Annotated in this window: 50 protein-coding genes, 4 tRNA genes and 1 pseudogene (1 of these 55 cut by a window edge); 21 read left to right on the forward strand and 34 right to left on the reverse strand. The window is 74.4% G+C overall.

Features of this window, described 5'->3' with window-relative positions; genetic code table 11:
• On the forward strand, positions 1-1,088 hold a 1,088-nt coding region (gene glmS, locus AB0F11_RS19725; protein WP_362175105.1), incomplete at its 5' end, for a glutamine--fructose-6-phosphate transaminase (isomerizing).
• A gap of 128 nt (positions 1,089-1,216) precedes the next feature.
• On the opposite strand, the gene AB0F11_RS19730 is transcribed toward glmS, so the two are convergent.
• Positions 1,217-1,786, reverse strand: a complete 570-nt coding sequence (locus AB0F11_RS19730) for a GPR1/FUN34/YaaH family transporter (RefSeq protein ID WP_362175108.1) — start codon at positions 1,784-1,786, stop codon at positions 1,217-1,219.
• Between the two features lie 99 nt (positions 1,787-1,885).
• Positions 1,886-2,416 (reverse strand): universal stress protein, encoded by a 531-nt coding sequence (locus tag AB0F11_RS19735; protein WP_362175111.1) that lies wholly within the window; start codon positions 2,414-2,416, stop codon positions 1,886-1,888.
• Between the two features lie 341 nt (positions 2,417-2,757).
• Here AB0F11_RS19735 and AB0F11_RS19740 point away from each other — a divergent pair, with 341 nt between their 5' ends.
• The 4 genes from AB0F11_RS19740 to AB0F11_RS19755 all read left to right on the forward strand — a co-directional run bounded on the left by AB0F11_RS19740 (position 2,758) and on the right by AB0F11_RS19755 (position 5,663).
• Complete coding sequence (locus AB0F11_RS19740; protein WP_362175114.1) at positions 2,758-3,219, forward strand: hypothetical protein; 462 nt, start codon at positions 2,758-2,760, stop codon at positions 3,217-3,219.
• Between the two features lie 373 nt (positions 3,220-3,592).
• On the forward strand, positions 3,593-4,765 hold the full coding sequence (locus tag AB0F11_RS19745; protein WP_362175117.1) for a helix-turn-helix domain-containing protein: 1,173 nt from the start codon (positions 3,593-3,595) through the stop codon (positions 4,763-4,765).
• Between the two features lie 117 nt (positions 4,766-4,882).
• Positions 4,883-5,485 carry an oligoribonuclease gene (orn, locus tag AB0F11_RS19750; RefSeq protein ID WP_362175120.1) on the forward strand — a complete coding sequence of 201 codons (603 nt, stop codon included), beginning with the start codon at positions 4,883-4,885 and terminating at the stop codon, positions 5,483-5,485.
• A 105-nt stretch (positions 5,486-5,590) separates the two neighbouring features.
• Positions 5,591-5,663, forward strand: a tRNA-His gene (locus AB0F11_RS19755).
• A 161-nt stretch (positions 5,664-5,824) separates the two neighbouring features.
• On the opposite strand, the gene AB0F11_RS19760 is transcribed toward AB0F11_RS19755, so the two are convergent.
• Complete coding sequence (locus AB0F11_RS19760) at positions 5,825-6,655, reverse strand: NAD(P)H-binding protein (RefSeq protein WP_362175123.1); 831 nt, start codon at positions 6,653-6,655, stop codon at positions 5,825-5,827.
• 188 nt (positions 6,656-6,843) lie between these two features.
• Between AB0F11_RS19760 and AB0F11_RS19765 the strand changes: the two genes are divergently transcribed.
• Together AB0F11_RS19765 and AB0F11_RS19770 are read left to right on the forward strand one after the other, a co-directional pair.
• Positions 6,844-7,338 carry a MarR family transcriptional regulator gene (locus AB0F11_RS19765; protein WP_362175125.1) on the forward strand — a complete coding sequence of 165 codons (495 nt, stop codon included), beginning with the start codon at positions 6,844-6,846 and terminating at the stop codon, positions 7,336-7,338.
• 99 nt (positions 7,339-7,437) lie between these two features.
• Entirely contained in the window at positions 7,438-8,715 is a 1,278-nt protein-coding gene (locus AB0F11_RS19770) for an MFS transporter (protein ID WP_362175128.1), read from the forward strand.
• Here the strand turns inward: AB0F11_RS19770 and AB0F11_RS19775 are convergent.
• The 6 genes from AB0F11_RS19775 to AB0F11_RS19800 form a co-directional block, all read right to left on the reverse strand.
• Positions 8,651-8,950, reverse strand: coding sequence for a hypothetical protein (locus tag AB0F11_RS19775; RefSeq protein WP_362175131.1), 300 nt, complete (start codon positions 8,948-8,950; stop codon positions 8,651-8,653). The two genes, AB0F11_RS19770 and AB0F11_RS19775, sit on opposite strands and share 65 nt — an antisense overlap.
• Positions 8,951-9,023: 73 nt before the next feature.
• Complete coding sequence (locus tag AB0F11_RS19780; RefSeq protein WP_362175134.1) at positions 9,024-9,686, reverse strand: NAD(P)-binding domain-containing protein; 663 nt, start codon at positions 9,684-9,686, stop codon at positions 9,024-9,026.
• Between the two features lie 92 nt (positions 9,687-9,778).
• On the reverse strand, positions 9,779-10,426 hold the full coding sequence (locus AB0F11_RS19785) for a disulfide bond formation protein B (protein ID WP_362175137.1): 648 nt from the start codon (positions 10,424-10,426) through the stop codon (positions 9,779-9,781).
• A gap of 11 nt (positions 10,427-10,437) precedes the next feature.
• Entirely contained in the window at positions 10,438-10,602 is a 165-nt protein-coding gene (locus AB0F11_RS19790) for a DUF5993 family protein (protein ID WP_362175139.1), read from the reverse strand.
• A 154-nt stretch (positions 10,603-10,756) separates the two neighbouring features.
• Positions 10,757-12,142 carry a HAMP domain-containing sensor histidine kinase gene (locus tag AB0F11_RS19795; RefSeq protein ID WP_362175142.1) on the reverse strand — a complete coding sequence of 462 codons (1,386 nt, stop codon included), beginning with the start codon at positions 12,140-12,142 and terminating at the stop codon, positions 10,757-10,759.
• Positions 12,143-12,251: 109 nt separating this feature from the next.
• On the reverse strand, positions 12,252-12,941 hold the full coding sequence (locus AB0F11_RS19800; protein ID WP_362175145.1) for a response regulator transcription factor: 690 nt from the start codon (positions 12,939-12,941) through the stop codon (positions 12,252-12,254).
• Positions 12,942-13,020: 79 nt separating this feature from the next.
• On the opposite strand from AB0F11_RS19800, the gene AB0F11_RS19805 reads away from it, so the two are divergent.
• Complete coding sequence (locus AB0F11_RS19805) at positions 13,021-13,566, forward strand: hypothetical protein (RefSeq protein ID WP_362175148.1); 546 nt, start codon at positions 13,021-13,023, stop codon at positions 13,564-13,566.
• Between the two features lie 18 nt (positions 13,567-13,584).
• Here AB0F11_RS19805 and AB0F11_RS19810 read toward each other — a convergent pair whose 3' ends face one another.
• On the reverse strand, positions 13,585-14,463 hold the full coding sequence (locus AB0F11_RS19810; protein ID WP_362175151.1) for a fused MFS/spermidine synthase: 879 nt from the start codon (positions 14,461-14,463) through the stop codon (positions 13,585-13,587).
• Positions 14,464-14,542: 79 nt separating this feature from the next.
• Positions 14,543-15,079 (reverse strand): hypothetical protein, encoded by a 537-nt coding sequence (locus AB0F11_RS19815; protein WP_362175154.1) that lies wholly within the window; start codon positions 15,077-15,079, stop codon positions 14,543-14,545.
• Positions 15,080-15,354: 275 nt separating this feature from the next.
• On the opposite strand from AB0F11_RS19815, the gene AB0F11_RS19820 reads away from it, so the two are divergent.
• Complete coding sequence (locus AB0F11_RS19820) at positions 15,355-16,650, forward strand: tetratricopeptide repeat protein (RefSeq protein ID WP_362175157.1); 1,296 nt, start codon at positions 15,355-15,357, stop codon at positions 16,648-16,650.
• 27 nt (positions 16,651-16,677) lie between these two features.
• Here AB0F11_RS19820 and AB0F11_RS19825 read toward each other — a convergent pair whose 3' ends face one another.
• A complete protein-coding gene (locus AB0F11_RS19825) occupies positions 16,678-17,274 on the reverse strand; it encodes a histidine phosphatase family protein (RefSeq protein ID WP_362175160.1) in 597 nt (198 codons plus the stop codon).
• Positions 17,275-17,392: 118 nt separating this feature from the next.
• Here AB0F11_RS19825 and AB0F11_RS19830 point away from each other — a divergent pair, with 118 nt between their 5' ends.
• The 7 genes and pseudogenes from AB0F11_RS19830 to AB0F11_RS19860 all read left to right on the forward strand — a co-directional run bounded on the left by AB0F11_RS19830 (position 17,393) and on the right by AB0F11_RS19860 (position 23,684).
• Positions 17,393-18,295 carry a phosphatase PAP2 family protein gene (locus AB0F11_RS19830; protein WP_362175163.1) on the forward strand — a complete coding sequence of 301 codons (903 nt, stop codon included), beginning with the start codon at positions 17,393-17,395 and terminating at the stop codon, positions 18,293-18,295.
• Positions 18,234-19,367: a hypothetical protein gene (locus tag AB0F11_RS19835; RefSeq protein WP_362175166.1), complete on the forward strand. Its 1,134-nt coding sequence runs from the start codon at positions 18,234-18,236 to the stop codon at positions 19,365-19,367. Before AB0F11_RS19830 ends, AB0F11_RS19835 begins: the two co-directional genes overlap by 62 nt.
• Entirely contained in the window at positions 19,355-20,923 is a 1,569-nt protein-coding gene (locus AB0F11_RS19840) for a hypothetical protein (RefSeq protein ID WP_362175169.1), read from the forward strand. The genes AB0F11_RS19835 and AB0F11_RS19840 overlap by 13 nt, the downstream gene beginning before the upstream one ends.
• Positions 20,924-20,967: 44 nt before the next feature.
• Positions 20,968-22,314, forward strand: coding sequence for an AAA domain-containing protein (locus AB0F11_RS19845; protein WP_362175376.1), 1,347 nt, complete (start codon positions 20,968-20,970; stop codon positions 22,312-22,314).
• Between the two features lie 156 nt (positions 22,315-22,470).
• Positions 22,471-22,818: a hypothetical protein gene (locus tag AB0F11_RS19850; protein ID WP_362175172.1), complete on the forward strand. Its 348-nt coding sequence runs from the start codon at positions 22,471-22,473 to the stop codon at positions 22,816-22,818.
• Positions 22,819-23,031: 213 nt separating this feature from the next.
• Positions 23,032-23,620, forward strand: a pseudogene (locus AB0F11_RS19855) (bifunctional DNA primase/polymerase).
• Positions 23,611-23,684, forward strand: a tRNA-Lys gene (locus tag AB0F11_RS19860). Before AB0F11_RS19855 ends, AB0F11_RS19860 begins: the two are co-directional and overlap by 10 nt.
• A gap of 85 nt (positions 23,685-23,769) precedes the next feature.
• On the opposite strand, the gene AB0F11_RS19865 is transcribed toward AB0F11_RS19860, so the two are convergent.
• A complete protein-coding gene (locus tag AB0F11_RS19865) occupies positions 23,770-25,005 on the reverse strand; it encodes a M6 family metalloprotease domain-containing protein (RefSeq protein WP_362175175.1) in 1,236 nt (411 codons plus the stop codon).
• A gap of 422 nt (positions 25,006-25,427) precedes the next feature.
• Here AB0F11_RS19865 and AB0F11_RS19870 point away from each other — a divergent pair, with 422 nt between their 5' ends.
• Positions 25,428-27,194, forward strand: coding sequence for an EAL domain-containing protein (locus AB0F11_RS19870; protein WP_362175178.1), 1,767 nt, complete (start codon positions 25,428-25,430; stop codon positions 27,192-27,194).
• A gap of 89 nt (positions 27,195-27,283) precedes the next feature.
• Here the strand turns inward: AB0F11_RS19870 and AB0F11_RS19875 are convergent, their stop codons facing one another.
• Both AB0F11_RS19875 and AB0F11_RS19880 read right to left on the reverse strand, forming a co-directional pair.
• Positions 27,284-28,987 carry a glycosyl hydrolase family 18 protein gene (locus AB0F11_RS19875; protein ID WP_362175181.1) on the reverse strand — a complete coding sequence of 568 codons (1,704 nt, stop codon included), beginning with the start codon at positions 28,985-28,987 and terminating at the stop codon, positions 27,284-27,286.
• 253 nt (positions 28,988-29,240) lie between these two features.
• Positions 29,241-30,386 carry an LLM class flavin-dependent oxidoreductase gene (locus AB0F11_RS19880; protein ID WP_362175184.1) on the reverse strand — a complete coding sequence of 382 codons (1,146 nt, stop codon included), beginning with the start codon at positions 30,384-30,386 and terminating at the stop codon, positions 29,241-29,243.
• 229 nt (positions 30,387-30,615) lie between these two features.
• Here AB0F11_RS19880 and AB0F11_RS19885 point away from each other — a divergent pair, with 229 nt between their 5' ends.
• Positions 30,616-31,374, forward strand: a complete 759-nt coding sequence (locus tag AB0F11_RS19885; RefSeq protein WP_362175187.1) for an IclR family transcriptional regulator C-terminal domain-containing protein — start codon at positions 30,616-30,618, stop codon at positions 31,372-31,374.
• 177 nt (positions 31,375-31,551) lie between these two features.
• On the opposite strand, the gene AB0F11_RS19890 is transcribed toward AB0F11_RS19885, so the two are convergent.
• From AB0F11_RS19890 to AB0F11_RS19910, 5 genes are all read right to left on the reverse strand, one after another.
• A tRNA-Lys gene (locus AB0F11_RS19890) sits at positions 31,552-31,625 on the reverse strand.
• A 58-nt stretch (positions 31,626-31,683) separates the two neighbouring features.
• Complete coding sequence (locus tag AB0F11_RS19895; protein WP_362175190.1) at positions 31,684-33,510, reverse strand: AMP-binding protein; 1,827 nt, start codon at positions 33,508-33,510, stop codon at positions 31,684-31,686.
• 58 nt (positions 33,511-33,568) lie between these two features.
• The gene (locus AB0F11_RS19900; protein WP_362175193.1) at positions 33,569-34,162 is read right to left on the reverse strand and encodes a lytic polysaccharide monooxygenase; all 594 of its coding nucleotides are present in this window, start codon (positions 34,160-34,162) and stop codon (positions 33,569-33,571) included.
• 379 nt (positions 34,163-34,541) lie between these two features.
• Positions 34,542-38,060, reverse strand: a complete 3,519-nt coding sequence (locus AB0F11_RS19905) for an SPFH domain-containing protein (RefSeq protein ID WP_362175196.1) — start codon at positions 38,058-38,060, stop codon at positions 34,542-34,544.
• A gap of 11 nt (positions 38,061-38,071) precedes the next feature.
• Entirely contained in the window at positions 38,072-39,523 is a 1,452-nt protein-coding gene (locus AB0F11_RS19910) for a peptidoglycan-binding protein (RefSeq protein ID WP_362175199.1), read from the reverse strand.
• Positions 39,524-40,321: 798 nt separating this feature from the next.
• On the opposite strand from AB0F11_RS19910, the gene AB0F11_RS19915 reads away from it, so the two are divergent.
• Positions 40,322-40,395: transfer RNA gene (locus tag AB0F11_RS19915), tRNA-Lys, on the forward strand.
• 105 nt (positions 40,396-40,500) lie between these two features.
• On the opposite strand, the gene AB0F11_RS19920 is transcribed toward AB0F11_RS19915, so the two are convergent.
• The 13 genes from AB0F11_RS19920 to AB0F11_RS19980 all read right to left on the reverse strand — a co-directional run bounded on the left by AB0F11_RS19920 (position 40,501) and on the right by AB0F11_RS19980 (position 53,678).
• Positions 40,501-41,190, reverse strand: coding sequence for a class F sortase (locus AB0F11_RS19920; protein WP_362175202.1), 690 nt, complete (start codon positions 41,188-41,190; stop codon positions 40,501-40,503).
• Positions 41,191-41,200: 10 nt separating this feature from the next.
• Positions 41,201-42,022, reverse strand: coding sequence for a hypothetical protein (locus tag AB0F11_RS19925; RefSeq protein WP_362175205.1), 822 nt, complete (start codon positions 42,020-42,022; stop codon positions 41,201-41,203).
• Positions 42,023-42,101: 79 nt separating this feature from the next.
• The gene (locus AB0F11_RS19930) at positions 42,102-42,881 is read right to left on the reverse strand and encodes an HAD-IIA family hydrolase (protein ID WP_362175208.1); all 780 of its coding nucleotides are present in this window, start codon (positions 42,879-42,881) and stop codon (positions 42,102-42,104) included.
• A 141-nt stretch (positions 42,882-43,022) separates the two neighbouring features.
• Positions 43,023-44,570 (reverse strand): alkaline phosphatase family protein, encoded by a 1,548-nt coding sequence (locus AB0F11_RS19935; protein ID WP_362175211.1) that lies wholly within the window; start codon positions 44,568-44,570, stop codon positions 43,023-43,025.
• Between the two features lie 167 nt (positions 44,571-44,737).
• Positions 44,738-45,835, reverse strand: a complete 1,098-nt coding sequence (locus tag AB0F11_RS19940; RefSeq protein WP_362175214.1) for a 2-aminoethylphosphonate ABC transporter substrate-binding protein — start codon at positions 45,833-45,835, stop codon at positions 44,738-44,740.
• Between the two features lie 100 nt (positions 45,836-45,935).
• Positions 45,936-46,733: an ABC transporter permease subunit gene (locus AB0F11_RS19945; protein ID WP_362175217.1), complete on the reverse strand. Its 798-nt coding sequence runs from the start codon at positions 46,731-46,733 to the stop codon at positions 45,936-45,938.
• Positions 46,720-47,691 carry a 2-aminoethylphosphonate ABC transporter permease subunit gene (locus tag AB0F11_RS19950; RefSeq protein WP_362175220.1) on the reverse strand — a complete coding sequence of 324 codons (972 nt, stop codon included), beginning with the start codon at positions 47,689-47,691 and terminating at the stop codon, positions 46,720-46,722. Before AB0F11_RS19950 ends, AB0F11_RS19945 begins: the two co-directional genes overlap by 14 nt.
• On the reverse strand, positions 47,684-48,733 hold the full coding sequence (locus AB0F11_RS19955; protein ID WP_362175223.1) for an ABC transporter ATP-binding protein: 1,050 nt from the start codon (positions 48,731-48,733) through the stop codon (positions 47,684-47,686). The genes AB0F11_RS19950 and AB0F11_RS19955 overlap by 8 nt, the downstream gene beginning before the upstream one ends.
• Positions 48,730-49,482 carry a phosphonatase-like hydrolase gene (locus AB0F11_RS19960; protein ID WP_362175226.1) on the reverse strand — a complete coding sequence of 251 codons (753 nt, stop codon included), beginning with the start codon at positions 49,480-49,482 and terminating at the stop codon, positions 48,730-48,732. The genes AB0F11_RS19955 and AB0F11_RS19960 overlap by 4 nt, the downstream gene beginning before the upstream one ends.
• Before the next feature lie 7 nt (positions 49,483-49,489).
• Positions 49,490-50,617: a TIGR03364 family FAD-dependent oxidoreductase gene (locus AB0F11_RS19965; RefSeq protein WP_362175229.1), complete on the reverse strand. Its 1,128-nt coding sequence runs from the start codon at positions 50,615-50,617 to the stop codon at positions 49,490-49,492.
• Positions 50,618-50,764: 147 nt separating this feature from the next.
• Positions 50,765-51,529 carry a GntR family transcriptional regulator gene (locus AB0F11_RS19970; RefSeq protein WP_362175232.1) on the reverse strand — a complete coding sequence of 255 codons (765 nt, stop codon included), beginning with the start codon at positions 51,527-51,529 and terminating at the stop codon, positions 50,765-50,767.
• Between the two features lie 33 nt (positions 51,530-51,562).
• The gene (locus tag AB0F11_RS19975) at positions 51,563-52,327 is read right to left on the reverse strand and encodes a hypothetical protein (RefSeq protein ID WP_362175234.1); all 765 of its coding nucleotides are present in this window, start codon (positions 52,325-52,327) and stop codon (positions 51,563-51,565) included.
• Positions 52,328-52,577: 250 nt separating this feature from the next.
• A complete protein-coding gene (locus AB0F11_RS19980) occupies positions 52,578-53,678 on the reverse strand; it encodes an ROK family transcriptional regulator (RefSeq protein WP_362175237.1) in 1,101 nt (366 codons plus the stop codon).
• A 55-nt stretch (positions 53,679-53,733) separates the two neighbouring features.
• Between AB0F11_RS19980 and AB0F11_RS19985 the strand changes: the two genes are divergently transcribed.
• Entirely contained in the window at positions 53,734-54,855 is a 1,122-nt protein-coding gene (locus AB0F11_RS19985; RefSeq protein WP_362175240.1) for a Gfo/Idh/MocA family oxidoreductase, read from the forward strand.
• A gap of 112 nt (positions 54,856-54,967) precedes the next feature.
• Complete coding sequence (locus tag AB0F11_RS19990) at positions 54,968-56,161, forward strand: ALF repeat-containing protein (RefSeq protein ID WP_362175243.1); 1,194 nt, start codon at positions 54,968-54,970, stop codon at positions 56,159-56,161.
• 126 nt (positions 56,162-56,287) lie between these two features.
• Here AB0F11_RS19990 and AB0F11_RS19995 read toward each other — a convergent pair whose 3' ends face one another.
• Positions 56,288-56,434, reverse strand: the 3' end of a protein-coding gene (locus AB0F11_RS19995) for a fumarylacetoacetate hydrolase family protein (RefSeq protein WP_362175246.1). The gene runs 711 nt beyond the window's last position; the window shows 147 of its 858 coding nt (coding positions 712-858); its start codon lies off the right edge, out of view; the stop codon is at positions 56,288-56,290.

Below are 56,434 nucleotides of genomic sequence, written 5' to 3' on the forward strand. Positions count from 1 at the left end.
ACGACATGGGCGGCCACGACACCTACATGCACAAGGAGATCTCCGAGCAGCCCGACGCGGTCGACCGCGTGCTGCGCGGCCGCATCGACGACCGCTTCTCCACCGTGCACCTGGGCGGCCTGAACCTGGACCCGCGCGAGGCGCGCGCCATCCGCCGCGTGAAGATCCTGGGCTGCGGCACCTCGTACCACGCCGGCCTGATCGGCGCCTCCCTCATCGAGGGCATGGCCCGCATCCCCGCGGACGCCGAGCCGGCCTCCGAGTTCCGCTACCGCAACCCGGTCGTGGACCCCGACACCCTGTACATCGCGGTCTCCCAGTCCGGTGAGACCTACGACGTGCTGGCCGCCGTGCAGGAGCTCAAGCGGAAGGGCGCCCGCGTCCTCGGCGTCGTCAACGTGGTGGGCTCCGCCATCGCCCGCGAGGCCGACGGCGGCGTGTACGTGCACGCCGGCCCGGAGGTCTGCGTCGTCTCCACCAAGTGCTTCACCAACACGGTCGTGGCCTTCGCGCTGCTCGCCGTGCACCTCGGCCGCATCCGCGACCTGTCGGTGACCGACGGCAAGCGGATCATCGAGGGCCTGCGCCGCCTGCCCGCCCAGATCGAGGAGATCCTCAAGGGCGAAGAGGACATCAAGCAGCTGGCGGCCGAGTACGCCGACGCCAAGTCGATGATGTTCATCGGCCGGGTCCGCGGCTACCCGGTGGCCCTGGAGGCCTCCCTGAAGCTCAAGGAGATCTCCTACATCCACGCCGAGGCCTACCCGGCCTCCGAGCTCAAGCACGGTCCGCTGGCGCTGATCGAGCCGGCGATGCCGACGATCGCGATCGTCCCGGACGACGACCTGCTGGAGAAGAACCGCGCCGCGCTGGAGGAGATCAAGGCCCGCAGCGGCCGGATCCTTGCGGTCGCCCACCGCGAGCAGGAGAAGGCGGACCACACGATCATCGTTCCGAAGAACGAGGACGAGCTGGACCCGATCCTGATGGGCATCCCGCTCCAGCTGCTGGCGTACCACACGGCCCTGGCCCTGGGCCGGGACATCGACAAGCCGCGCAACCTGGCGAAGTCCGTCACCGTCGAGTAGTCGCGCCGCGCCCCACGGCGGGCGTACGCGCATGAGAACGGCCCCCGGATCCCCGGGGGCCGTTCTGGCGTTTCCGCCTCGGCTTCCGCTGCGCGTTCCGCTTCCGTTCGGCCCGCGGCGGTCCGTGCTCAGCCCGCGGCGACCGCTCCGCGGCCCGAGGCCTTGCCCAGGGCGGTCGGCCAGTGGGCCAGCGCCGCCGTGGCGCCGTACCAGGCCAGCAGGCCGGAGACCGCGGCGACCCAGCCGGCGATCTTGCCCAGGGCGCCGGTGTCGGCCAGGGTGCCGATCGCCAGCAGGAGGAGGGAGAGGGTGAGCAGGGCGTACGTGCCCTGGCCGAAGAGTCCGCTCGGCGCCGCCATGGTCAGGGTCAGCGCGAGGAGGGCGAAGAGGATCAGGAACAGGGCGGCGGCGTGCGCCGAAACCTTTCCGTCGGCCCCCGTGGCCCAGGTGAACCAGAAGGCGCCGAGGCCCGCGAACGCCGTGCCGTTGAAGCCGTTGCCGCCGCGGTACTCGAGGAGCCCGAGGAGGAAGAGGCCGAGGCCGCCGACGTAGGTCGCGAGCGACACGGAGTCGGCCGCGGACACTCCGCTGATGATGCCGGTGTGGCCGATACCGAATGCGAGAAGGGTGAGACCCAGGGCTATGTTCCCGAGGGTCGAGGTCGAGGCCGTGCTTCCCGCAGAGACACCATTGTCCACGGCGGGCTCCCTTCGATCTGCAGTTGTTTGCTGCGTCCCAGCAGCACTTATCTACCCTTTACATGGGGGTTCACAACCGCACAATCGACGCACAGCTGGTTACGGAATGACAACGACCGGTCGCTGTGCGCGCTTGGCCAGCCGTCCCGCGACCGACCCGAAGATCCGGCCGATGATCCCGTGCGTGGAGCCGACCACGATGGCGTCCGCCGAGTACTCCCGGCCGACCTCCTCCAGCTCGTGGCAGATGTCCCCGCCCCGCTCGACCAGGATCCACGGCACCTCGGACAGGTAGTCCGCACAGGCCAGTTCCAGACCCAGCACCTCGGTGCGGTGGTCGGGCACGTCCACGAAGACGGGCGGCTCGCAGCCGGCCCACACAGTCGTCGGCAGCCTGTTGGCCACGTGCACGATGATCAGGCCGGATCCGGAGCGGCGGGCCATGCCGATCGCGTAGGCCAAGGCGCGCTCGCTCGAGACGGAGCCGTCGAACCCCACCACGACCCCGTGCCGGAAGGCAGGGTCGCAGGGATGACGTGTCTGTTCCGCCGCGCGCAGGTCGCTGGACACGGGGTCGGCGACGGGCTTGCGCTTGCGGTCCGCGGGTTCGGGGGATTCGTGACCGGCCATGGATGTCTCGGCGAAGAGGTCCTCGGGGGAAGGGACAAGGCGACGGGGCGGCATTGGGCGAAAACGACGACTCAGGGTGACGGAGCTCTGTCCGGGAAGCATCTTCCCAAGCCCTTACCCACCAGGGTACGGCGACACTGCTGTCCTGCCCAGGGCTTGCCGCACTTGGAGAGTGTCCCAGGGAGCATGCCGGAGCGAGGGCGCGTTGGCAATGGCCGCTGTCCCCTACAGCCAGTGACGAAGGACCTGTTGCGCCACCCGTCCGCGACGTGACCGGGGCCCGCCGCGCACCGTTGGACCAGGCGTCCGACCGTCCAGGAAGAGCCCGCAGGGAGCACGCCGTGCCCGGCCATCCGGTTCACCCCGTCCAGCCCGCTCAGCCGACGCAGTCCGCCCCGCACGACGACCCGTACACCGACCCGAGGCCCCGTTTCACCCCCGCCTCCGCCCGCCCTTCCGTTCACCCGTCCGTGCAGTCCGCCAGGCGACCCCATGACGACCCTGCGGGTGACGTGGTGCGCTGGGCCGCCTTCAGCTGCCTGCTCGTCCCGGTGGTGCTCGTCGTGTACGGGACCTCCTTCGGCGGGGCCGCCGTCGCCACGCTGGGCCTGGTCGCCGTCACCGCGGTGTGCCGGGAGATGCTGCGCCGCTCCGAACGGGCCGCGCGCAGAGCCGTGGCCGTCCCCGCCCGGCACCGGCTCACGCCGGGCCGGCGCCGCCGGCACTCGCGCGCCCCGGGCGGCGCCGGGGGCGGCGGGCGGCGGGGCTGCCGGAGCTCCGGCGGAATCTCCCCCGGGGACTGACTGATTCGCACACCCACACCCGCATGATTTCAGCCAACTTCCCGGAAGGGTGCCGGTCTTGCCGGAACGGCCCGCCCCTCCCCCCACCACCAGCGACGACGGTGCGAGGGGGGCTCGGAGACCCTATGGGTACTGGCCACGGCCGGAGCGCGAGCTTCCCACTCCGGTAGCGGAGTGGAACGCTTCCTGATCGAATGCTTTTCGCCAAGTTGCCAAGTCGACATAGCGCTGCGTGCTGAACTTGTCACGCCGACAGCACGGGACGCAGTAGATTCGATCATGTTTTACGGCGGGGGATCCACGTGCAAGGCCGAGGGGAAACGTGCAGGTGCGACCAGACCAAGGAGTCGCGACACCCAAGGGGGGCTTAGCCATGAGCCAGGATTCCACCGCCATCGTCATGGACGCCGGCAGGAAGCTCGCGGGGCGTCGCCGCAGGGAGATCGTCGCGGTGCTGCTGTTCAGCGGCGGACCGATCTTCGAGAGCTCCATTCCACTTTCCGTGTTCGGCATCGACCGGCAGGACGCGGGAGTTCCACGCTATCGACTGCTCGTCTGCGCCGGGGAGGACGGTCCGCTGCGGACCACCGGCGGGCTCGAGCTCACGGCGCCGTACGGGCTGGAGGCGATCGCCCGCGCGGGCACGGTCGTCGTGCCCGCCTGGCGCTCGATCACATCGCCGCCGCCTCCGGAGGCGCTCGACGCGCTGCGTCTGGCGCATGAGGAGGGGGCCCGGATCGTCGGACTGTGCACGGGGGCCTTCGTCCTCGCCGCCGCCGGTCTGCTGGACGGCCGGCCCGCGACGACGCACTGGATGTACGCGCCGACGCTGGCCAAGCGGTACCCGTCCGTCCACGTCGACCCGCGCGAGCTGTTCGTCGACGACGGCGACGTGCTCACCTCCGCGGGCACCGCGGCCGGAATCGACCTGTGCCTGCACATCGTGCGCACCGACCACGGCAGCGAGGCCGCCGGGGCTCTGGCCCGCCGGCTCGTCGTCCCGCCGCGGCGCACGGGTGGCCAGGAGCGCTACCTCGACCGGTCGCTGCCGGAGGAGATCGGCGCGGACCCGCTGGCCGAGGTCGTCGCCTGGGCCCTGGAGCACCTCCACGAGCAGTTCGACGTGGAGACGCTCGCCGCCCGCGCGTACATGAGCCGGCGCACCTTCGACCGGCGCTTCCGCTCACTGACCGGCAGTGCGCCGCTGCAGTGGCTGATCACCCAGCGGGTGCTCCAGGCGCAGCGGCTGCTGGAGACCTCCGACTACTCGGTCGACGAGGTCGCCGGGCGCTGCGGCTTCCGCTCTCCGGTCGCGCTGCGCGGCCACTTCCGCCGGCAGCTGGGGTCCTCCCCGGCCGCCTACCGCTCCGCCTACCGGGCCCGTCGGCCCCAGGGCGACGGGGCGCAGGTGGCGGAGATCACGGCGGGTCCGGTGCCGCACCAGCGCACTCCGCAGCCCCAGCGGGCGGCGGCGGCCCTGGCCGCGTCCGGCCCCACGGTGACGGAGCTGTACGCCCCGAGCCGGGTGCTGCGCGAGCACGCCTGACCCGGCAGGGCACTGTCCGAAACGGAGGTCCCCCGCACCGGTCGTCACCGGTGCGGGGGACCTTTCGCCGTGAACGGGCCCGGCCGGATCGGCGCGGGGACCGCATAAGGTGGACGCATGAACGATCGCATGGTGTGGATCGACTGCGAGATGACCGGTCTCTCGCTGACGGACGACGCACTTATCGAGGTGGCCGCGCTGGTCACCGACTCGGAGCTGAACGTGCTCGGCGAGGGCGTGGACATCGTGATCCGCCCGCCGGACGCGGCCCTGGAGACCATGCCCGAGGTGGTGCGCGCCATGCACACCGCCTCCGGCCTGCTCGACGAGCTGGCCGGCGGGACCACCCTTGCGGACGCCGAGGCGCAGGTCCTGGCGTACGTGCGTGAGCATGTCAAGGAGCCCCGCAAGGCCCCGCTGTGCGGGAACTCGGTCGGCACCGACCGCGGCTTCCTGCTGCGCGACATGCCCGCGCTGGAGAGCCACCTGCACTACCGGATCGTGGACGTCTCCTCCGTCAAGGAGCTGGCGCGCCGCTGGTACCCGCGGGCGTACTTCAACAGCCCTCCGAAGAACGGCAACCACCGGGCGCTCGCGGACATCAAGGAATCCATCGCCGAGCTGCGCTACTACCGGGAGGCGGTCTTCGTACCGCAGCCCGGGCCGGACTCGGACACCGCGCGGACGATCGCCGCGAAGTACGTCCTGCCCGCCGAATAGCAGACGGCGACCCCTTCCGGAGACGGGTCGGGGAAAAGGGGGGCGCGAGCACCCTCCCGGACCCTGTACCCTTTTCTTCGGCCGGTCGGTTTCCGACCGGACATGGTGGGTGTAGCTCAGCTGGTAGAGCACCTGGTTGTGGTCCAGGTGGCCGCGGGTTCGAGTCCCGTCACTCACCCTGAAAGAGGGCCCCGTTCTGCGCAAGCGGACCGGGGCTCTCTGCGTTTCCCGTCAACCACCGCGGCTCCCGTCCGTCGACCCGGCCAACTCCCGCCTCGGCGCCCTGCGCACGACGGGGTCGCCGCCTGCCGCAGGCGGGGCGGTGCTGCTCCCGTGCGGTCAGACCTGCTCGGTGTGGAAGGCGGCTGCGTGGTCCTCGGCCCAGGTGGCGAAGGTGCGCGCGGCGTGGCCGGTGAGCTGTTCGACGGCGTCGGTGGGCTCGGTGGGGATGCCGTCGGACGCGGCCCAGTACTCCAGCAGCGCGTCGGCGTAGGGGCCGGGTATGCGGCCGTCGACCTCGGCCCTCCACTGCTCGGGGGTGACGGTCTCGTAGGGCACAGGGCGACCGAGGATGCCGGCCAGTATGGACAGTTGGGCCGCAAAGCTGAGGGACTCCGGCCCGGTGAGGGTGTACGTGCGGCCGGCGAGGGCCGGTTCGGTGAGGACGGCGAAGGCGGCCTCCGCGAGGTCGGCCTCGTGGACCGGGTCGGTGTGGGCCTGCGGGTACGGCAGGCGGACCGGTCGGCCGGCCTTCAGCGACCGGGCCCAGCCGAGGGCGTTGCTCGCGAAGGCCCCGGGACGCAGCACGGTGGTGCGCAGCGGGGAGGCCAGCAGGGCTTCCTCCACGGTGAGGTGGGCGGCGGCCAGCGGGCTGTCGGCTGCGTCGGGGGCGAGCACCGAGGAGGAGGACAGGAGCACGACGTGCTCGACTCCGGCGGTGGCCGCCTCCTTGACGAAGGCGTCGATGCCGGCGGCCTCGGCGTAGAGGAAGACGGAGCGGGCTCCGGCCAGGGCGTCGGGGAAGGTCGCCGGATCGGAGAGGTCGCAGCGGGCGGTGCCGGGCCCGTCCGGCTCGCGGGATCCGAGGCGGTGCGCGATGCCGCTCGCGCCCAGGAGCGAGGCGAGGCCGCGGGCGACGGCGCCGCGGGCGCCGGTGACGAGGATCGACATGGCAGGTCCTTTCTCTGCTGCGGCATTTTCTGATGCCGCGGTCTCTGATGTCGCGGTCTCTGATGCCGTGTTCTCTGATGCCGTGTTCTCTGATGCGCTGTGCAGCGCGCTAGCATGATTACGCGATACAGATGGTGTGCGACGCATTCTCTGCGTCACGCACTCAAATCTCAGGCATGGAGAGGCCGATGTCAACCGATTCCCCCCGTTCGGGTGAGGACTGGAGCCGCGCCGAGCTGCTCGCGCACGTCGTCACCGAGAGCCAGCGGCACTACGCCGGCTATTCGATCTTCAACCAGGCCATGGCCGACCACGTCGGCCTGCACCCCACCGACATGCAGTGCGTGGCCCTCCTCGACATGGAGCCCGGCCCGGTCAGCACCGGCGAGGTCGCCCGTCTCACCGGCCTGACCTCCGGTTCCGCCACCCGCCTCGTCGACCGCCTCGTCAAGGCCGGCATCGTCGAGCGGCACGCCGACCCCCACGACCGCCGCCGCTCCCTCGTCGCCCTGGCCCCCGAGGCCCGCAGCCGGATCGGCGAGGCCTGGGAGACCCCGGGCCGGGCCTTCGGCGCCGTCCTGGACCGCTACTCGGACGCCGAACTCGCCGTCATCGCCGACTTCCTCCACCGCGCCGCCGAGGTCGGCCGGGCCCAGGCCCAGCGGCTCGCCTCCGGCGGCTGAGGGCTTCCGAAGCGGGCGTTCCACGACTACCGTCCCGGCCGAAGGGCAACGGAGCGCGCCGGAGACACGGGTGGGTCGGCGTGCGGATGGAGGTTGTCCGTGTCCGCACCCGCCCCCGGCGGCTTCCGCGGAGTGCTCGCACTCGCCGGAACCGCCCTGCCCGTCCACGCGTTCCTCGCGCGGCTGCCCGCCGCACTGTGCCCCATCGGGACCCTGCTGCTGATCAACGAGCGCGACGGCATCGGCGACGCTGGCGCCGTCACGGCCGCCCTCTGGCTCGGCCAGGCCGTCGGCGGCCCGGTCATCGGCCGCCTCGCCGACCGCCGCGGCCACCGCCCGGTGCTGCTCGCCGCCTGCGCCGCGAACGCCGCCGCCCTCGCCGCCCTGGTCGCGGCCGTCCTCGCCGGCCTGCCCCTGCCGGCCCGCCTCGCGCTCGCCGTCGCCGCCGGGCTCACCGTCCCGCAGGTCGGCCCGCTGGCCAGGGTCCGCTGGGCGCGGCTGGCCGCCGGCGACAAGGCGCTCGTCGATGCCGCCCTGTCCTTCGACACCACCCTCGACGAGGCCTCGTTCATGATCGGCCCGGCCCTCGCCGGGATCCTCGCGGTGACCGTGCACCCGGCCTCCGCGCTGTTGCTCGCCGCGGCCCTGATCCTGGTCTTCGGCTCGCTGTTCGCGCTCCACCCCACCGCCCCACCCGGCGCGGCCGCCGCCCCCGCTCCGTCCTCCGGCGTGCAGGCCCCCGTACGGCTGTGGTCGCCGGCCCTGGCCCTGCTCTTCGCGATGGCCGTGCTGCAAGGGGCCGCCTGGAGCGGTGCCAACACCGGCGTCAACGCCCTCGCCGAGACCCGCGGCGCGCCCGGCGCGGCCGGGCTGGTGTGGGCCGCCATGGCGGTGACCAGCTCGGCCGCCGGCTTCGTCACGGTCGCCCGCCCCGGCTCCGCGGACCCGGCGGTCCGCCTGCGCCGGACCATCACCGCCCAGGCCCTGCTCACGCTGCCGCTGCTCGCCGTGTCGGGGCTGGTCGGTGCGGCGTTCGCGGTCGGCGGGATCGGGCTGGCCGTGGCCCCGCACCTGATCGCGCTGTTCGCCCTGGTCGAGCGGGCTGCCCCGGCCGAGCGGCTCGGCGAGGCCATGACCGTCCTGGGCAGCGGCCTGATCGTCGGTCAGGGGCTCGCCGCGGCGGCCGCCGGCCCGCTGGCGCAGGCGTACGGCCACCGGGCCGCGTTCGCCGTGGCCTGCGCGGCTGCGGCCGCCTCCGCGCTGCTCGCGTGGGCGGCCGCCGTACGGGGGCGGGGCCGGAGGCCTGAGCCGCTCAGCGCTGCGCCGCCGCGGCCTTCAGGCCCTGCTCCAGGCCTTCCCTGTCCATCACCGGAGTGATCTCGATCTCCGCGTTGAACTGCCGGTACAGGTCGTCCAGCAGCGCCGGCATCTGCGCGCTGTCCTGCATGTCGAAGACCATCCACCAGGTCCGCACGCCTGCATTGGGGCCGAAGTACGCAGCCTCCGGCCGGACGGTGTCCATGAGCTTCTTCAGGGCCGCCGGCAGAGCCCCGCTCCGGACTCCCTCGTTGGCCGCCATCGTGTCCAGGTGGGCCCGGAGCATGACTCTCATGCCTGACTCCTTCCGTCAGGCCCACCCTCGGTACGGACGCCGGGCCCGGCAACATCTCGGCGTCCGTCCGGGCTCAGGCCCCCTGGATGTGGAAGTTGAAGTCGGTGTGCCCCAGGGAGCCCATCAGTCGCAGCCATACCGGCAGCAGCATCTCGGTGCCGCGGGCGGTCTCGATGCCGCCGAGGTCCAGCACGCTCGCCTCGGGCCAGCCGAAGGAGTACAGCAGCTCGCGCACGGACTTCTTGGCGGCGGCGTCCTCCCCGGACAGGAACACGCTGTGCTCCCCCGCCACCCGCGCCGGGTCGACCATGACCTTGCACTGCATCGTGTTCAGCGTCTTGACGACCCGCAGCCCGGGGAAGGTCCGCTGGATCAGCTCGCCCAGGCTGTCGTCGTTGACCGGGTCGAGGGCGGGCGGGAAGCCGCGGGAGAAGTCCAGCGGGTTCGCGATGTCGATCAGGACCTTGCCGTCCAGGTGGGCGGCGTCGGCCTCCGTCAGGGCCTCGATGCTGACCCGCCCGGCCGTGGCGTTGACGAGGGTCTCGCCGTGCCGGGCGGCCTCCGCGAAGCCGGCCAGCCCGATCCCGGGGTGGGCCGCCTGCCATTCGGCGTAATCGGTACGGGCGGCGGTGGCCTCCGGGTCCCGGGTGCCGACGACCACCTCGTGGCCGAGGGAGGAGAGGCGGTCGGCCACCGTACGGCCGACCATCCCGGTGCCGAGGACTGCGTAGCGCATGACCAGTTCCGTTCCGTCGCAGGGCAGGGGAGGGATCGATGGACCCACCGGTCAACGATCCACGCCCCTGTACGGTATGCCGCCCGCTCCCGCTACCGGCCCAAAATCCCGACGTCGTGGAAGAATTGGTAACGTCGCGGGTCGTCCGGCAGGAACCAGTGGAAGCCCTCCTCCAGGAAGACGGCCACCACGTTCGCGGCGATGACCAGGCCGAGGAACCACAGCACGGCCAGGCCCGCCGTCCGGTAGGGCCCCGGCCCGATCGCCGGGACCGTCCGGCCCGCCGTGTTGTGCGCGAAGGCCAGCACGATGCCGATCGCGAGGACCGACGCCTGGAAGAGGATCCACGCCCACACGTACAGGTGGAGGCCGAACACCTCGCTGCCGTAGCCCTTGTCGCCCGGCAGGACGTGCAGCATCGTCTGCCGCCACGACGCGAACGACCCGGCGACCACCGCGACCAGGGCCAGCCCCCAGCCGGTCATGTACGCACGGCCCGGCACCGCCCCGTCCGAGAGGGCCGTACGGATGATGTACGCGGCCCCCGTCGCGGCCAGCAGCATGAACATCCGCTGCACGATGCAGAGCGGGCACGGGTACTCCCACAGCCCGAACTGGTAGAAGAGGCCGCCGCAGACGACGGCCGTCCAGCCGGCGGCGAAGAAACAGGCGAACCAGTACTGGAGCCGGCCCGGCAGGCCGCCCTCCAGCTGGGTCTCCGAGATGAGACTGCTGTGCACGGTGGCCATGGTCAGTAGCTCAGGGTCAGGGCGAGGCTGCTGGTGATGTGGTGCGCCATCAGCAGGACCACCGCGATCAGCAGGACCCACCAGGCGCCGAGGACGACGGTCCGCGACGACTCCCGGCACAGGGCGATCAGCGTGGCGAGCATGCCGCCGAAGATGAGGGTGTCCATGCCGCGGACCGTACCGACGCACGCCGCCGCACCCCGCGAGGCGCGCCCCCGGCCGCGCCGCGGTTACGTCGGTTGCCCGTCAGCCGGCACCGCACGCGCGCCCCGCGCCCGACCGCCGCAGGCGCCGCAGACGCCGCAGACGCCGCAGCGGTGCTCAGCCGCCGCGCCGCTTGCGCCGGCCGCGGCGCTCCCGGCCGCGGCGCGCCCCGCCCCGGGCCCGGCCGTCCAGGGCGATCCACAGCCTGACCTCGGTACCGCCGAGCACCGAGCGCCCGATCCGCAGGTCCCCGCCCGTCCCCTCCGCGACCCGGCGCACGATGTCCAGCCCGAGGCCCGTCGAGCCGTCGCGGGCGCCGTCGTTGCCGCGGCGCAGGGCGGCGTCGGGGTCGTCGATGCCGGGGCCGCCGTCCGAGACGAGGACGATGACGGCGTCCCCCGCGTCGTGGACGTCCACCGCGAACGGCGTGCCCTCCGGGGTGTGCCGGAAGACGTTGCCGAGCAGCGCGTCGAGCGCGGCCGCGAGCTCCGGCCGGGCGACCGGGATCCGTACGGTGCGGTCCACGCCCGCGAGCCGCACCTCGCGGCCCTCGTCCTCGGCCAGCGCCGACCAGAACGCCATCCGGTCGCGGATCACCTCCGAGGCGTCGCAGCCGGCCCCCGCGCCCGGGCCGCCGGCCCCGGGGGCGCGCTGTTCCCGGGCCGTGCGGATGATCGTGTCGACCTCCCGCTCCAGCTGTTCGACCGCCGCCCGGGTCTGCTCGGCCGCCGGGCCGTCCCCGAGCGAGGCCGTGTTGAGCCGCAGCACCGTCAGCGGCGTCCGCAGCCGGTGCGACAGGTCGGCGGCCAGCTCCCGCTCGTTGGCGAGGAGTTCCACGACCTGGTCCGCCATGGAGTTGAACGCGACGGCAGCCGAGCGGAGTTCCTTCGGCCCGCCCTCGGGTACGCGCGCCCCGAGCCGCCCCTCGCCCAGCTGGTGGGCGGCCTCGGCGAGCCGCTCGGCCGGCTGCACCAGGCGGGCGCCCAGCCGGTCCGCAACGGCCACCGAGCCGACGACGAGCGCCAGCCCGACGCCCGCCAGGACCACCCAGGCGGTCCCGACGCCGTTGCTGACCTCGCTCTCCGGGACGTAGATCTCCACGACGGCGATGTCGCCCGAGCTCAGCGCGGTCGGCTGGAGCAGCGCCGAACCGCCGCGCGCGAGCGGCACGATCATCGCCCGCCCCTGCCTGCGGGTCTCCTCCACGGCGTCGGGCCCGGCCCAGCCCGCGCCGATCTCCACGGCCGTCGCGCCGCCGATCGGGGGCACGTGGACGGACATCCGCTGGGCGGCACCCATCTGCGTGGACTCCACCGCCTTGCGCAGCTGGCCCGGATCGGTGGTGATGGACAGGGTCGGCCCGATGGTGGCGGCCTGCCGCTCGGCGTTGGAGAAGGCCCGGTCGCGGGCCATCTCCTTGACGACCAGCCCGAGCGGGACGGCGAAGGCCACCACGACCATGGCCGTGACGGCCAGGCACACCTTCACGAGGGCCCATCTCATGCCTGTCGGCTCGCTCCGCCGCGGCAGCGGCTGATGTCACGGCCGCCCACGCGGCCCAAGGGTGCGGCCATCGTGGTCGTCTGCGGCCCGGCGGCCGCGCGTGCGCCGCTCACGAGGGCGGCTCCAGCTTCACCCCGACCCCCCGCAGCGTGTGCAGGTAGCGCGGGTTGGCGGCGGTCTCGCCGAGCTTGCGGCGCAGCCAGGACAGGTGCACGTCGATGGTCTGGTCGTCCCCGTACGACTGCTGCCAGACCTCGGCGAGCAGCTCGCGCCGGGCGACGACCACCCCGGGCCGCCCGGCGAGGAAGGCCAGCAGGTCGAACTCGCGCCGGGTCAGGTCCAGGGCGGCCCCGTCCAGCTCGGCCTGCCGGCGCAGCGGGTCGATGGCCAGGCCGCCCACCCGCAGGACGCCCGAGGGCGCCTCGGACCCGGTGGCGGCCCGCGCGCGGCGCAGGACGGCGGCCATCCGGGCGGAGAGGTGTTCGACGGAGAACGGTTTCGTCAGGTAGTCGTCGGCGCCCGCGTTGAGCAGGCGGACGATCTCCGCCTCGTCGTCCCGCGCCGTGGCGATGATCACCGGTACGTCGGTGATGCCGCGCAGCATCTTCAGCGCCTCCGACCCGTCGAGGTCGGGCAGCCCGAGGTCGAGGATGACCACGTCGAAGCGGTGGTGGGCGACCTCGCGCAGCGCCTCCAGGGCCGTGCCGACGCTGCGCACGGTGTGCGAGGCGTCGGTCAGGTGCCGGATCAGAGCGGAACGTACGAACTGGTCGTCCTCGACCACGAGCACACTTGCCATGGCCCGCACCGTAGTCCATTCGGGCGACCCGGCGGGGTGTCGGTCCACCTCCGGGGCGGGTGGTGCAGTATGTGCGCTGATGCACCGAGGACTTGTACATGCTTTCGCCTGGACGCTGGCGACCGGCGCGGCCGTGACGCTGTCGTGGTGGGGCGTGCACACGGTCATGTCCGGAACGGCCTACGATCCGCCGCTGGCGGTCCCGCTGGCCACGAAGCCGCTGTCCTCCTCGACGCAGCGCCCCGCCGAACCGGAATCCCCGTCCCCCTCGGCCTCGCCCTCCGCGTCCGCGTCCTCCGCGGCGCCGCCGTCGCCGGGGCCGAGCCCCGCCAAGTCCTCGCCGAAGCCGCCCGCGACCGACCTGCACCCGTCCGGGCAGCAGGCGTACGGCGGCGGGAGCGGCGGCACCGTGAAGGCCTACACGGTCACCGGCGGCCGGGTCGTCTTCGACCTCGGCGCCTCCTCCGCGGAGCTGGTCTCGGCGACGCCGGACTCGGGCTGGCAGATGCAGGTGTGGAAGCAGCCGTACTGGATCCGGGTCACCTTCACCAAGGCGGACAAGGAGATGTCCGTCTTCTGCACCTGGAACGGCCACCCGCCGCTGGTGGAGACGTACGAGAACTGATGGCCTGTCCGGCCCCGCTCAGTGGAACACCGACGGCGGCGGCTGCGGCGAGGCCACCGCCGAGGCGTCCGCGACGGGGGCCGCGCCGCCCGCGAAGTCGGTCAGGGCGCGGCCGTGCTCGACCCGGCCCGGGTGCGGGTCGCTCGCGACGCGGCGGGTGAACTCGGCGACGGGCAGCTCCCGGTCGGCGGCCACCAGCACCGCGTTGCCGAACCGTTTCCCCCGCCACACCACCGGGTCGGCGGCCAGCGCCAGGTGCGCGAAGCGGGCCGCGGCCGTCGCGATCTGCCCGCGCAGGTGCGCCAGCGGCGGCCCGTCCGCGAGGTTGGCCACGTACCAGCCGCCGGGCGCCAGGGCCCGCCGTACGTCGTCCAGGAACTCGGTGCTGGTCAGGTGTGCCGGGGTGCGCGCGCCGCTGAACACGTCGGCGATCACCAGGTCCGCCCAGCCGTCCGGGACCTTCGCCAGCCCGGCCCGCGCGTCCAGCGTCCGCACCCGGATCCGGGCCTGCGGGTCCAGCGGCAGGTGCTCGCGTACGAAGGCCACCAGGGCGGCGTCGACCTCCACCACCTGCTGGGTGGAGCGGGGGCGGGCGGCGGCCGTGTAGCGGGCGAGGGTGAAGGCGCCGCCGCCCAGGTGCACCACGTTCAGGGGCTGCCGCGCCGGTGCGGCGAGGTCGATGAGGTGGCCGATCCGGCGCTGGTAGGCGAAGTCCAGGTGTCCGGGGTCGCCGAGGTCCACGTGCGACTGGGGCGCCCCGTCGATCAGCAGCGTCCAGCCGCCCGCGCGTTCCCGGTCGGGCGCCAGCTCCGCCCGGCCGCCGTCCACCTGCCCGGAGACCGCCTCGGAAGCCGCGCGCCCGCGCTGTCTGCCGCCCCTGCCCTTGCCTGCTGCCACCGGACCATTGTCCCCGGCCGCGGCGGGCACGGAGGACAGCCGCCGGCGGGAGGGGCCGGCCGGGGACGCGCGCCGGGCGTCAGCGGCAGTTGTCGGCGGCCTCGATCAGGCGGGCCGCCTCGCCGAGCGCGGCGCGCAGCACCTCGGGGTCGGTGACCGGGCCGACGGCCTCCGGCGGCAGCAGCCAGCCGCCGGCCCCGGAGGCGGGGGAGACGTCCCCGAACCGCATCCCGCGCCCGTTGGTCTGCGTACAGGCACTGCCGGGCAGGTCCCAGGCGTCGGCGGTGCCGGGCGGGACGAGGAAGCCGAGGGTGTCGCCGGACCCGTCGTGCAGGACCGGGCCGACCCCGCCGGCCTGGCTCGCGGCGCGGCGGATGATGTCCACGGCCTCCAGCCCCTGCCGTGTGGGCACGGTGACCAGGTCCGGGGCGTCGGCCCCGATGACGGGCCCGGCGGCGACGGCCGGGATGCCCGGGATGCCCGGGACGGGGACGCCCGGGACCACCGGGACGCCGGGGACGCCCGGGACCACCGCCGGGGCGCCGGGGACGGCGGGGACGGGGGCGTGGGCTGCTGCGCCCTGCGCGGTCGCGGTGTTCATTCCAGTGCTCTCCATACCGGCCTCCACCACCAGAACCCCTCCTCGCTCGCCGTACGCGTGGGGTGGGAGTCACCTCCCACTCCTCATGGGTTCAACGCGGGCCGGCGTCAACCGGTACGGCGGCAAGACGCCGCAAAGGATGGCAGTTCATGGCGGATCGCGGGTGAGATATCCGTTTTGTAGCCAAACGCCACATCAAGAGCCCTGCGCTGGCGGTACTTTCATGCGCGCCGGGCCCAGCTCCACGTCACAGTACCGGCGGTGCGTTCCTTGCCAGAGAGGCCACGTCCATGGCGGCGTTCCCGCACTCACCCAACCTGACGTTCCGGCGGCTGCGCGGACAGCACTCCCCGGCCGAGTTCGCGGCCATGGTGCGCCGGTCGGCACGGGAGATCGGAGAAACGGTTTCCTGCGACGCGCGCTACATCGGCCGGGTCGAGTCGGGCGAGATCCGCTGCCCCAACTACGCCTACGAGCGGGTCTTCCTGCACATGTTCCCCGGCCGGACCCTGGCCGACCTGGGCTTCCACCCGCGCGAGGCCGTCCGCGGCCGCCTGGCGCAGCAGCGCACCCCCCACACCCACAAGGAGAGCGACGTGCAGCGTCGCGCGTTCATGGCGGGCGGCTCCGCGACCGTGGCGGCCGCGACGTTCGGCCTCACCCTGCTCGGCGACACCCGCCGCGCGCCCTCGCGCGCCGGGGAGGCCGAGGCCGCCGCGGTCGAGGACGCCGTACGGCAGATCCGGCTGCTGGACGACCGGCACGGCGCCGACGCGCTCTACCGCCGGGCCTCGGAGCCGCTGCGCGCCGCGTACGCACTGCTGGACGCGGGGGCGACCCGGCAGTCCACCGAGGACCGGCTGCACGCGGGCGCCGGCGAACTGGCCCTCTCGGTGGGCTGGCTGGCCCACGACTCGGGCCGGTTCGACGACGCCCGCTCGCACTACGCCGAGGCGCTGGCCACGGCCCGCGTCTCGGGGGACGCGGGCCTGGAGGCGCACGCCTTCAGCAACATCGCCTTCCTGGCCCGGGACACCGGCCGGCCGCGCGAGTCGGTACGGGCGGCCCAGGCGGGGCGCCGCGCCGCCCGCTCCCTCGGCTCGCCGCGGCTGCTGTCGCTGCTGGCCCTGCGCGAGGCGGGCGGCTGGGCGGGGCTGGCCGACCGCAGGTCCTGCGAGGACGCGCTGAACCGGGCGCACACCGAGTTCGCCCGCGGCGCGGCGGAGGCGGACCCGGAGTGGATGTCCTTCTTCGGCGAGGCCGAGCTGGAGTCGCTGGAGTCGCACTGCTGGGGCACGCTCGGCGAGCACGCCCGCGCGGCCCGGCACGCCCGCCGCGCAGCGGACCTGCAGAACCCGCACTTCGCCCGGAACGTGGCCCTCTACACCGCCGAGCTGGCCGGGGACCTGGCCCGCGCCGGGGCACCCGACGAGGCCGCCTGGGCGGGCGGCCGGGTCCTGGACCTGCTCGCCGACGTGCAGTCGACGCGGATCCGCTCGCTGCTCTCCGGGACGGCCACGGCCCTGGTCCCCCACCAGCGCAGCCCGCGGGTGGCGGCGTTCCTGCAGCGCCACGCCACGGCCTGACCGGCAGGCGCCGGTCTCGCCAGTGCCCTACGGCTCCAGGTGCCCGGTGTCGTTCCAGCGCTCCAGCGCGGGCGCCCCGTACGCCCAGCCCAGCACCGACAGCGAGGTCGGCTCCAGGCGGATGCGCGCGCCGAAGGAGGCGTCGAAGCCGAGCCAGCGGGCGGCCAGGGTGCGCAGGATGTGCCCGTGGGCGAAGACCAGGACGTCGCGCTCCGCCGAGCGGGCCCAGGCGACCACCTCGTCGGCGCGGGCCGCGACGTCGGCGACGGACTCGCCGCCGGGGACCCCGTCGCGCCAGATCAGCCAGCCGGGGCGGACGGCCTGGATCTCGGCCGGGGTCATGCCCTCGTAGTCGCCGTAGTCCCACTCCATCAGCGTGTCCCACGGCTCCGCGCGGGCGCCGAAGCCCGCGAGGTCGCAGCTCTCGCTCGCGCGGACCAGCGGGCTGGTGCGGACCTCCACGCCGGGCAGGGCGCCCCACGGCTCCTGGGCCAGCCGCTCGCCGAGCAGCTTCGCGCCCCGCCGGCCCTCCTCCAGCAGGGGCACGTCCGTGCGTCCGGTGTGCTTGCCGAGCCGGGACCATGCGGTCTGGCCGTGCCGGGCCAGGAGGATGCGGGGGGCCATCGGTGATTTCTCCCGGTCCAGAGGGGTTCGCGCCCCTTCGGGCACTTCTATCGTCCGACCATCATCCATCACATGAACATCAGGCAACCCAGGAGTCCGAACACACGTCTTAGCCCGTATGACTGATCGGCAGAAGCCCACCCGCTGGTGGGCCGAACTGCTGCTCCTGGGGCTCCTCTACGGCGCGTACACCGGCGGCAGACTCCTCGCCCGGGGCGACGTGCACCTCGCCGTCGACCACGGGCTCGCCATCCTGAGGGCGGAGGAGCTCCTCGGGATCGACTTCGAGCGGCCCCTGAACCGGCTCTTCACCCGGCACGGGCCGCTCGGCGTACCCGCCGACTTCGTCTACGCCTCCCTGCACTACCTCGTCACCCCGGCCGTACTGGTCTGGCTGTACCTGCGCCGCCCGGCCCACTACCGCGCGGCCCGCAGCTGGCTGATCGCCTCCACCCTCCTCGGGCTCGCCGGCTTCTCCCTGATGCCCACCTGCCCGCCGCGGCTCCTCGACGCCGCGTACGGGTTCACCGACACGATGGCCCAGTACAGCGCGTACGGCTGGTGGGGCGCCGAGGCCAGCGCCCCGCGCGGGATGGGCGGCCTGACCAACCAGTACGCGGCCATGCCGAGCCTGCACGTCGGCTGGGCCCTGTGGTGCGGGATCCTGCTGTGGCGGCACGGCCGCCGGCCGCTGGTCAGGGCCCTCGGCATCGCCTACCCGGCCCTCACCGCCCTCGTGGTCATGGGCACCGCCAACCACTACTTCCTCGACGCGGCCGCCGGCGCCGCCGTGATGGGCGCCGGGTACCTCATCGCCGGCGCCCTCTCGCGCCGCACGGCGCACCGGCTGCCGCGACCGGGCCGCAGCCGGAGCCCGCACCCGGGCCCGAGGCCCTCCCCGACAGCCGGTTTCGGCAGTACGACCCCGATTGTCAGTGGCGGATGGGACACTTCCGCCCGTGAGCTCCTACCCTCCCAGCGGCCCGCCCCGGACGACGACACTGCGGCAGCGGCTCGCTGACCTGCGCGGCCCCGCCGTGCCGCCCCGTCCGCTCGACGCCCGCGCGCTGGCGGCGCTCGCCGCCAACCCCGGCTGCGGCAGACGGGCACTCCTCGACGGCGCCGGGGTGGACAAGACCGCCCTCGCCGCGGCCCTCGGCTCACCGGCCCCCTTCGGCCAGTCGCAGTTCGCGATCGTCCGCGGCAACTCCTTCGAGGCCAAGGTCAAGGGCGACGGCGGGGCGGCCCTGCTGCAGCTGGTCCACCGGCACCTCGGCGGCCCCGCCGAGCCGCCCGGCCCCGGCGCCCGCGTCCCCGACCTCACCGCCGCCGGGCCCGAGGGCCGGGCCGCCCGCACCGCACTCGCCCTGCGCGAGGCCACCGCCGCCGGCGCCTGGACCCTGCTGGACCACCCCATGCTGGCCCTGGAGGTCGCCGGCACCCCCGCCTACCTGGAGCCGGACGCCGTCGTGGTGCATCCCGACGGCCGCTGGACCGTGGTGGAGATCAAGTCGTTCCCGCTGATCGACGGGGCCGCCGACCCGGCCAAGGTCGGCGCCGCCGCCCGGCAGGCCGCCGTCTACGTCCTGGCCCTGGAGAAGACCGCCGAGAAGCTGCCCGCCGCCACCGTCGGGCACACCGCACTGCTCGTCTGCCCGAAGGACTTCTCCAACCTGCCCGCCGCCGCCCCCGTCGACCTGCGCCGCGAGCGCTCGGTGACCCTGCGCCAGCTGGACCGGCTCACCCGCGTCGAGGAGCTGGCCGCCGCCCTGCCCGAGGGGCTCAGCTTCGACCCGGAGCGGCCCGCCGAGGAGCTGACCGAGGCGGTCGCCGCCGTCTCCGCCGCCTACGCCCCCGAATGCCTGTCCGCCTGCGAGCTGGCCTTCCACTGCCGCGAGCGGGCCCGCGCCGCCGACGAGGCCGCCGCCCTGGGCCGCTCCATACGGGGCGAGCTCGGCGCGTTCACCACCGTCGGCGAGGCCCTCGCGGCCGCCGCGGGCCACGGGTCCCCCGACGATCCGGCCGCGGCCGCGCTGCACCGGGCGGCCCGGCTGCGCGCCGAGGCCCTTCAGGAGGCCGCATGCCGCTGCTGAACACCCTCGCCCGGCTGGAGGCCGTCCGCACCGGCCGGGCCCAGGCACTGGCGACCGTACGCCACCGGCACCTGTCCGACCGCCCGCTGGTCCTCGTCCCGCTGACCACCGCGGGCGAGGCGGGCGCCCCGCTCGGCGCGCTGGTCGGCACCGACCCCGACGAGCCGCGGCTGCTGGTCGTGCCGCAGCCGCGCGACCGGGACCTGCGCTGGGCGTTCCTCGCCGAGCTCGCCGACGTGGTGCTGCCGTACGTGGAGGCGTACGCGGACGAGGTCGAGCAGGTGGAGCGCACCGAGACCGACCCGGAGACGGGCGCCCGGAGCAAGGTCGCCGCCGAGCTGTGCCTGGACGCGCCGCAGCTCGTCGTGCCCAGCCGGGCCGGCATCGAGTACGTACGGCTGCTGGGCCGGTCGATGCGGTTCCGCCGCACGGCCGAGGAGGACCCCGACAACCCCTACCCGGCGCCCGCACGGGTGCCGCTGCTGGGCCGCTGGCTCACGCACCTCGGCGAGCGCGCCCGCGTCCCGGGCTCCTCGATGCTGCTCGCGGCGAGCGAGCTGCTGGCCCGGCACTGGGCGACCGGCCAGAGCAACCTGGAGGACCAGCACCTGGGCGCCCTGCTGGCCTGGCTGGCCCCACCCGAGGGCGTGACGGGCGCCGAGGCCGCCCTGCGGGCCGAGCTGGGCCGCGACGGCGCCGGGCAGCTGCTGGTCCCGCCCGCGGGCCCCGCCACCGACCCGGCCTTCGACAACAAGCTGCTCGCCCCCGCAATGGCCCGCTACGACGCGGCGCGCACCGCCGGCCGCCCCGGCGAGCGGGAGCGCGCCGAGGAGGCCGTACGGGAGCTGGTCGCGCAGCAGATGCGTCCGACCTGGCGGGCGGTGTGGCAGTCGCTGGAGCTCCTGCGCGCCCTGCCGGCCGGCGAGCGGGCCGAGGAGCGCTGGACCCGCGACCGCTGGTCCTACACCGGCCACCGCGACCGGGTCCGGGCCGGCGAGCCGCCGCAGCCGCGCCGCGACGACGCGGTGACCGCGGCCCAGAAGCTGGCGACGCGGGAGACCGAGCAGGTCCGCCTCGACGCCCAGGAGGCCCTGGACGACCCGCTGGTGATGGCGGGCCGGCGGCTCGCGGGCGAGGCCTTCGCGGGCGAGGTCACCGCGGTGGTGATGGAGTGGACGGAGTCCAAGCGGCCCAGCCCGCGGCCGCTGGTGACCGTGGCCACCGAGGACCGGCCGCAGCTCGCCGAGGGCGGCGGCGGCAAGGTGTACCGCTCCCTGGAGGGGCGCCCGCAGAGCGCGCAGTTCGTGCGGTACGAGCCGGACGGGCAGATCGTGCTGCGGCTGCTGGACAAGATGGGCCGCGGCCGGGACCCGGAGCCGGGCTCGGTGCCGGAGAAGGGCGAGCGGGTGTGCTGGACGCTGTTCGAGCACGACGCCCGCGGCGGCCCGAAGCTGCCCGACCCGGAGCGGACGCCCTGGACGCACGGCGGCCCGCCCGGATCCACGACCGCCGCCGCCTGGCTCCCCGACGCCGTGACCGACGAGGACATCCTTTGAACCGGAGCGCCCCCGACGCCCCCCACTCCCCCGACTCGATCTCGATCCGCCCGGCCTCCGGCGAGCCCTTCGACGCGGGGGCGGCCGCAGCGGAGGCGACCGCCGCCATCCTGCGCGACACGCTGCACGGGCCCGAGCGGGGCGTGGTCGTCGACTCCCCGCCCGGAGCCGGCAAGTCCACGCTCGTGGTGCGCGCCGCCCGGGAGCTGGCCGCGGCCGGGCGCCGGCTGATGGTGGTGGCGCAGACGAACGCGCAGGTCGACGACCTGGTGCTGCGGCTCGCCGACAAGGACCCGGAGCTGAGGGTCGGCCGGCTGCACAGCAGCGACGCCGACGCGTACGACCCGGCGCTGCGCGAGCTGCCCTCGGTGACCCTCTCGGCCAAGCCGAAGGACCTGGCCGAGCTGCCGATCACCATCTCGACCGCGGCGAAGTGGGCGTACGTGAAGGACGCCGAGCCGTGGGAGCACGCCATCGTCGACGAGGCGTACCAGATGCGCTCGGACGCGCTGCTGGCCGTGGCCGGGCTGTTCGAGCGGGCCCTGTTCGTCGGCGACCCCGGGCAGCTGGACCCGTTCAGCGTGGTCGGCGCCGAGCAGTGGGCGGGGTTGTCGTACGACCCGTCGGCCTCGGCGGTCTCCACGCTGCTGGCGCACAACCCGCAGCTGCCGCAGCACCGGCTGCCGGTGTCGTGGCGGCTCCCGGCGACGGCGGCGCCGCTGGTCTCCCGCGCCTTCTACCCGTACAGCCAGTTCCGCAGCGGGACCGGCCCCGGCGAGCGCCGGCTCGCGTACGGGGTCCCCTCGGACGGGTCGGGCCCGGACCGGGTGCTGGACGAGGCCGCCGAGGCCGGCTGGGGCCTGCTGGAGCTGCCCGCCCGGCACACCCCGCGAACCGACCCGGAGGCGGTGCGAGCGGTGGCCCTGGTGGTCCGCCGGGCCCTGGACCGCGGGGCGGTGACCTCCGACGAGCAGGCGGCGGGGCCGGTGCCGCTGACGGCGGAGCGGATCGCGGTCGGCACCGCCCACCGCGACCAGGCGGCGGCGGTGCGCGCGGCGCTGGCCGAGCTCGGGGTCACGGGTGTGACGGTGGACACGGCGAACCGGCTCCAGGGCCGGGAGTACGACCTGACGGTGGTGCTGCACCCGCTGTCGGGCCGGCCGGACGCGACGGCCTTCCACCTGGAGACGGGCCGGCTGTGCGTGCTGGCCTCCCGGCACCGGCACGCCTGCGTGGTCGTGGCCCGGGCGGGGATCGCGGAGCTGCTGGACGACCACCCGTCCACGGAGCCGGTCCAGTTGGGGGTGACGGTGAAGTTCCCCGACGGGTGGGAGGCCAACCACTCCGTCCTGGCCCATCTCGCGGAGCACCGGGTCCCCTGGCGGCCCTGAGCCTTCGGGCGGGCCGACGGACAGGGCCTTCGGGCGGGCCGGCGGGCCCTCTTGCGCCCCGTTGGACAATGGAGGGTGGCCCGGTTGGCCGGGGAAGACCGGTACGCGCGCCGGGCGTCCGTACGCGCGGCAGGAGCAGCAGAGGAGAGGACACGCATGGCAGAGCCCGAGCGGACCGAGCGGAAGCTGCGGCCGGCGCCGCTGCTCTTCGAGCCGTCGGAGGCCGTCGCGGACCCGGAGCACTTCTTCGACCTGGAGTCGATGGAGGATCCGCGCGAGCTGCTGGCCCGCGCCACCGAGCTGACGCTCGCCTTCCGGGCGGCCGCTGAGCGGGCCATGGAGTTCCAGGCGGTGGCGGCCGCGCAGCTGGCCGATCCGCGCCGGTTCGACCGCTTGGACCCGGCGGTGATCGCCGCCGAGGCGGAGTGGACCGAGGACTACGCCCTCAAGATGATCGAGTTCGGGGAGACCCTCCAGCGGGCCGGGGGCCCGGGGTCGGCATAGCCCCAACCAGCGCAGCGCCAGCGCCCGTGCCCCGGCGCACGCCGGGGCGCACATCCACCCGCCGGCGCCTACGCACGGCGCACACCTGGCGCACTGGCCGAACCATCGGGCCGGTGGCATATGCGGGCGCAACATACCGCACCGGCCGTCGCCACGTCCGAGTTTTCCGTAACTCCTGGAAACCGGACCACTACGCGGGGTAGACCGTTCCGCATGACGACGCTGACGGCTTCCCCCTACCCCGCCCCCGCCCCGGCCGCCGCCCGCACGGCCGCCGCCCATGTCACCGCACAGGGCGCCGCCTGGCTCGCCTCCGCGTCCGCACAGCCGCAGCACACCCTGGAGGCCTGGGAGGCCCGCCCCGACGCCCCGGCGGTGCTGCCGTGCGGGACCGCCTTCGACGTCGTCAACGTCCCCGCCGTCCTCGGCCGCCGGATGCTGGACCTGCTCTGGGCGGAGGGGCCCGGCTGCGGGCCCGTCGCCGTGCACCGGGGCCGGATGCTGCTGTTCGCCGCCACCGGCACCGCACACCGGCTGCCCGCGCTGCTGGCCTGGGAGGAGTGGGGCGGCCCGGTGCCCGCGCCGATCTGCCACGGCCGCGGCGACGCCGTCACCGTGCCGCCGCTGGACGCGGTGCCCGGCCCGGCGCGCTGGCTGGTGGCGCCCGACACCCGCTCCCCGTGGCTGCCCGGACCCGAGGCGCTGCTGTGGGCGTACGTCCGCGCCGCCCGAGCTGCGGATATCGATTTTTCCTTCCGGGCCACCTCCTGCTAATGTCTTCCTCGTCAGCAAGCGCCGCTAGCTCAGTTGGTTAGAGCAGCTGACTCTTAATCAGCGGGTCCGGGGTTCGAGTCCCTGGCGGCGCACCGACGGAGGAAGGCCTCCCACGCGAGTGGGAGGCCTTCTTCGTTTCCCGGAGCCGGCCCGCTTCGCTTCCCGGAGCCGGCCCGCTCAGGTCGTGATCTTGACCGTGTACTCGCCCGACGGGGTCCGGTCCGCCACCTCGATCCTGATCCGCTCACCCGGCACCGTGAACGACTCACCCACCTCCAGCGGCGCGTCCGCCAGCGGCGGGTACACCGACCGGTCCCAGCAGGCCTCGGAGTCCGGGTGCCCGTCGAGCACCTCGATCGGCCCGCCGCCCGACGCCGGCTCGTTGCGCACCCGGTAGACCAGGACGCCCTCGGTGCAGGTGTCCCCGTCGTTGCCGGCGGAGCCGCGCGCCTCGACGGCGATGGCGCTGCCGGGCCCCGTACGGATCACCGCGAGCCGGGTCCCGCCCGTTGCGCCCGGCTCCGGGGAGCGGCCGAGCGGCTGGAGGGTGTGGAGGGAGGAGCCGGACTGGACGCAGTCCACCTGGCCCGCGTCCAGCCAGCCCAGCTTCCACTTGTTCCAGCCGAACAGGTCCGGGGCCATCCCGAACTGGCTGCCCATGACGTCCCAGTCGCCCACGTACGTGTCCCAGTCACCCTTGCCGTCCGTCGGCCGGTGGTAGAGGTCGGGCAGGTCGAAGACGTGCCCGGTCTCGTGCGCCAGGACGTTGCGGTCCGGCGGGTGGCGCTCGAAGACGGTGACGATCCGCCGCAGCTCCGCCCCGTCGGCCTGGATCGGCCGGTCGAAGTTGACGACCTTGGTGGCGTCCGAGTCCACCCCGGGCGCGTCGGGGTCGGCGACGAAGTACACGACGTCGTACTGCGCGAAGTCCACCTCCCGGTCGGCGGCGGTGACCGCGTCGCGCAGGTACGCGGCCCGGTCCCCGGCGGGCCAGTCCCGCTGTATCCCGTACGCGGTGGACGGCTTCGGCATCGTGATCCAGTGCGGCTGCGGGTGCGGGACCAGGTGGAACCTGCCGTACGAGGCCCGCTCGAAGAAGTCGCTGGTGGCGGGGAAGTAGTCGCCGGCCAGCTTTCCGGTCGCCAGGCCCGGGCGGTGGTCGGGGAAGGAGAGGAAGACCATGACCGCGTTCAGGGTCCGGCGGGGTCTGGGGTAGGCGCGGTTCCAGGTGTCCAGGCCCAGGGAGTGGTGCGCCGAGGTGCGGCTCAGGGCGCAGGGCCCGGCCCCCGTGTCGGCGGACGCGGGTCCCGCGACGAGCGACGTGGCGGCGAGCGCCATCAGGGAGGTGAGCGCGGCCGCCGTGCTGCGCAGGTGGAAGCGGTCCACTCCCCCGGGTGTCTGCTGTCGCGGCACATCGACCTCCGGTGGTGGGTTAGTACCATCTCGTCCCACCCTGACCGGATTGTCGTACTGACGCCCTGTTCCGGTGCCCCACCCGAGTGAGGGGTACGGCAAGCCGGTGACCCCGGCGGTTCACCCTCTTGCCTACGGAACGTCACGACCGATCACGGGAGATCAGCAGCCGTGCACAGACGCTCACAGCCGTGCGGAATCGGTCGCCCGACCGGCCGCCGAGCGGCCGTCAGCACACCGAAGTGCCGCCCCCCACACGGCGACGCCGCTGGATAGGGCCGTCCGGCTCCCTCTATGATCGGCACACTTTCCTGCACGGACACACACGAGCACTGCGGGAGCCAACGGTGAGCGGAACCTCTGACGAAACCGGTTCGGCGGCCGACAGCATCCGATCGGCCATTACGGAGCGTCACCAAGCAGTGCCTGTCATCCCGCCCTCACCCGCCCGCACCGAGTCCGAACTGCGCGACTACCGGGCCGCCTTCAACGCCGCCCACCTCGCCATGGCCGTCGTCGACCGCGGCGGCTACGTCGTCGCCGCCAACGCCGCCCTCGCCACCCTCCTCGGCACCGAGCCGCACACCCTCGTCGAGCAGTGCGCCGCCGACCTCGTCGACCTCGGCGCGGAGGCCCGTACCTGGCAGGCCTACCAGGAGGTGCTGCGCGGCCGGCAGGCCCGGCTGCGCTGCACCCGCCGTCTCAAGCACCCCGACGGGCACTCGCTGTGGACCGAGGTCACCCTCGGGCCGGTGCCCGGGACCCGGGACGTGCTGCTGTCCGTCGCCGACATCAGCGACCGCCGCGACCTCCAGGCCCGGCTGCGGCACCTGCAGATGCACGACCCGGTCACCCGGCTGCCCAACCGCGCCCTGTTCTTCGAACGGCTCTCGGCCGCCCTGGAGGCCTCCTCGTACGAGCACGGCGGCACCGGGCGGATCGGCCTGTGCTACCTGGACCTGGACGGCTTCAAGGCCGTCAACGACACCCTCGGCCACCGCGTCGGCGACCGGCTGCTGACCGCGGTCGCGGCCCGGCTGACGCAGTGCGCCGACCAGTCCGGGTACGGGCGCACCGGCGGCCACCTGGTGGCGCGGCTCGGCGGCGACGAGTTCGCCCTGCTCGTGGAGGACTCCACCGGCACCGAGCAGCTCGCGGACCTCGCCCGCAGCGTCCTGGCCGCCGTACAGGAGCCGTTCGACCTGGCCGGGCAGCGGCTGTCGGTTTCCGCGTCGATCGGCGTGGTGGAGCGGGCCACGGACGGCACGTCGGCGACCGGGCTGATGCAGGCCGCCGACACGACGCTGTACTGGGCGAAGGCCGACGGGAAGGCCCGCTGGACCCTGTTCGACCCGGAGCGCAACGCCCACCGGATGACCCGGCAGGCCCTCAGTTCCACGCTCCGCCCGGCCGTGGAGCGCGGGGAGTTCGAGCTGGAGTACCAGCCTCTGGTGGATCTGGAGAGCGGGGCGGTGCGCGGGGTGGAGGCGCTGGTGCGCTGGAGCCACCCCCAGTTCGGCAGTCTGACGCCGAATCGGTTCATCGGGATCGCCGAAGAGGACGGCTCCATCGTCCAGTTGGGCCGCTGGGTGCTGCGGACCGCCTGCCGGCAGGCCCGGCGCTGGCAGATCGAACACCCCAGCGACTCGCCCGTCTTCGTGTCGGTGAACGTCGCGGTCCGGCAGGTGTGGGACTCGGACCTGGTCGGCGACGTCGCGGAGATCCTCGCCGAGACCGGGCTGGCGCCGCAGCTGCTGCAACTGGAGCTCACCGAGTCCGCGGTGATGGGCTCCGCGGGGCGGCCGCTGCAGGCCCTGCAGGCCCTCAGCGACATGGGCGTGCGCATCGCCATCGACGACTTCGGCACCGGCTACTCGAACCTGGCCTATCTGAGCCGGCTCCCGGTGAGCGTGCTGAAGCTGGACGGCTCCTTCGTCCGGGGCTTCCGCTACGACGAGGGCAGCCACCCGAACCCGGCTGACGAGACCATCGTCGAGGCCCTCGTCCAGCTCGCGCACCGGCTGGGGCTGACGGTCACCGCGGAGTGCGTGGAGACGGCCGGGCAGGCGGCCCGGCTGCGGCGCGTCGGCTGCGACACCGGGCAGGGCTGGCTGTACTCCCGGGCCGTCGCCCCGGACCGGATCGCCGAGATGATCGGCACCCGCCCCGGCGCCCGCGACTCCGGCTGACCCTCGCGCCCGTCCCGCGGCGCACCGCCGCCCCGCACCCGGGATGCGGGGGTGCGGGGCGGGGTGCCGCTCGGCGCGGGGTGGGGGGATCAGCAGGCGCCGAGGTCCTTCCAGACGCCCCATTCGCCCGTGGTGCCCGGCTCCTCGTTCTGCGTCCACCACTGGGCCTTCCACGTACGGCCCTTGTGGGAGACCTCGCTGCCGCCGGTGTAGACGGTTCCCGCGACGTAGGCCGGGGCCGTGCAGCCCGAGGGGGGCGGCGTGGTCGGCGGGGTCGTGGGCGGAGTGGTCGGCGGGGTCGTGGGCGGAGTGGTCGGCGGGGTGGTCGGGGGCTGCGTGGAGCCGCCGAGGGCGTCCGAGATCTGGTTCAGCAGGGTGGTGTTGTCGTCCAGGCCGAGCAGGGAGTACATCATCGCCCCCGCCAGGCCGCGGCTCTTGCCGTAGTCGACGCGGGCCTGGACGGACTTCTGGTTCAGGCCGGTGAAGAACTCGCCGTCCTTGTAGAAGTACGAGGCCTTGGCCTGGTCGTCCCAGAAGGTCGTCGCCGGGTTGTCGACGATCCCGCCGAGCTCCTTGTAGTTGGCGATGCCGGCCTGCTGGGAGGTGGGGCGGGCGCCGGAGGGGCCGGTCGCGCTCTGCGCGAGGCCGTGGGTCGTCCCGGCGGGGACGCCCTTCCAGCCGCGGTAGTAGAACTCGTAGCCCAGGGTCAGCTTGGCCGCCGGGAAGCCGCCGGCGATGCCGTAGGCCGGGTTGCCGTCGAGCCAGGAGTCGATGGCGTTCTTGATGCCGTACTTCTGGGTGCCCGGAGCGATCGGGTCCGTCGGGTCGGCCGGCGAGTCCAGCAGCGGCGACTGGTGGTAGGTCGGCCCGTCGCCGTCCCAGGCGCCGTGCATGTCGTACGTCATGATGTTCGCGTAGTCGAGGTACGCGCCGATCTTGTCCGTCTCGATGTACTTGATCTTGTCCTGGCCGGCCGGGAGGGCCGCGGTCAGCAGGTACTTCCTGCCGCCGTTGGCAGCGCCGTACGCGTCGAGTTGCTTGCGGAACTCGGCCAGCAGCAGGGTGAAGTTCTGCTTGTCCTCGGGGGCGTGGTGGTTGCCGAGGTGGCCGCCGGGCGAACCCGGGTACTCCCAGTCGATGTCGATGCCGTCGAAGACGCCGGCCGCGCTGCCGGGGCCGCCGAAGCCGTCGGCCTTGGGCAGGTTGCCCTTGATGTACTGGTCGATGCAGGAGGCGACCAGCTTCTTGCGGCTCGCGTCGGTCTTGGCCGCGTCGCTGAAGTACTTGGAGTACGTCCACCCGCCGATCGAGATATTGATCTTCAGGTGGGGGTACTTGGCCTTGAGCTGCTTGAACTGGTTGAAGACGCCGACGATCGGCTGGTCCCACTTGTCGGCGGCGCCGCTGACGCTGTCCGCGGCGCCGAAGGACTTCTGGTAGTCGGCGTAGGAGTCGCCCGCGCCGTCACCGGCGTTGGGGTTGTTGTCGTCGCCCGCCGCCTTGTTCGCCTCGAAACAGGTCAGATCGGTGGGGTGGATGTTGCCGAACGAGTAGTTGATGACGTCGAGCTTGCCCGCTATGCCGCGGGTGTCGAGGTGCTTGGGGTAGAAGGCGTTCCCGTACACGCTCCACTGGTCGTAGTACGCGATGCGGACGTTGCCGCTGCCGCCGGCCGCGGCACCGGCGGCGGCGCCGGCGGCCTGGGCGGTGCCGAGACCCGCGAAGCCGGCCAGCGCTCCGGCTGCCAGCGCGGCCGTGGCGGCGGCCGCGATGAGGGGGTTGCGGATGTGCATGAACTGCCTCCGGGAAGTGGGAGGGGAAGGCAAGAGGTTCGGGTGGGAGAAGTGAAGCGATCACCGGCGGACCCCGTCAATGGTTTGGACCAAAGAAGGACTAGACCACTTGACGCACAAATGCCCTCGTCAGAGGCGTGCGAGGGCATGAAAAACCGCCCGCCACCCCGGGTGACGAGCGGTTTAAGGGTGCCTTAGGACACACTGCCGCAAGGTTTCGGCAACGAACCAGCCGAACCCCGTTCGTGCGGGGTCAGTCAGCTCGCGTCCCTTCGGCCACCATCCCGTACGCATCTGCGACGAGCTCGTACGAACGCAGCCGGGCCGCGCCGCTGTGCGCGCTGGAGGTCAGCATCAGCTCGTCGGCCCCCGTGCGCTTCGCGAGGGCGTCGAGCCCGGCGGCGACCTCGTCGGGCGTGCCGTGCACGACGTTGGCGAGCCAGCTGTCGACGAACTCCCGTTCCAGCGGGGTGTAGTCGTACGCGGCGGCCTCCTCGGGGCTCGGGATCAGCCCGGGCCGCCCGCTGCGCAGCCGCAGCATCGACAGCGCCCCCGTCAGCACCTGGGCGCGGGCGTCCCCGTCGGTGTCGGCGGCCAGCGTCGAGACCCCGATCAGGGCGTACGGGGCGTCCAGCACGGCCGAGGGGCGGAAGCTCTGGCGGTAGAGGTCGAGCGCGGGCAGGGTGCCGGCCGCCGAGAAGTGGTGGGCGTACGCGAACGGCAGGCCGAGTTCGCCGGCGAGGCGGGCGCTGAACCCGGAGGAGCCGAGCAGCCACAGCGGCGGGCGCCCCGTCGGCCCCTGCACCGGGCCGGGCACGGCGTGCACGCGGGCGTAGGGGTGGGCGTCGGGGAAGTCGTCGTCGAGGAAGCGGACCAGCTCCGCGAGGCGGCGGGGGAACTCGTCGGCCGCCTCGTCGAGCCGGCCCGGCCCGCGCAGCGCGGCGGCGGCGCGGCCGTCGGTGCCCGGGGCGCGGCCGAGGCCGAGGTCGATGCGGCCCGGGGCGAGCGCCTCGAGGGTGCCGAACTGCTCGGCCACGGCGAGCGGCGCGTGGTTGGGCAGCATGACCCCGCCCGAGCCGAGCCGGATGCGGGAGGTGTGGGCGGCGAGGTGGGCCAGGATCACGGCCGGGGAGGAGCTGGCCACACCGGGCATGGAGTGGTGCTCGGCGACCCAGTGGCGGTGGTAGCCGCGGGCCTCGGCGAGCTGCGAGATCGCCACGGAGGTGCGCAGGGCCTCGGTCGCGGTGCTGCCGGCGCCGACCGTGACGAGGTCCAGCACCGAGAGCGGCACCGGCGCCCGGCCGCGGGCGGCGCCCCGGATCGTTCCGGTTCCGGTTCCGGCTGCGCCTCCGGCGCCGGCTCCGGCTCCGGCTCCGCCGACTGCTCCGGTGTCACTCATCGTCGCTCCCGTCTCGCATCCACATCCGTACGAAGAACTCGAACCATGGGCTTCCGGCGGGCATTCCCGCCGATTCGGGAGCGCGCTCATGACATTGGCATATGCCAATGGATTAGGCCCTGGCAGGGGGACATGATTGAGCCATCAATCTCATCAACAGGCGCTCCACGTGGGCCTCTTGATGGCTATCGTGGTAGGGCAAGCGGTAACAACCTGCTAGGGGGAAACCGTGGCGCTGAAGCCCGAGCCGACCGCGCCGTTCCACTCGGTGCAGTACGCCCTGCGCGTACTCGAAACGGTCGCCCGCCACACCGGCGGCGTGACCGACGTACAGATCGCGCGTGAGACCGGCCTGCCCGCGGTCCATCTCGCCCCCATGCTCCTCATGCTGCGGCGCGAGGGGTACGTGCTCCAGGTCTCCGACGGCGCCTACGCCATAGGGGACTCACTCGTCCTGCTCGGCTCGGGCATAGACAAACAGCAGGCCCTGCAGCACAAGCTCCAGGACACCCTGGACCGGCTGCGGGACTCGGTGGGCGCGGCGGTCTACATCAGCCGGTACGTGGACGGCGAGGTGAAGATCACGCAGTTCGCGGACAGCCCGCGCACCCCAAAGGTGCACGAGTGGGTCGACTTCCGCTCCGCCGCGCACGCCAGCGCCGTCGGCAAGTGCCTGCTCACCCAGCTCGACCAGAACGGGCGCCGCGACCACCTGTCCCGGCACAAGATCGCCCGGCTGACGTCGAAGACGATCGTGAACGAGCGGATCCTGTTCTCCAAGCTCGACAGCCAGCCGGCCACCGTCCCGGTGCTGGACCTCCAGGAGTACGCGGTCGGCACGGTCTGCGCCGCGGTGCCGATCACCGCCGGGGCCTCGGTGGGCTGCCTCGCGCTGTCGATGCCCGTCGAGCACGCGCACCGGCTGCGGGCCGCCGCGGACACCCTGAACCGGAAGGCGGCGCCGCTGCTGCTCTCCCTCGCTCTGTGACGCGGCTCACGGGGGAAGCCGCGCCCCGGCGGACCCGGGCCGGAAGGCGTGGGCTCCGGCACCGCAGACACTGCCCGGAGTCGGGCGGGAGGAAACGCCCGGCAGAAAACGAAAAAAAGCGCGGGAGAAAACACTTCGGGCGGTTTCCGGTGAACCGGAAACCGCCCGAAGGACAGGTGCGCCGCCAGGGACTCGAACCCCGGACCCGCTGATTAAGAGTCAGCTGCTCTAACCAACTGAGCTAGCGGCGCCTGCTGACAGAGAAAATACTACCTGGTCCCGAGGGGTGCTCCAAACCAGATCCCCGGCTCAGCCCTCCAGCAGCTCCGCGCGCCCGTGCGCGGCGTACGCGGCGAGCAGCGCGGCCAGGGAATCCGGGTCCAGCGGGCGGTAGCCGCCGGCGGTCGGCGCGTCCGCGGCGCCGGCCGCCGTGCCCGGCCGGCCCGGGGCGCCCGCCGCGCCCGGTGCGCCTGGTGCGCCTGGTGCGCCCGGGGGCCGCCACCAGACGGGGTCCGGGCCGGGGGCGCCCTCCGACGGGGGCTGGGGCAGGAAGGCCGCGCGGCGCAGGGCCACACGGTGGATCTTGTTCGTCGCGGTGGTCGGCATGGCCCGGACGATCCGGACGTAGCGGGGGGCCATCTTCGTGCCCAGGTCCGGCTGGGCGGCCAGGAACGCGGCGAACGCCTCCGGGCGGAACTCCTCCCCCTCGCGCAGGGCGATCGCCGCCATGACCTGGTCGCCGGCGGCCTCGTCCGGCACTGCGTACACGGCGACCGCAGCCGCCGGGTCCCATCGGGCCAGAATGTTCTCGATCACCGCCGCGGCCAGGTTCTCGCTGTCGACCCGCAGCCGGTCGTCCGTACGGCCCGCGAAGTACAAGAACCCCTCTGCGTCGCGGTAGAAGAGGTCGCCGGTCCAGTACCAGCCGCCCCGGGTGCGGGCCGCCTCGGCGCCGGGGTTGCGCCAGTAGCCCTCGAAGAGGCTGCGGCCGCGGTTGACGAGCTCGCCGATCGCGGCGGAGCCGTTGCACAGACGCCCGCGGTCGTCGAACGCGGCGGGCGGGCATTCGGCGCCGGTCTCCGGGTCGACCACGGCCAGGTCGTCGCCGGGAGCCGCCCGGCCGAGGGCGCCGGGCGGGGTGTCCGGGCTCCGCTGCACGGAGGCGCCGCCCTCGGTGGCCCCGTACCCCTCCACCAGCCGGACCCCGAAGCGCTCGGCGAAGCGCGCCGCGTCCACCGCCCCGGCCTCGGTGCCGAAGCCGAGGCGCAGGGTGTGCTCGCGGTCGTCGGGACGGGGGCCGGTGGCCAGCAGGTACTGCACGGCCCGGCCGACGTACGTGAAGTAGGTCGCCCCGTAGGCGCGGACGTCGTCCAGGAAGGCGGAGGCGGAGAACCGGCGGCGCAGGGCCACCGGGGCGTCGCCGACGAGGGCGGGCAGCCAGTCGGCGATCACGGCGTTGCCGTGGAAGAGCGGCATGCAGACGTAGTGGACGTCGTCCGGGGTTACGCCGAAGCCGCGGGCCAACGAGGCGCCCGCGGCGGCCAGCCGCCCCTGGGTGCAGACGGCGGCCTTGGGGGCGCCGGTGGAGCCGGAGGTGAAGTAGAGGAGGAAGCGGGAGCCGGGGCCGGGACCCGGGCGCGCGGCCACGGCCTCCCCGGGCTCGGCGGCTGCGTACGGGGCGAGGAGGTCGGCGTACGCGTCGGTGCCGGTCACCAGGATCCGGACGCCGGGCAGGTCGAGGCCGCGCAGGAGCGGCAGGTGGGCCGGCTCCGTGACCAGGATCCGGCAGTCGGTGTGCAGGATGTCCCGGGCCAGCTCGGGGCCGCGCCGAGTGGGGTTGATCCCGGCGACGGCGGCCCCGGCGAGGGCCGCCGCGCCGAGCCAGAACGGGAACTCCGGGGTGTTGTCGAGCAGCACCCCGATGTGCGGTTCGGCCCCCGGCGGCAGGAGGTCCACGAGCAGCGCGGCGCGCGCGGCGCTCTCCTGGGCGGTGCGGTGACGGCTCAGGACGACGGGGGCGGTGGCCGCGCCGGCGGCGATGCCGGCGCCGTGCTTCAGGCCGGGCCGGTGGTCGCCCCACTGGCGGGCGATGAGCTCCGCCACGGTTCCGGGTACGGGTGTCGTCGTCGTCCGCATGCCGCCGGAGGGTAACTGACGTACCGTCAGAACTGAATGGGCCGGACCGTCAGGGCAGTCAGAACTCCACGTCGGAGCAGGCGTAGAAGGCGTTCTGGGTGTCGTTGATCGTCCAAACGGCCAGGATCACGTGCCGGCCGGTCTTGCCGCTCGGCATGGCGCCCTGGTGGACGGTGGTCATGGCCGGCCGGGCGCCGTTGTAGGCGACCGTCAAGAAGGGCTGCGATTCGAGGGCGGCGCGGGTGAGGGGCTTGGTGGGATCCCAGCCGTTCTTGGTGACGTAGTACTTGAAGTCGGTGGTGGAGTGGTTGGCGGTGAACTGCCAGCGGAAGCCGTAGCCCTGTCCGCTGCTCACCTTGGTCGTGGGCCAGGCCCCGCCGCGCGGGTCGTCGAGCTGGGCGAACTCGCTGTGGCCGCCGGAGCATATCCGGCCGTCGGCCGGGCCGGCGGCCGGGAAGCCCTTGAGGCCCTCGACGCTCTGCGGTTCCCACTGGATCGGGCCGCAGTCGGCGACCGTCCTGTTGGCGCAGAGCTTCTGGCGGCTGACGGGGGTGTCGGTGTAGCCGTGGCTGCTGGCGGTGGGGGCGGCGGCGAACGCCAGTCCGGCGAGACAGCCGAGCCCGACCAGGGCGGCACCGGCTCGTCTGGGCATGCGGATGGGCATGCGGAAAGGCATGCGGAAGGGACGCATGATGCTGATGCTCCTTGTGCGTGGGGGGAGTACGGCGAGAGCGTGCGCACGCGTGGGGATGACTGCGGGCGGTGGGTGCGCCCTGCAGCCGTATCGAGGCGACTTTCAGGTCTAGACCAAGTCCCAGATTATTGACCGGAGTTGGCCATGTCCAGACCAATGCGGGGAGATGGGTCCGGTCCACGTCGGCATGCGTGCCCGCGGCCGCGTACGTGTCCACACCCGGCATGCAGGGGCCCCGCCGCCGGGACCGCGGGGACGCGGTCGCCGGTGCGGCGGGGCCTGAGGCCGGCTGCTGCTCTCTGCGCTCTGCGCTCGGCTCTCCCTCTCGTCCGGGGCCCTACTCCGGGCGGCCGGTGTAGAAGGCGACCGTGAGGTCCTTGACCAGCGCCTTGCGCTCGTAGTCGTCGAGCTCGACCAGGCCGCGCGAGGTCAGGCGGTGGACGGTGTCGTCGACGGCGTCCACGACCGAAGTCAGCACCGTGTCGCGGTGCTTGGCGTCGATCGCCGCGACGCGCCGGCGCCGCATGGCCTCGGCGACCTCGGGTGCGTACTCGATGCGGGTCGGCTGGGCGGAGTACACCTCGATGCCCACCGCCTCGGTCTCCCAGGCCAGCATCCGGGTCAGCGCGTCGCCGACCGCCTCGGCGTCGCGCAGCGTCGGGGCGTCCTCGTGGAAGGCGTCGGCAGGCAGCTGCGACAGCACCCGGGCCATCGCCGACTCGACCTGCTCGGCGAGGTACTCGGTGTGGTCCGCCACGGCCAGCGTGGCCCGGGCGGTGTCCTTGACCTGCCAGACGACCTGGACGACGACCTGGAGGGCGAGGCCGCCGGCGTCCACGGCGGGCATGGGGTCGCTGCGCCAGTGCCGCAGGCGTACGTCGACACGGCGGCGCAGGAGGAGGGGGCTGACCCAGGTGAGGCCGGTACGGCGGACCGTGCCGCGGTAGCGGCCGAACAGGGTGAGCACCCAGGCGTGGCCGGCCTTGCCGCGGCCCAGGCCGCCGAGGGCGAGGAGCGCCACGATGCCGAGGAAGGCGAGCGGGGGCCAGTGGGTGGCGCGCAGCCCGTGGTAGGCGCGGGGCGTCGCGCCGAACGCGGCCACGACCGCGGCGGGGACGACCCCGGCCCGCCACAGTACGGCCAGGCAGCCGGCCAGGGCGAGCGCGCCGACTCCGACGCCGACCCAGCCGGGCAGGACCGGGCCGTGGTGCTCGTGCAGCCGGTCGTCCCCGCGCGGGACCCTGCGGCCGGGGGCGGGGCGCAGCGTCGGGCGGGCGGCGGGGGCCGGGGCCGTACGCTTCGGGCCCGCGTCCGCCGGCTTGGGGGTGTCCGGGGCGGGGCGGGGCTCGCCGAGGAACGGCAGGTGCACCGGGACCTCGGTGACCGAGACACCGCGGGCGGGTCCGGTGCGCGGCGGGTCCGGCGTGTCGTCCGCGGGGTCCTGGGGCATGCCGCGGGTCACGGCCTCGGCGACGATGCCGCGGCGGCGCGCCGCCTCGTCGTCCGCGGGGTGCGGGATGTCCAGGCCCGGGGACGCCGGGTCGGGATCCTGACCGGCCGCGCCGCGGAGCCGGGCCGGGGACAGGGGGGCGGCCTCCCCGGCGGGGCGCCCGGGCGGCAGGGCAATCTCGCCCGCCACCACGGCCACCCGCACGGGAACCCCGACCACCCAACCGCGCGCCCCTCGCGAAGCCGAGCCGGGGGCGGCGGTCTCGCCCGCCGACCCCTCGGCGGGGTCAGGGGTGTCCTGCGCCGACCCCGCGGCCGGGTCAAGGGTGTCCTCGGCCGACGCGTCGTCGGCGCCGGAGCCCGGGCAGGCAACGTCGCCCGCGGCACCCGGCCCGGCCGCGGCCGGACCAACGCCCCCGCGCACCGGGGCAGGAGCGGTGCCCGCCCCCTGCGGCGCAGCAGCCGCCCCGGCCGGGAGGTCGACGACCGACGCCGTCCCGGGCTCCGCCGCGGCTACCGGGACGACCCGAGCCGGAGCCGGAGCCGGTGCCACGGAACCGGAGGCCGGGGCACAAGTACCGGCCGACGCAGCCCCCGAAGCCACGGCGGAACCTGCCGCCGCAGCGGACGCCGGGCCGGGCTCGTCCGCGGTGACCGCGGGGCCCGGGTCGGCGGTCGGGCTCACGGCCTCCGAATGCCCCGGGTCGGCAGAGCCCGAGGACGGCGGCTCCGCAACCGGCACCTGACCGGCATCCCGACGGCCTCCGGCCGCGATGCGCTCGGCCGCGTCGGCCGCCGAAGCGAACACCGGGCCGTGGCGCTGCGGCCGGACCGGGTCGGCAACCGGCTCGGCCGCCCGCGGGGCCGGTGCGGCACGTCCGCCCGGATCCGCCACCCGCACCGGAGAGGGCTCCGCCTGCGCAGCGCCCGTTCCGGCGGAGCCGCACGCCGGGGCCGCGGCCTGCGGCCGGACCGGACCTGCCGACGCGGCAGGGCACACCGTGTCCCGGGTGGGACCCGGCTCCGCCACCGCGCCGACGGCGTCCCGCCCGGCCGAGGTCATCTGCCCGGCCTCGTGGACCGCGGCGTGCTGGGTGACGGGCTCTGCCGGCCGTACCGCCGCCGAAGCGGTTGCCTCCCGGCCGAGCGGGCTCGCAGGCGCAGCACCCGCTCCGGCGGAGCCGCAGGCCGGGGCCGCGGCCTGCGGCCGGACCGGCTCGGCCCACGCGGCAGGCCGCGCCGCGTCCCGTACGAGCCCGGGTTCCGCCACCGGCGCCACCGGGGCGAGCCCCTGGCGCTCAACAGTTCCCGCGCCCTCCACCGTGGCGACGGCGTCCCGCTGGGCCGAGGCCGTCTGCCCGGCCTCGTCGACAGCGGCGTGTCGGGCGACGGGCTCTGCCGTGCGTGCCGCCGCCGCACCGTTGGCGTCCCGGCCGGCCGGCGCCGCAGGCGCGGCACCCGTTCCGGCGGAGCCGTACGCCGGGGCCGCGGCCTGCGGCCGGACCGACTCGGCGGGAGCAGCCGCGGTGTCCCGGACGACACGCAGCTGCGGCACCTCTGCCGCTCGGGCGGCGACATGCCGCTCATCGGCGCGGGGCGCGAGCCCGGCGGCATCCGCTGCTGTCGGCGGCGGGGTGCCGGCCTCCCGATCGGCCGGGGGTAGCGCCGTTCCGGCGGAGCCGAGGGCCGGGGCCACCGTTGTGCCGGCGGTCTGTGCCGTGCCCTGTCCGGCCGGCCATGCCCTCGGGGCGGCCACCGGGTTCGGGACCTCGCGCGCAGCCGGGGCGGTGTGGCCGTCCCTGCCGCCCCCGTCGACCAGGGCGGCCACCGGGGCCGCCGAAGGCGCCGCTCCTTCCGACGCCTTCGGCGTGACCCCGTACGCCGAGGCCGCGGCCTGGGAGCCGACCGGCTCGGCCGTCGGCCGGAGCGGGGCAGTCTGCCCGGCCCGTTCCGCCGGCTGCACCGGTGGCGGGCCCGTCGGCGCGGCAGCCGCTGCGGGGGAGCCGCAGGCCGGGGGCGCCGCCGCACGCCCGGCCTGCGGCCGACTCTGGGTGGCACCCGGCGCGGCCGTCCCGGCCGTCGGGGCCACCACGCTGGGTGCGGCGGCGGAAGCCGAAGCCGCCGCAGGATTCTCCGTCCGGGGCCCGGGCGGGGTCGGTGCCGGCGGCTGCGACAGGGCCGGCCGACCGGCTGCGGCCACGGCGGGACGGGCCGCGGCCGGGTCCGCCGGCGTCGCGACGGGGGCGGAGGACGGGCAGGGCGCCGCGGACTCGGGGCTGCACACGGCCGGGGCGGTGCGCTGAGGAGCCGGGTGCAGATGGCCCGTGGTGCGGGCCGTCGGAGGGGCCGGCGGCGTCGGCGGGAAGTGCAGGGTGCCCGTCGTCGAGGTGGTGTGCGTGGGGTACATCGTTGCCTCCGTCATGCGAACAGCCGCCGCCAGGTCTCCGGGCCCGGGTAGCCGTTCGCCGCGGCACCGCGCCAGCCCTGGGCGCGCTGGAACGCCTCGACGTTGCGGCGGTCGGCCTCGCCCCAGCTGGGTCCCGGACCGGTGGTGTAGTGCTTGCCGAAGCCCTTCTCCACCAGGCGGCGGCGGAGGGCGGTGATGGACGGGTCGGTGGAGCCCGGGCGGAACGCCCACGCCCCCGGGTACGCCGGGGCTGCCGCCAGGCGGCCCTCCTGGCCCATCGGGCCCAGGTGGGCCGGTGCCGCAGGGTGGCCCGGTTGACCCGCCGGGCCCGAGGGGGCCGGAGTTGCCGTCGGTTGGGCCGGGTGCCCCGTAGCGGCCGGGTGGTCGGGAGATGCCGCCGGGTGGCCCGCCTGGCCCGCCTGGCCCGCGGTGCTGGACGGGCGCGGGTCGGCCTGGCGCGCCTGGTGGGCCGGGGCGCCGGAGGGGCGCGGGTGGCCGGGGGCGCCAGAGGGACGGGGGTGGGTCGGGGCGCCGGAGGGCCGCGGGTGACCCGGGCTGCCGGAGGGGCGCAGGTGGGCCGGGGTGCCGGGCGGGCGGGAGTGGGCCGCGCGGCTCGGGGTGGCGGACGGGCCCGTGGGGCCCGGGGTGGCCTTCGAGCCCGGGCGGGCCGGGGGCGCCGGGGTGCCCTTCGGGCCCGCGGCCGGGTCCACCGTCGGGCGGATGTCCTTGCCCGTGCGCTCGACCAGCAGCTGCCAGGTGTGCGGGCCGGGGATGCCGTCGGCGTCCCCGCCCGTCCAGCCCTGGGCGGTCTGGAACGCCTGGGTCGCCAGCAGGTCGGCGTCGCTCCACTTGGTGCTCGCACCGTTGGGGTAGAACCGCCGCCCGCCCCGGTCGATCAGCATCCTGCCGAGCTCGGCGACGTACGCGTTGTCCGCGCCCGGCCCGAACTTGTCGGCCCCGGGGAAGGCGGTGGTCGGCGGGACCACCGGCTTCGGGTCGGTCCCGGTCCCGGTCCCGGTTCCCGTGCCCGGGTCCGGGACGGTCAGCCCGCCCGTCACCCCGAGGTACCGGTACGGCACGTACTTCGACGCGTTCGTCCAGTACCCGTACGGCGTCGTCGCCTTCCGCGTCCTCGGGCGGGTCTGCTCGTAGGCGGTGTAGTGCGTCTTGGTCTCGTCGACCCAGCCGCCGAAGATGACGACGTGCGAGCCGTTCGTCTCGTTCTCCGGGTTGTGGAACAGCAGCATGTCGCCCGGCAGCAGCTCGTCCTTGGTGATCTTGGTGGCGAACTTGTCGAGGCTGCCGGTCCATTCGTTCGAACCGAGGTTCCAGGCCATCGAGACGTAGCCGGAGCAGTCCTGCCGGTAGCCGTCGGTCCAGTACGAGGACATGCTGTACGGGACCTCCGCGTCCAGCCACAGCTTCGCCCGGTTGATGATCGTCGTCCGGTCGAGCCGCCTCACGGTCGACGGCGAACCCGGCGAGCCCGGCGGCTTCGCCGGGGCCGGTCGCCCGTGCAGCGGGGCCCGGGTGCCCTGCGGGGAGGGCGGCTCGTCGCCGACGTCCGCCCCGGGCCCGTCCGTGGGCCCGGGCCCGTCCGTCGACCCGCGTCCGGCCGTCGACCCGCGTCCGGCCGTCGGCCCGCCCCCGGCCGCCGGGCCGTGGCCTGCCGCCGGGCCGTGGCCTGCCGCCGGACCGCGACCTGCCGCCGGACCGCGGCCCGTCGCCGGACCAGGCTCCACCGCCGGCCCCGGGTCCACCGCCGGGCCGCGACCCTGACCGCGCCCCTGCCCCTGACCCGCGCCCACGGGGGCGTTCGCCGCGAGGGCGGCCGAGCCGCCGCCGAGGACCACACCGGCCGCGGTGGCCAGTACCAGCGCCCGCCGGGCACCGCGCGCGGCCGGGTGGCCGCCGTCCCGGAGCGGTATGGCCCGCGCACGGGCGAGAGACCGCCGCCGCTGCACGCAGCCCGGGCAGGCACAGTCGCCCGCGGGCTCGTACTCCTCGAAAAAGGGCGTCGGCATCGACTTCGGCGTCGGCACATGCACCGGGGGCTGCATCGTCATGCGGTTCCGTCCACTCCCCTGCTCGTCCACTTCGTCCACGGATCGGGCAGCCCAGGATCTGTCGGGGCGTCAGATTCGGCTGGACCCAGACATATCGTGCACGATAAACGCCCCAAACATGGGTTAATCGGACAAGGTGGGCGCGGCCGGTCACGAGCACCTCCGGAAGTGGGGTAGAGTTTTCTCTGTCAGCAGGCGCCGCTAGCTCAGTTGGTTAGAGCAGCTGACTCTTAATCAGCGGGTCCGGGGTTCGAGTCCCTGGCGGCGCACCGGCAAGAGGAAGCCCCTCGCAGTGAGAACTGCGAGGGGCTTCCTCGTTGTCCGACGTATCCGCCATACGGTCCTGCCCCGGCGCGTCGCCCGTCCCCGCCCCCTCACGCCGCTGACCCCGCCCCCGCCCCCGCACCCGTGCCCGTCAGGTACGCCGACACGACCACGTTCGCCGTGTACTGCCCAGCCGCCTTGTCGTACGTGCCCCCGCAGGTCACCAGCCGCAGCTCGGCCCGGCCCGGCACCCGGCTGCCGTACGCCTTGTCCGCGTCGAAGCCGGCGCGCTCGTGGACCCGTACGTCGTCGATCGTGAACTCGGCGACCCGCCCGTCCGCCCGGACCACCCGCACCTTGCCGCCCGGCTTCGCGCTGCTCAGGCCGTAGAACACCGCCGGCTTGGACGCGGTGTCCACGTGCCCGACCAGCAGCGCGACCCCCTCCTCGCCCGGCTTGGCGCCGCCGCTCCACCAGCCGACGAGGCCGGGCCGGTCGTACGGGGGCGGATCGAGCGCACCCTGCGGGTCCAGGCCGCGCGGCATCACCGCGGCCTGGATGCCGAGCGAGGGCACGTCGATCCGTACCGGCTCGGACGGCTGCAGCGGGGGGTGCGCGGCCGGCAGGCCCGGGACCGGCACGGACAGCGCGGACCCGCCCGCCTGCCCGGCCGCATGCAGGTCCGGCACCCCGGTGATCTCGCGGCCCCACAGCCACAACCCGAAGACCAGCACCGACCAGGCGGCGAAGGTCAGCAGCCGTCCGCCGCCGGAAGACCGCGGCTCCCCCGGGCCCGACACCGGCCGGGCCTCACTCGCCGCTGCGGCGCCGGCGCAGGGCGAGGGCCCGGCCGGCGACCGCCAGGGTGGCCGCGGCGGCGAGGACGGCGCCGATCACCGTGTGCGGCAGGCCCGGGCCGTCACCGCCGTGGCTCTTCTTCGCCGCGGCGGCCTGGTCCTGCGCCGCGGCCCCCGCCCCCGTCCCGGCCTGCGCCCCGCTCTGCGTCTGGGCGAGCCGGGCCGCCTCGGCCAGCTCGGCGGCCATGCCTCCGCCGCCCGCGTGGACGGGCTTGCTCGGCGTGCGGTGGGCGTCCGGGTGCTCGCCACGGCCCTCGTCCTGGTCATGCCCCTGGCCCTGGTCACGGCTCTGATCACGGCTCTGATCACGGCCCTGGTCGCGGCCCTGGTCGCGCTCCTTGTCGCGCTCCTTGTCCCGGCCCTTCTCCTGCTCCTTCTCGCGCTCCTTGTCCCGGTCGCCGTCCTCGCGGTGGCGGACCACCTCGACGGAGCCGCGCACTTCCTCGCCGCCGCACGACACCCGGACGTCATGCCAGCCGGGCTCGGCCCGCGAGCTGATCATCGCGTCGCCGCCCAGCGCCCGGTCACCGTCGCGACCGGAGGACAGGTTGACATCCGCCACGAAGACGGCGGACTTGGCGGTCGCCCAGCTGCCGTCGCAGCCGCGCAGGCGCAGCTTGACCTGCGCCCCCGGCTCGCCCTGGTGCGGATCGACCGAGATGCCGCCGCGGACCTCCTCGGCCGCCAGGGCGGTGGGCGGCGCGGACACTGCGGTAAGCGCCGCCAAGGCGACGGCCGCACCGCCGGCACGGACAGCGATCAGAGCACTGCGCATGGTGAACCTCCTCATCAAGGAGGTTCACGCGCGGCGTGCCGCTCCGCATCCGGAGCGGCGCGCGCTTGACCCGATCGGATCAGACAAGGTCGACCAGGTCGGCGATGGAGTTCACCGTCCTGGTCGGGCGGTACGGGAACTTCTCGGTGTCCTCGACCGTCGTCAGGCCCGTCAGCACGAGGAACGTCTGCATGCCCGCCTCCAGACCGGCCAGGACGTCGGTGTCCATCCGGTCGCCGATCATGGCGCTGGTCTCGGAGTGGGCGCCGATGGCGTTCAGGCCGGTGCGCATCATCAGCGGGTTGGGCTTGCCGGCGAAGTACGGCTGCTTGCCGGTGGCCTTGGTGATCAGCGCGGCGACGGCGCCCGTGGCGGGCAGCGGGCCCTCGGTGGAGGGGCCGGTCTCGTCGGGGTTGGTGCAGATGAAGCGGGCACCCGCGTTGATCAGGCGCACCGCCTTCGTCATCGCCTCGAAGCTGTACGTACGGGTCTCGCCCAGGACCACGTAGTCGGGGTCGTGGTCGGTGAGGATGTAGCCGATGTCGTGCAGGGCGGTGGTCAGGCCCGCCTCGCCGATGACGTACGCGGTGCCGCCCGGGCGCTGGTCGTCGAGGAACTTGGCGGTGGCCAGCGCCGAGGTCCAGATGTTCTCGACGGGCACGTCGAGGCCCATGCGGCTGAGGCGGGCCTGCAGATCGCGCGGCGTGTAGATGGAGTTGTTGGTCAGGACCAGGAAGGGCTTGCCGGAGTCGCGCAGCCGCTTGATGAAGGCATCGGCGCCGGGGATCGGGGTGCCCTCGTGGATGAGGACCCCGTCCATGTCGGTGAGCCAGGATTCGATCGGCTTGCGCTCTCCCACTGGACTGTTCTCCGCTCTCGGTGGCCATGTCCTCTGACCCGTGAACTCTGGTCTGTACCACCCTATCGGGGCCGGGCCGTGGACGCTCCTGGCGTCCACGGCCCGGACGTTCGAACCGCGCGAGCAGACCGGTCGGGCCGCTCAGGTCAGGTGAACGTTGTCCACCGTCCAGAACCAGTTGTTGCTGCCGGTGTACCGGAACTGGACCTTCACGTCGGTGGCGCCGGCCGGGATCCGGAGCGTCAGGGACTCGGTCTGGGCGACCGCGTCGGCGGTGTGGCTCTTGACGACGGCGGGCGTGCCCCCGTTGTAGGAGACCAGGACCTGGGCGGTCTGGCCGGCCTCGTGGCGGTAGTGCGTCTGGTAGGTGAGGGTGCGGGTGGTGCCGCCCGTCACCGGCCACGCCGGGGTGATCAGGGTGGAGTCGTAGCTGCCGGTGTGGGACTTGTCGTCCCACTCGTCGGAGTCGGCGACCGCGAAGACGTCACGGGAGCGGACGTTCAGCTCCCGCCACTGGTCGCGCTGCGACTGGCTCCAGAACTCGTCGGTGGCGAAGGCCCACCCGGCCCACTCGGCGACACCGCCCGTGCCCATCCGGGAGTTGTCGACGGACCAGCCGGCCGGCGGGGTGTGGGTGTAGCCCTTCACTCCGGCGGGGATGCCGGTCTCGTCCACGCGGCCCTGCAGGGCGGGGCGCAGGGTGTCGAACGCGTCGTTGTCGTCCGGGGCGTCGAGCGCGATGCCGTCGATGGCGCTGCCGGCGGCGACGCCGACATGGGAGAGCGCGGTGGCCGCGACGTCGACGAGCTTGACGTCGCTGCGCACCGAACCGGCCGGTATCCCGGCGCCCTTGGCGATGACGAAGGTGCCGCGCTCCTGGACGGTGGAACCGCCGTGGCCGCCGGCGTCGGTGTGGCCGTGGTCGGTGGTGACGAGGATCTTCCAGTTCTCCTGGGCGTACGTGGGGCGCGCCGCGACCGCGGTCAGCAGCTGGCCGGCCAGCGTGTCGACGCGGGCGATCGCGTCGAGGTACTGCTGGCTGGTGGCGCCGTAGGAGTGCCCGGCGGAGTCGACCTGGCCGAGGTAGACGAACGCGGCGTCCGGGTTCTGGTCGCGCAGTTCGGCCGAGGCCGCGGCGGCGATCTTCGGGTCCTCGCTGCCGTAGCCGTCGCGGTCGCCCTTGAGGCTGAGGCGCTTGTCGACCTTGGCGGAGAAGACCGGGCCGTTCTGGTCGGTGGAGGTGATGGGCTCCCAGTCGGCCGCCGCGTAGGTGTTGAGCGAGGGCCTGGCGTTCTCGATGCGGGTCAGGAAGTCGGGGTAGGCCCCGTAGTTCTTGCCGGTGAAGGAGTTGTCCTTCACGCCGTGCTTGTCGGGCCAGACGCCGGTGGCGATGGTGGACCAGCCGGGGCCCGAGGAGGTGGCCGCCATGGGGCTGGAGTAGAGGGTGCTGCGGGCGGTGAGACCCTGGGCCATCAGGCCGTTCAGGTTCGGGGCGTTGGCGGCCTTGATGCGGTCGAGGACCACGCCGTCGAGGCCGATGACGAGGACCTTGTCCGTGGTGGCTGCGGCGGTCGCGGCGGTGGTGGCTGCGGCGGTCGCGGTGTGCACGCCGAGGGCGGTGGCGAGCAGGGCGGCGGCCGTGGCGGTGGCGGCTGCGGCGAGGGCCCGTCCGGGCAGGACAGTGGGCACGTACTCCTCCGGGAGCAGTCGTCGGGAACGCGCGGGGAAGGCGGTGCGAGCGGTGCGGCAGGTGAAGGCGGTGCGCATGCGCCGGGCCCGAACCGAGAGGACGCTTCGGTCCAGACCCGTTATATGAGGGTCATGTTCCCGGTCGTGGGTGACCGGGAGGCAACCGGTCAGCTTCCGGTTGCCGACTTCCACGCGTCCACGTAGGCCGCGAGGTTCTTGTCGATGTCGGCCCAGTCCGGCTCGAACACCTCGACGCCCGTCATCAGCTTGGTGAGTTCGACGGCGTTGGCGTCGGTCGGCTTGACGTCGGTGCGCGCCGGGAAGCCGCCGCCGACCTCGCTGACCAGCTTCTGCGCGTCCTCGCTGAGCAGGTGGTCGAGGAGCTTCCTGCCGTTCTCGCCGTGCGGGGCCTTGGCCACCAGGCCGGCCGCGTACGGCAGGGCGAAGGTGGTCGGCTTGGCGCCGTCCTTGGCGGGGAACCAGATGCCGAGGTGGGGCATGGACTTGGACTGGGCGAAGTTCATCTGGACGTCGCCGTTGGCGACGAGCAGCTCGCCCTTGTCGGTCTTCGGGGCGAGCTTGCTGGTGGAGGAGGACGGGCCGACGTTGTTGGCCTGGAGCTTCTTCAGGTACTCCATCGCCGGCTCCTGGCCGCCGAAGTCGTGCATCGATTTCACGAGGACGGCGGTGCCGTCGCCCGCGACGCCCGGGGTGGAGTACTGGAGCTTGCCCTTGTACTTGGCGTCCAGCAGCTCTTCCCAGGTCCGCGGGGCGGGGTCGAGCTCCTTCTTGTTGTAGACGAAGCCGAAGTAGTTGTTGACGACGGAGGTCCAGGTGCCGTCAGCGGCCTTGTTCGCACCGTTGACCTGGTCGGAGCCCTGAGGCCGGTAGACCTGGAGCAGGCCCTTGCCGCCCGCCTGCTGGATGAAGGGCGGCAGGGTGATCAGTACGTCGGCCTGGGTGTTGGCCTTCTCGCGGACGGCGCGCTGCACCATCTCGCCGGATCCGCCCTCGACGTACTTGACCTCGATGCCGGTCTTCTTCGTGAAGTCGGCGAAGACCTTGTCGTACCAGCCGTCGCCCTTGTCGCTCTTGAGGCCGTCGGCGCTGTAGACGGTGACGGTCTTGGCGCCGCCCTTGGCGCCTCCGGAGGCGGAAGACCCCGAGGAGCCGGAGGAGCCGGAGCAGGCGGTGAGCCCGGCGGCGAGGACGAGGCTGCCGGCCAGGGCGGCGGCGGTGCGCAGGGGCATGCGGGATCTGGGCATGGCAGGTCCTTCGGGGGAAGAGGAGGAGGAAGAAGAGGAAGAGGCGGGAGAGGTACGGGGTGGAGCAGCCGGCCCGCGCCGGAGACGGCCGGAGGCGGGGTCAGCGGTAGGCGGCCTTGGTTCGGACGCGGGAGACGACCATGAGGACCAGCAGGGTGGTGGTCATCAGGACCACGGCGACGGCAGATCCGCCGAAGAGCGAGCCGCGGTCGGTGGCGGCGAAGATCCGGACCGGCAGGGGTGTCCAGTCCGGCGGGTAGAGCATCATGGTGGCGCTCAACTCGCCCATCGAGAGGGCGAAGCAGAGTCCGGCGGCCGCCGTGAGGGACGGCAGCAGGAGAGGCAGCCTGACCCGGAACAGCACGTACGCGGGACCGGCGCCCAGGGAGGCGGCCGCCTGCTCGTAGGCGGGGTCGAGACGCAGGATGGCAGCCGAAACCGACTGGTGGGCGAACGCGGTGACAAGAATCGTGTGCGCGAGGACCACGATCGAGCTCGTGCCGTTGAGCAGCAGCGGCGGCGTGCTGAACGCGACCAGGACGGCAAGGCCCACGACCACGGACGGAACGGCGATGGGCAGCATGAACAGGGCGTCCAGGGTCCGCTTCCCGCGCCGCCTCAGACCGGCGGCGGCCAGTGCGGCCCAGGTGCCGACGGTCAGCGCGAGCAGGCTGGCGGCGAGGGCGGTGGCCAGCGAGGTGGTCAGCGCCTGGAGCGATTCGCCCCGTACGGCGGCGGCGTAGTTCTCGGTGGTCGGCCCGGAGGGGAAGGCGCCGGACCAGTGGGTGGCGAAGGAGGCGGCCACCACGACGAGCAGCGGCAGCGCGAAGAGCGGCAGGAAGAGGACGGCGAAGACGGCCCAGGCGGCCCAGCGGCCGGCCCTGCTATGCACCAGCACGCTTGCTCACCACCCGGTAGAGGCCGAACAGGCCGACGGAGATTGCGATGTCGACGACGGCGACCACGCAGGCGGCCGGGTAGTCGGCTTCGAGGATCGCCTTGCCGTAGACGAGCATCGGGAGCGTGGTGACGCCCTTGGCCCCGATGAACAGGACGATCCCGAACTCGTTCAGGCACATGACCAGGACGAGGCTGCCGCCTGCGGCGAGGGCCGGGAAGACCTCGGGCAGGATCACCTGCCGGACGATCCGGGCGGGGCGTGCACCGAGCGAGGAGGCGGCTTCGAGCTGGGCGGTGTCCAGCTGGGAGAAGGCGGCGAGCAGCGGGCGCAACACGAAGGGCGTGAAGTACGTGATCTCCGCGAGCAGGACGCCCCAGGGCGTGGTCAGGAAGCGGAAGGGTCCTTCGGCGGCGCCGGAGAGGTCGGTCCACACGCCGTTGGCCATGCCGACCGTGCCGTAGATGAAGAGGAGGGCGAGGGTGATGAGGAAGGAGGGGAAGGAGAGGAAGACATCGATGAACCGGGCGACGCCGCGGGCCCCGGGAAACGGCACGAAGGCGATGACCAGGGCGAGGACGAAGCCGAGGAGGAGGCAGCCGGCGGTGGCGCCGGCGGCCAGCCAGACGGTGGTGCCCAGCGCCTCGCGGAAGGCCCGGGAGTCGAAGACGGAGGCGTACGCGGCGAAGGCGCCACCACCGTGCTCGGGGCTCAGCGACTGCCGGACGACGAGCACGAGCGGGTAGAGGAAGCCCAGCGCGAGCACGGCCACGGGCGGCAACGCCCAGAGGCTGCGCGGCAGCCGGGCGGCCCGGAGCGGGGCGGCAGCGGCGGGGGCGGGGGCCTCGGCGGGGGCAGGGGCCTCTGCCGCGGCAGGGGCTTCGGCCGGAGCCTCCGCGGCCGGGATCCCGCCCGGCGCAGGTGCCACGGTCGAGGCGGGGGCCGGGGCCTCAGCCATCGGACACCCCCGCCGACAGCAGCACCGCGTCGCGCGGCTCGAAGTGCAAGGTGACCTCGTCGCCGAGCGCCGGGGTCTCGCGCAGCTCGGGCAGGTCGGCCTTGACGCGGTGGCCGTCCACGTCGACGTACAGCCGGTGCGTCGAGCCGCGCCACTGGACCTCGGCGATGGTCCCCGTCAGGGCGTTGGGGCCGGCCCCGAGCCGGAGCCGGTGCGGCCGTACGCACAGGGTGGCCCGGGCACCCGGCGCGGCCGGCCCGCGGTCCACCTCCAGCGGTCGGCCCGCGAACACCGCGCCCGCGCCGGCCACCGTCACCGGCAGCAGGTTGGCGTTGCCGACGAAGGAGGCGGTGAACTCGGTGCGCGGCGAGCGGTACAGCTCCTGGGGGGTGCCGCAGTCCTGCAGCCGGGCCCGGTCCATGACGGCGATCCGGTCGGCGAGGGTGAGCGCCTCGACCTGGTCGTGGGTGACGTACAGCATCGACACGTCGGGCAGTTCGCGGTGCAGCCGGTCCAGTTCGGCGAGCATCCCGGAGCGCAGCTGGGCGTCCAGCGCGGACAGCGGCTCGTCCAGGAGGAGCACGCCGGGCCGGATGGCGAGGGCGCGGGCGATCGCCACGCGCTGCTGCTGCCCGCCGGACAGCTCGCGCGGATGCCGCTTGGCGTACGCGGTCATGCCGGTCATCTCCAGGGCCTCGGCGACGCGGCCGGGGATCTCGGCCCGCGGGGTCTTCTGCGCGCGCAGGCCGAAGGCCACGTTGTCCTCGACCCGCAGGTGCGGGAAGAGCGCGTACTGCTGGACGACCATGCCGATGCCGCGCTTGTGCGGCGGCAGGGCGGTGACGTCCCGGCCGCCGATCAGCACCCGGCCGGCGGCGGGCCGCACGAAGCCGGCCACCGCGCGCAGCGCCGTCGTCTTGCCGGAGCCGGAGGGGCCGAGCAGGGCCATGACCTCGCCGGGCTCGATGGTCAGGTCGAGGGAGTCCAGGACGGTGGTGGCGCCGTAGGCGACGGACACCCCGTCGAAGCGGATGCCGCTCACGCGCCCGGCTCCTCGGGCGCGGCGGTGCTTTCGAGTCGGGCCAGCAGCGCGGGCAGTTCGGCGACCGAGCCGAGGACGTGGGTGGCGCCGTGCCCGGTGAGCGCCTCGCGGCCGTGGGCGCCGGTCAGGACGCCGGCCACGGTCCCGGCGCCGGCCCGGCTGCCGCTGAGCATGTCGTACGCGGTGTCGCCGGCGACGGCCACGTCCCGTACGTCGGCCACGGCGCCGGTGCGCAGGAACGCGGCGAGCACCATGTCCGGGTACGGGCGGCCGCGCCCGCCGGCGTCCGCGGGGCACAGGGTGAGGTCGGCGAGCGACCGCCAGCCGAGGGCGTCGAGGATGGCGTCCTGGGTGACGCGGGCGAACCCCGTGGTCAGCACGACGGTGCGGCCGGCGGCGCGGAGCTCCTCGACGGCCTCGCGGGCGCCGGGCAGGGGGGTGACGAGCCCGTCGTCGAGGAGCTCGGCGTACGCCTCCTCGAAGGCGGTGTTGGCCTGTCGGGCGAGGTCCTCCGTACCGAAGAGGTGGCGGAAGACGGAGATCTTCGACTCGCCCATGGTGTCGCGGACGTACTGCAGTCCGGCGGCGTGGTCGGCGCTGCCGGGCTCGACGCCGAGGCGCTCGGCGGCCCGCTCGAAGGCCCGCTCGACGAGTCCGCCGTCGGCGACGGTGGTACCGGCCATGTCGAGGACGACGAGGTTGCGGCTCTTGCCGCTGCCGCTGCTGTTGCTGTTGCTGTTGCTGCTCATGGCGTTCCTACCAGCCCAGTTCGGTCGCGGTGGTCTCGGCGATGGCGGGCGCACAGGTCATGCCGCGGCCGCCCGGCCCGGTCACCAGCCAGACGCCGTCGGCGACCTGCTCGCGGTGGACGACGCGGGTGGTGTCCGTGCACTGCGCGTACACCCCGGCCCAGCGGCGCCGGACCTTCGGCAGCGGGCGGCCCAGGAAGGACTCGACGACCTCGACGAGGTGCTCGTACGGGTCCTCGACGGTGTCGAAGGCGAAGGGGTGCTCGTACTCGTGGGTGTCGCCGATGGTGAGCCCGCCGTCGAGGCGCTGGACCATCAGCAGCTGCATCCGGTGCGCGGCGGCGACCGGCCCTTGCGGCTGGCCGGAGTCGAGGGCGTCGAGGGCGGGGCCGCGGTAGGCGGGGTAGTAGCGGAAGCTGTCGGCGTCCGCGAGGGAGGTGGTGAGCGGCTCGCCGAGCGGGGCGGTCTGCATCATCTGCAGCCGCACGCGGCGCACGATGCTGCGGATGTCCGGGGCGAGTTCGCGGACCAGGCCGGACAGGCAGGCACCGGTGGCCAGGACGACGGCGTCACCGCGGTGGACGTCGCCGTGGTCGTCGCGGACGGCGGCGGCCCCGACGACCTCGCGGACCTCCCGGCCGGGCAGGAAGGTGTAGCGGCCGGTCGCGAGGAGGGCCTCGCGCAGGTGCGGCTGCGCCGTGCGCGGCTCGACGGCGGCGTCGCGCTCGCACCAGAGGGCGGCCTCGAAGGCGCCGCGCAGGGCGGGGTTGAGGGCCCGCGCCTCGTCGGCGGTGACCAGCTTGTAGCCGCGGGCGGCGGCGTCGGTCCGGGCGGCGGCCGCCTCGGCGACGGCGTACTCGGCCGCGGTGCGGACGGGGGTCAGGGAGCCGATCGGGCGAAAGCCCAGGCCGGGCACCCGCGCCCCGATCTCCTCCCACAGCTCTCGGGCCCGCAGGGCGGTGTCGAGCTCCTCGCCCCCGGCCCGCCCGCTGACCCATATCTGGCCGAAATTGCGCAGCGATGCGCCGCGCGCCTCGGCCTCGCGCTCGATCTGGACGACCTCGTGGCCGCGTTCGACTGCTTGCCAGGCGTGCATGGTGCCGACCACGCCGCCTCCGACGACTATGACTCTCACGGCGGCAACGGTGGCTGCGGCCCGTGGAGCGCGGGGGTCCGAGCGGGAACGGGACGGTGAACAGCCCGACACGTTTGGACCAGACCCGTTATGCTTCTGTGATACAGAGCGGGCCGCATATCACCTGGACAGGGAGATTCCGCCCTCCTAGTCCGGCCGCAGATGGGTGGTGAAGCTGAACCGGTCGCCGCGGTAGAGCGAGCGCACCCGCTCCAGGGGCCGGCCGTCCCGGTCCCGCGAGAACCGGTGGATCAGCAGCATCGGCAGCGCCGGCGGGGTCCCGATCAGCAGGGCCTCGCGCGGGGTCGCGAGCACCGTCTCCAGCTTCTCGTCGGCGTCGCCGAAGGAGATGCCGAGACTGTCGAGGAGGTAGCCGTAGAAGGAGGAGTCCGGCTGGAAATCGACGTCCAGGCGGGGCGCCCGCGCCACCCGGATGTACGTGCTCTCCAGCCCGACCCGCTCGTCGTCGGCGAGCAGGACCCGCTCCAGGTGCCAGACCGGCTCCCCCTGCTCGGCGCCGATGCCGTCGGCGAGCTCGGGCGGGCAGGGGAACCGCTCCAGCCCGATCAGATTGCGGCCGGGCCGGCGCCCCTGGCGGCGTACGCCCTCGGTGTAGCTCGCCAGCGACAGGGGCTGCTCCAGCTTCGGGCCCGCCACCACGGTGCCGCGGCCCGAGCGGCGGATCCGGCCTTCGAGCAGCAGCTCGCGCAGCGCCTGGCGCAGGGTCTCGCGGGAGACCTCGTAACGCTCGGCGAGATCACGCTCGGTGGGCAGCAGGCCGCCCTCGCCGAGGTCGTCGAGAAGCCCCGCGATGCGGGCCTTGACGGCGTAGTACTTGGGGATGCGTCCGTGCTCCGGGATGCCGGAGCGCACGGGGGCGCCGGGGCGGTGGTGCCGGGTCTGTTCTTCCACCCTCGGACTGTACGCGGGCGGGGCGTACGGGGGTCAGCGGGGCGGGGTGCGCCCGCGCAGCCGGCGGCCGCCCAGCAGCAGGAGCCCGCCCAACGCGACCGCGACGGCCGCGGCGGTCCCCGCCCCGAGCTCGCCGCCGTACGCCCGGCCGACCGGGCCGGTGTGCGCGAGGGAGCCCGCCTCGACCGGATCCTGGGGGCCGTCGACGGTGAAGCGGTAGCCGCCGGACTCGCCGACCCAGTCACCGTCGTCGGCGCGCCGCTGGACCACGGCGGCATCGGCGACGACCTCGCCGAGGGGGGCGTCGGCGGTGAAACCCAGGTGCACCCGGACGGTCACGGAGCCGCCGGGCCGCACGGCGAATCCGGGAAAGGCCCCGCCGCCGTCGAAGACGGCGATGATCTCGTCGCGGTCGCTGTACTCCAGGCTGACGGGATGGGTGCTGCCGCCCTCAGCCGCCTCGAACTCCATCTTCAGGTGCTCGGGCCTCAGCGCGCGGGCCTCGTCGGTCAGGACCACGACGGGGTGGATGGCGGTGCACTCGCCGTCGGTGGTGTTCGTCAGGTCCAGGAACCAGCTCTGCGACCCGCCGCCGGTCCGGTAGACGGCCGGACCGCCGCGGATCCGCGCCCCGATGGGGAACGCGGTGCTCTTGCCGCCACCGCAGACGGCCTGCGCACGCGACGGGAGGGCGGGAGCGGGCCGGGCACCGCCGCCGGTACCGATGTCCGCACCGGCGGTCGGGGCGGCGAGGACCACCAGGACGGCGGAAAGGGCAAGGGCTTTGCGCAGTCGCATGGCAGACCTTCGCTTCGCTGCTCGCCGGACGGGACGGTGGACCGGGGCGAGAAACCACCACGCCCTTCCCGCACCCTGCCACGCGCGCGCGACCCCGCCCCCGTCCCCCGCCCCGACACCCCGAGGGGTACGCCTGTTCGGCGGAGGGGCGGGGGGCGGGTCGGCGGCGACGCGGCGGGTCGGCGGCGACGCGGCGGGTCGGCGGGGCGGCGGGGTGGCGGGGTGGCGGGGCGGCGGGGCCCCCGCCCCCTCACCCCCGCCCGAACACCCGCCCCAGGGCCAGTTCCGCCGCGCCCTCCGCGACGCCCGCCCGGGCCGTCGCCACCTCCGGGGGTCGGCCGCCGAGGCTGCGGGTGTGCAGGACGTGTCGGACTCCCGCCGTGAAGACCTCCGGGGCGGCGTCCACCACGCGGCCGCCGAGCCACACCCGGTCCGCGTCCAGCAGGGCGACCACGTTCGCGGCGCCCTCGCCCAGGATCCGGGCCGCCTCGGCCAGGTCCCCGCGCGCCACCGCCCCCAGGCACAGCACCTCCGCGCAGCCCCGCCCTCCGCACCGGCAGGGCGGCCCGTCCAGGCTGAGCACCTGGTGTCCGAACTCCCCCGCCGCGGACCGCTCCCCGCGGTAGACCTCGCCGTCCAGCCGGAGTCCCGCGCCCAGGCCGGTGCCGAGGTGCAGGTACACCGAGGTGCCGGAGCCCCCGTACCCGTACCCGGCCCCGGTCCCGCCCGCGGCTGCGGCGCCGGCGTTGGTGTCCTTGTCCAGCAGTACCGGCGGCGCCTGCGGTCCCAGCCGGTCCGCGACGGCCTGCCGCAGCGGGAACCGCTCCCACTGCGGATACCCGGTCACCCGGCCCAGGATCCCGGCGCGCCGGTCGAGCGGCCCGGGCGCGGCGACCCCCACCCCGAGCAGCGCCTGGGGTCCGCCCGCGGCACCGCTCAGCCGGCCCACCGCCCGTACGACCTCCTCCACCACGGCATCCGGCCCCGCCCCGAAGTCCAGCGGGCTGCGGAGCCGGTCCACGACGGTGCCCGCGAGGTCGACCCGTACCGCGCTCAGCTCGTCGCGGTCGGCGTGGACCCCGACCGCGTACCGGGCCTGTGCGGCCAGCCGGAGCAGCGTGCGCGGCTTGCCGCCGGTGGACGCCCCGCGGCCGGCCTCGGCGACGAGGCCCTCGGCCCGCAGCCGCGCCGTGATCTTGCCGACGGCCTGGGGGGTGAGGCCCGTACGGCCCGCGAGGTCGGTGCGGCCGAGGCCCGCCGGGCCGGCTTCGCGCAGCAGGGCCAGCACGAGCGCGTCGTTGTGCCCGCGCAGTGCCGGCAGGTTGACGCCGCTTCCGTTGCTCCAGTCCACCGGTCCATTCTCCACCCTCCTTGCAGTTAGGAAACACTGTTGCCAAAGTGGAGGCATGAACTCCGCCCCCACCCCCTCCCCCACCCACGCCACCGGCCCCGGCCGCACCGCCACTGCCCTCCGCGTGGGCGTCGTCGGCTACGGCCTCGCCGGCTCCGTCTTCCACGCGCCCCTGGTCGCCGCCACCGACGGCCTGGTCCTCGACACCGTCGTCACCTCCGACCCCGGCCGCCAGGAACGGGTCCGCGAGGCCTACCCGGACGTGCGGATCGCCGCCTCCGCGCAGGAGCTGTGGGACCGCAGCCCGGCCCTCGACCTGATCGTCGTCGCCTCCCCCAACAGGACCCACGTCCCGCTCGCCACGGCCGCCCTGGAGGCCGGCATCCCGGTCGTCGTGGACAAGCCGCTCGCCGCGACCGCCGCCGGGGCCCGCGAGCTCGCCGACCTCGCCGACCGGACCGGCACCTTCCTGTCCGTGTTCCAGAACCGCCGCTGGGACAACGACTTCCTCACCCTGCGCCGCCTCCTCGCCGACGGCGAGCTCGGCGAGGTCCAGCGCTTCGAGTCCCGCTTCGAGCGCTGGCGCCCGCAGCTCAAGGGGGGCTGGCGCGAGTCCGGTGCGCCGGAGGAGGTCGGCGGCCTGCTCTACGACCTCGGCAGCCACGTCGTGGACCAGGCGCTCGTGCTGTTCGGCCCGGCCGTACGGGTGTACGCGGAGACCGACGTGCGCCGCCCGGGCGCCGAGACCGACGACGACACCTTCATCGCCGTCACGCACGCGGGCGGCATCCGCTCCCACCTCTACGTGAGCGCGACCACCGCCCAGCTCGGCCCCCGCTTCCGCGTGCTCGGCTCGCGGGCCGGCTGGGTGAAGTACGGGCTCGACCCGCAGGAGGCCGCCCTGCGCGAGGGCCACCGGCCGGGCGACGACGCCCCGTGGGGCGAGGAGCCCGAGCACATGTGGGGCCGGCTGGGCTCCGGCGAGTCCCCGCTGACCGGCGGCGGGACGCCGGTGGCGACGGTGCCGGGCGACTACCCGGCGTACTACGCGGCGGTGGCGGCCGCGCTGCGCGAGGGCGGGCCGGCCCCGGTCACCGCGCGGGAGGCGGCGCAGTGCCTGGAGGTGCTGGAGGCCGCGCGGATCTCGTCCCGGGACGGGGTGACGGTGGAGCTGTGACGCCGAGCCACGACCCGACTCCGGCCCGTCCGCTTTTCGTACAAGTCATAGCAATCAGCGCTTTGCCTCGCACGGACGATCTATCCTTCACAGACTGTTGATCATCAGACGTGTGAAGAATGGACCCGCCGTGAAGCTGCCCAGGATCGCATCGGCCGCCGCCGCGGCCGCGATGGCCCCGGCCGTCCTGCTCGCCTCGCCGGCGTTCGCCGCGCCGGCGGCCGTGGACCGGCCGGCCGTTGCGACCGTCCCCGACACGGACCCGGCAGGGGGCGGGCAGAGCGCGGACAAGCCGGACGAGGACCCGCAGGCCGCCAAGGACCGGGCCGCCATCGAGGCCATCCTGGCGGACCCGGCGAGCGGGCCCGGCGTACGCGCGGCCGCGGAGAAGGCCCTGAAGGGGACGGCCGCGGACATGCGGACGTTCCTGGAGGTCGAGTGGGCGAAGCAGCAGTTCGAGGACGACCTCGTACGGGTCGCGCAGATCGAGGCGGCAGGCGGCCCGGCCGTGAAGAAGGCCGCCGCTGCCGCCCTCCACACGGGCACCCGCGAGGCCGTCACCGCGTTCCTCAAGGAGGGGCAGCACGCGGCCCGCTTCGAAGACGACAAGGTCGAGCTCGCGCGCATGCTGCCCGGCGCCGGCAAGGGGATCACCGAGGCGGTCAACAAACTGCTGAGCAGCGGGACGCGCGAGCAGGTGCGCGAGTTCGTCCAGACCGGACAGCACAAGGTGCGCGCGGAGGACGACCGGGTCCTGCTGCTGGGCATGCTGAAGGACGCCGGGCCGGGGCTGAAGGACGGGATCGTCAAGCTCCTGGAGAAGAACCCGACCCCGGAGGAGCTGCGGACGTTCGTGACGACGACGCAGCACGAGCTGCGCGACGGCGACAACACCGCCGCGATCCGGGCGATGCTGGGGGACGCGGGCCCGGAGCTGAAGAAGGCGGCGACCGCTGCGCTGGGCGGCACGGCGGCGGACCGGGCCGAGTTCCTGAAGACCGGGCAGCACACCGCCCGGGCGAAGGACAAGGACGCGCAGGGCGGCAAGGACGGGTCCGCCGGCAAGGGCGGCGCCACGAGCGGCTCGGCGAAGCCCTCCGCGGAGGCCGGGTCCGGATCCGGCTCGGGTTCGGGATCGGGCGGCGGGACCACGAAGGCGACCCCGGCGGGCGGGTCCGGCCCGCTCGCCAGCACCGGCGCCAACGCGGGCGTTGCGGTGACGGCCGGCGCGGGCGCGGCGGCGCTGGGCGCGGGGGCCGGGCTGCTCTACGCAGGGCGCCGCCGCCGCGCGGCGGCGAAGGGCTGACGGGCGGGGGCCGTACCGGACACCGGCACGGCCCCTCCCCTCCCGTCCCCTCCCCGCACGAAGCGAGGAGGGCGGGGCAAGGAACCGCAAGGAACGAAGGGGGCGACGACCGCGCCCTCCTGCCCATCACGCGTTCTTGAACTCCTGCCGCTGCCGCCCCAGCCGCTCGATCTCCAGCTCCACGACGTCCCCGGCCCGCAGGTACGGCTTCGGCTCCGGCTGGCCCATGGCCACGCCGGCCGGGGTGCCGGTGACGATGACGTCGCCCGGGTG

This window comes from Streptomyces sp. NPDC032472 (assembly GCF_040636955.1).
Lineage (GTDB): Bacteria > Actinomycetota > Actinomycetes > Streptomycetales > Streptomycetaceae > Streptomyces.

Excerpts from the sequence above, each read along its gene's own strand:
- AB0F11_RS19850 (WP_362175172.1), top strand. The coding sequence starts at position 22,471 with ATGGCAGAGCCCGAGCGGACCGAGCGGAAGCTGCGGCCGGCGCCGCTG.
- AB0F11_RS19900 (WP_362175193.1), bottom strand. The coding sequence starts at position 34,162 with ATGCCCAGACGAGCCGGTGCCGCCCTGGTCGGGCTCGGCTGTCTCGCC.
- AB0F11_RS19830 (WP_362175163.1), top strand. The coding sequence starts at position 17,393 with ATGACTGATCGGCAGAAGCCCACCCGCTGGTGGGCCGAACTGCTGCTC.
- AB0F11_RS19960 (WP_362175226.1), bottom strand. The coding sequence starts at position 49,482 with ATGAGCAGCAACAGCAACAGCAACAGCAGCGGCAGCGGCAAGAGCCGC.
- AB0F11_RS19775 (WP_362175131.1), bottom strand. The coding sequence starts at position 8,950 with ATGAGAGTCATGCTCCGGGCCCACCTGGACACGATGGCGGCCAACGAG.
- AB0F11_RS19800 (WP_362175145.1), bottom strand. The coding sequence starts at position 12,941 with ATGGCAAGTGTGCTCGTGGTCGAGGACGACCAGTTCGTACGTTCCGCT.
- AB0F11_RS19760 (WP_362175123.1), bottom strand. The coding sequence starts at position 6,655 with ATGTCGATCCTCGTCACCGGCGCCCGCGGCGCCGTCGCCCGCGGCCTC.
- AB0F11_RS19815 (WP_362175154.1), bottom strand. The coding sequence starts at position 15,079 with ATGGAGAGCACTGGAATGAACACCGCGACCGCGCAGGGCGCAGCAGCC.
- AB0F11_RS19905 (WP_362175196.1), bottom strand. The coding sequence starts at position 38,060 with ATGTACCCCACGCACACCACCTCGACGACGGGCACCCTGCACTTCCCG.
- orn (WP_362175120.1), top strand. The coding sequence starts at position 4,883 with ATGAACGATCGCATGGTGTGGATCGACTGCGAGATGACCGGTCTCTCG.
- AB0F11_RS19880 (WP_362175184.1), bottom strand. The coding sequence starts at position 30,386 with ATGAGTGACACCGGAGCAGTCGGCGGAGCCGGAGCCGGAGCCGGCGCC.
- AB0F11_RS19735 (WP_362175111.1), bottom strand. The coding sequence starts at position 2,416 with ATGGCCGGTCACGAATCCCCCGAACCCGCGGACCGCAAGCGCAAGCCC.
- AB0F11_RS19940 (WP_362175214.1), bottom strand. The coding sequence starts at position 45,835 with ATGCCCAGATCCCGCATGCCCCTGCGCACCGCCGCCGCCCTGGCCGGC.
- AB0F11_RS19875 (WP_362175181.1), bottom strand. The coding sequence starts at position 28,987 with ATGCACATCCGCAACCCCCTCATCGCGGCCGCCGCCACGGCCGCGCTG.
- AB0F11_RS19975 (WP_362175234.1), bottom strand. The coding sequence starts at position 52,327 with ATGCGACTGCGCAAAGCCCTTGCCCTTTCCGCCGTCCTGGTGGTCCTC.
- AB0F11_RS19840 (WP_362175169.1), top strand. The coding sequence starts at position 19,355 with ATGCCGCTGCTGAACACCCTCGCCCGGCTGGAGGCCGTCCGCACCGGC.
- AB0F11_RS19895 (WP_362175190.1), bottom strand. The coding sequence starts at position 33,510 with ATGCGGACGACGACGACACCCGTACCCGGAACCGTGGCGGAGCTCATC.
- AB0F11_RS19745 (WP_362175117.1), top strand. The coding sequence starts at position 3,593 with ATGAGCCAGGATTCCACCGCCATCGTCATGGACGCCGGCAGGAAGCTC.
- AB0F11_RS19950 (WP_362175220.1), bottom strand. The coding sequence starts at position 47,691 with ATGGCTGAGGCCCCGGCCCCCGCCTCGACCGTGGCACCTGCGCCGGGC.
- AB0F11_RS19765 (WP_362175125.1), top strand. The coding sequence starts at position 6,844 with ATGTCAACCGATTCCCCCCGTTCGGGTGAGGACTGGAGCCGCGCCGAG.
- AB0F11_RS19985 (WP_362175240.1), top strand. The coding sequence starts at position 53,734 with ATGAACTCCGCCCCCACCCCCTCCCCCACCCACGCCACCGGCCCCGGC.
- AB0F11_RS19805 (WP_362175148.1), top strand. The coding sequence starts at position 13,021 with ATGCACCGAGGACTTGTACATGCTTTCGCCTGGACGCTGGCGACCGGC.
- AB0F11_RS19820 (WP_362175157.1), top strand. The coding sequence starts at position 15,355 with ATGGCGGCGTTCCCGCACTCACCCAACCTGACGTTCCGGCGGCTGCGC.
- AB0F11_RS19925 (WP_362175205.1), bottom strand. The coding sequence starts at position 42,022 with ATGCGCAGTGCTCTGATCGCTGTCCGTGCCGGCGGTGCGGCCGTCGCC.
- AB0F11_RS19790 (WP_362175139.1), bottom strand. The coding sequence starts at position 10,602 with ATGGACACCCTCATCTTCGGCGGCATGCTCGCCACGCTGATCGCCCTG.
- AB0F11_RS19780 (WP_362175134.1), bottom strand. The coding sequence starts at position 9,686 with ATGCGCTACGCAGTCCTCGGCACCGGGATGGTCGGCCGTACGGTGGCC.
- AB0F11_RS19795 (WP_362175142.1), bottom strand. The coding sequence starts at position 12,142 with ATGAGATGGGCCCTCGTGAAGGTGTGCCTGGCCGTCACGGCCATGGTC.
- AB0F11_RS19825 (WP_362175160.1), bottom strand. The coding sequence starts at position 17,274 with ATGGCCCCCCGCATCCTCCTGGCCCGGCACGGCCAGACCGCATGGTCC.